Annotated in this window: 53 protein-coding genes, 1 other RNA gene and 1 pseudogene; 26 read left to right on the top strand and 29 right to left on the bottom strand. The window is 58.8% G+C overall.

Going from position 1 to position 57,319, the window contains the following annotated elements; genetic code table 11:
* From RCH93_RS16925 to RCH93_RS16940, 4 genes and pseudogenes are all read left to right on the top strand, one after another.
* Positions 1-553, top strand: a 553-nt coding sequence (locus RCH93_RS16925; RefSeq protein ID WP_306549610.1) for a hypothetical protein, incomplete at its 5' end; no start/stop codon positions are given.
* A 107-nt stretch (positions 554-660) separates the two neighbouring features.
* Complete coding sequence (locus RCH93_RS16930) at positions 661-1,383, top strand: restriction endonuclease (protein ID WP_306549611.1); 723 nt, start codon at positions 661-663, stop codon at positions 1,381-1,383.
* 142 nt (positions 1,384-1,525) lie between these two features.
* Positions 1,526-1,709: pseudogene (locus RCH93_RS16935) on the top strand (M48 family metallopeptidase); the annotation flags it as partial.
* Positions 1,710-1,846: 137 nt separating this feature from the next.
* On the top strand, positions 1,847-2,737 hold the full coding sequence (locus RCH93_RS16940) for a diguanylate cyclase domain-containing protein (protein WP_306549613.1): 891 nt from the start codon (positions 1,847-1,849) through the stop codon (positions 2,735-2,737).
* Between the two features lie 153 nt (positions 2,738-2,890).
* Here RCH93_RS16940 and RCH93_RS16945 read toward each other — a convergent pair whose 3' ends face one another.
* The 3 genes from RCH93_RS16945 to RCH93_RS16955 form a co-directional block, all read right to left on the bottom strand.
* The gene (locus tag RCH93_RS16945; RefSeq protein WP_306549614.1) at positions 2,891-3,820 is read right to left on the bottom strand and encodes a multidrug resistance efflux transporter family protein; all 930 of its coding nucleotides are present in this window, start codon (positions 3,818-3,820) and stop codon (positions 2,891-2,893) included.
* Positions 3,821-3,871: 51 nt separating this feature from the next.
* Entirely contained in the window at positions 3,872-4,468 is a 597-nt protein-coding gene (locus RCH93_RS16950; RefSeq protein ID WP_306549615.1) for a hypothetical protein, read from the bottom strand.
* Between the two features lie 129 nt (positions 4,469-4,597).
* Positions 4,598-5,029 carry a hypothetical protein gene (locus tag RCH93_RS16955; protein ID WP_306549616.1) on the bottom strand — a complete coding sequence of 144 codons (432 nt, stop codon included), beginning with the start codon at positions 5,027-5,029 and terminating at the stop codon, positions 4,598-4,600.
* A gap of 347 nt (positions 5,030-5,376) precedes the next feature.
* On the opposite strand from RCH93_RS16955, the gene RCH93_RS16960 reads away from it, so the two are divergent.
* Both RCH93_RS16960 and RCH93_RS16965 read left to right on the top strand, forming a co-directional pair.
* Complete coding sequence (locus tag RCH93_RS16960) at positions 5,377-5,628, top strand: type II toxin-antitoxin system Phd/YefM family antitoxin (protein WP_306549617.1); 252 nt, start codon at positions 5,377-5,379, stop codon at positions 5,626-5,628.
* Positions 5,625-5,879 carry a Txe/YoeB family addiction module toxin gene (locus RCH93_RS16965; protein WP_306549618.1) on the top strand — a complete coding sequence of 85 codons (255 nt, stop codon included), beginning with the start codon at positions 5,625-5,627 and terminating at the stop codon, positions 5,877-5,879. Before RCH93_RS16960 ends, RCH93_RS16965 begins: the two co-directional genes overlap by 4 nt.
* A gap of 97 nt (positions 5,880-5,976) precedes the next feature.
* Here RCH93_RS16965 and RCH93_RS16970 read toward each other — a convergent pair whose 3' ends face one another.
* Positions 5,977-6,573, bottom strand: a complete 597-nt coding sequence (locus RCH93_RS16970) for a nucleoside deaminase (RefSeq protein WP_306549619.1) — start codon at positions 6,571-6,573, stop codon at positions 5,977-5,979.
* Between the two features lie 30 nt (positions 6,574-6,603).
* Complete coding sequence (locus tag RCH93_RS16975; RefSeq protein WP_306549620.1) at positions 6,604-6,960, bottom strand: DMT family protein; 357 nt, start codon at positions 6,958-6,960, stop codon at positions 6,604-6,606.
* 195 nt (positions 6,961-7,155) lie between these two features.
* Between RCH93_RS16975 and RCH93_RS16980 the strand changes: the two genes are divergently transcribed.
* From RCH93_RS16980 to RCH93_RS17000, 5 genes are all read left to right on the top strand, one after another.
* Positions 7,156-7,845 (top strand): DUF554 domain-containing protein, encoded by a 690-nt coding sequence (locus tag RCH93_RS16980; RefSeq protein WP_306549621.1) that lies wholly within the window; start codon positions 7,156-7,158, stop codon positions 7,843-7,845.
* A 113-nt stretch (positions 7,846-7,958) separates the two neighbouring features.
* Positions 7,959-12,218, top strand: a complete 4,260-nt coding sequence (locus RCH93_RS16985; RefSeq protein ID WP_306549622.1) for a PEP/pyruvate-binding domain-containing protein — start codon at positions 7,959-7,961, stop codon at positions 12,216-12,218.
* Positions 12,219-12,367: 149 nt separating this feature from the next.
* On the top strand, positions 12,368-13,621 hold the full coding sequence (locus tag RCH93_RS16990; protein WP_306549623.1) for an ATP-binding protein: 1,254 nt from the start codon (positions 12,368-12,370) through the stop codon (positions 13,619-13,621).
* A complete protein-coding gene (locus tag RCH93_RS16995; RefSeq protein WP_306549624.1) occupies positions 13,618-16,749 on the top strand; it encodes a tetratricopeptide repeat protein in 3,132 nt (1,043 codons plus the stop codon). The genes RCH93_RS16990 and RCH93_RS16995 overlap by 4 nt, the downstream gene beginning before the upstream one ends.
* Positions 16,750-16,948: 199 nt before the next feature.
* Complete coding sequence (locus RCH93_RS17000; RefSeq protein WP_306549625.1) at positions 16,949-19,912, top strand: heavy metal translocating P-type ATPase; 2,964 nt, start codon at positions 16,949-16,951, stop codon at positions 19,910-19,912.
* Between the two features lie 19 nt (positions 19,913-19,931).
* On the opposite strand, the gene RCH93_RS17005 is transcribed toward RCH93_RS17000, so the two are convergent.
* On the bottom strand, positions 19,932-21,662 hold the full coding sequence (locus RCH93_RS17005; RefSeq protein ID WP_306549626.1) for a hypothetical protein: 1,731 nt from the start codon (positions 21,660-21,662) through the stop codon (positions 19,932-19,934).
* A 193-nt stretch (positions 21,663-21,855) separates the two neighbouring features.
* Between RCH93_RS17005 and RCH93_RS17010 the strand changes: the two genes are divergently transcribed.
* The gene (locus RCH93_RS17010; protein ID WP_306549627.1) at positions 21,856-22,707 is read left to right on the top strand and encodes a hypothetical protein; all 852 of its coding nucleotides are present in this window, start codon (positions 21,856-21,858) and stop codon (positions 22,705-22,707) included.
* A gap of 26 nt (positions 22,708-22,733) precedes the next feature.
* Here the strand turns inward: RCH93_RS17010 and RCH93_RS17015 are convergent, their stop codons facing one another.
* The 3 genes from RCH93_RS17015 to RCH93_RS17025 are packed head-to-tail and all read right to left on the bottom strand — an operon-like array spanning position 22,734 to position 25,993.
* Entirely contained in the window at positions 22,734-23,465 is a 732-nt protein-coding gene (locus RCH93_RS17015; RefSeq protein ID WP_306549628.1) for an endonuclease/exonuclease/phosphatase family protein, read from the bottom strand.
* Between the two features lie 16 nt (positions 23,466-23,481).
* Positions 23,482-24,960 carry a polynucleotide adenylyltransferase PcnB gene (gene pcnB, locus RCH93_RS17020; RefSeq protein WP_306549629.1) on the bottom strand — a complete coding sequence of 493 codons (1,479 nt, stop codon included), beginning with the start codon at positions 24,958-24,960 and terminating at the stop codon, positions 23,482-23,484.
* Positions 24,961-25,015: 55 nt separating this feature from the next.
* Positions 25,016-25,993 (bottom strand): nitronate monooxygenase family protein, encoded by a 978-nt coding sequence (locus RCH93_RS17025; RefSeq protein WP_306549630.1) that lies wholly within the window; start codon positions 25,991-25,993, stop codon positions 25,016-25,018.
* A gap of 302 nt (positions 25,994-26,295) precedes the next feature.
* Between RCH93_RS17025 and hisS the strand changes: the two genes are divergently transcribed.
* Positions 26,296-27,570: a histidine--tRNA ligase gene (gene hisS, locus RCH93_RS17030; protein ID WP_306549631.1), complete on the top strand. Its 1,275-nt coding sequence runs from the start codon at positions 26,296-26,298 to the stop codon at positions 27,568-27,570.
* Between the two features lie 77 nt (positions 27,571-27,647).
* Entirely contained in the window at positions 27,648-29,435 is a 1,788-nt protein-coding gene (aspS, locus tag RCH93_RS17035; protein ID WP_306549632.1) for an aspartate--tRNA ligase, read from the top strand.
* A gap of 124 nt (positions 29,436-29,559) precedes the next feature.
* On the opposite strand, the gene RCH93_RS17040 is transcribed toward aspS, so the two are convergent.
* The 5 genes from RCH93_RS17040 to mqnB are packed head-to-tail and all read right to left on the bottom strand — an operon-like array spanning position 29,560 to position 33,779.
* Entirely contained in the window at positions 29,560-30,297 is a 738-nt protein-coding gene (locus tag RCH93_RS17040) for an arginyltransferase (protein WP_306549633.1), read from the bottom strand.
* Positions 30,298-30,313: 16 nt separating this feature from the next.
* The gene (gene gdhA, locus RCH93_RS17045; RefSeq protein WP_306549634.1) at positions 30,314-31,663 is read right to left on the bottom strand and encodes an NADP-specific glutamate dehydrogenase; all 1,350 of its coding nucleotides are present in this window, start codon (positions 31,661-31,663) and stop codon (positions 30,314-30,316) included.
* Positions 31,664-31,679: 16 nt separating this feature from the next.
* Entirely contained in the window at positions 31,680-32,297 is a 618-nt protein-coding gene (locus RCH93_RS17050) for a molybdenum cofactor guanylyltransferase (RefSeq protein WP_306549635.1), read from the bottom strand.
* Positions 32,294-33,127, bottom strand: coding sequence for a 1,4-dihydroxy-6-naphthoate synthase (locus tag RCH93_RS17055; protein WP_306549636.1), 834 nt, complete (start codon positions 33,125-33,127; stop codon positions 32,294-32,296). The genes RCH93_RS17050 and RCH93_RS17055 overlap by 4 nt, the downstream gene beginning before the upstream one ends.
* The gene (gene mqnB / locus RCH93_RS17060) at positions 33,120-33,779 is read right to left on the bottom strand and encodes a futalosine hydrolase (RefSeq protein WP_306549637.1); all 660 of its coding nucleotides are present in this window, start codon (positions 33,777-33,779) and stop codon (positions 33,120-33,122) included. The genes RCH93_RS17055 and mqnB overlap by 8 nt, the downstream gene beginning before the upstream one ends.
* A 202-nt stretch (positions 33,780-33,981) precedes the next feature.
* On the opposite strand from mqnB, the gene queA reads away from it, so the two are divergent.
* Positions 33,982-35,088, top strand: a complete 1,107-nt coding sequence (gene queA / locus RCH93_RS17065; protein ID WP_306549638.1) for a tRNA preQ1(34) S-adenosylmethionine ribosyltransferase-isomerase QueA — start codon at positions 33,982-33,984, stop codon at positions 35,086-35,088.
* 93 nt (positions 35,089-35,181) lie between these two features.
* Here queA and RCH93_RS17070 read toward each other — a convergent pair whose 3' ends face one another.
* On the bottom strand, positions 35,182-35,466 hold the full coding sequence (locus RCH93_RS17070; protein WP_306549639.1) for a zinc ribbon domain-containing protein: 285 nt from the start codon (positions 35,464-35,466) through the stop codon (positions 35,182-35,184).
* 362 nt (positions 35,467-35,828) lie between these two features.
* Here RCH93_RS17070 and RCH93_RS17075 point away from each other — a divergent pair, with 362 nt between their 5' ends.
* From RCH93_RS17075 to rpsA, 5 genes are all read left to right on the top strand, one after another.
* Entirely contained in the window at positions 35,829-36,272 is a 444-nt protein-coding gene (locus tag RCH93_RS17075) for a MucR family transcriptional regulator (RefSeq protein WP_306549640.1), read from the top strand.
* 216 nt (positions 36,273-36,488) lie between these two features.
* A complete protein-coding gene (murI, locus tag RCH93_RS17080; protein ID WP_306549641.1) occupies positions 36,489-37,277 on the top strand; it encodes a glutamate racemase in 789 nt (262 codons plus the stop codon).
* A complete protein-coding gene (locus RCH93_RS17085; protein ID WP_306549642.1) occupies positions 37,270-37,983 on the top strand; it encodes an outer membrane lipoprotein carrier protein LolA in 714 nt (237 codons plus the stop codon). Before murI ends, RCH93_RS17085 begins: the two co-directional genes overlap by 8 nt.
* 164 nt (positions 37,984-38,147) lie before the next feature.
* Positions 38,148-38,663, top strand: coding sequence for a YfcE family phosphodiesterase (locus RCH93_RS17090; RefSeq protein WP_306549643.1), 516 nt, complete (start codon positions 38,148-38,150; stop codon positions 38,661-38,663).
* An 85-nt stretch (positions 38,664-38,748) separates the two neighbouring features.
* Positions 38,749-39,912, top strand: a complete 1,164-nt coding sequence (rpsA, locus tag RCH93_RS17095; protein WP_306549644.1) for a 30S ribosomal protein S1 — start codon at positions 38,749-38,751, stop codon at positions 39,910-39,912.
* 64 nt (positions 39,913-39,976) lie between these two features.
* Here the strand turns inward: rpsA and rlmB are convergent, their stop codons facing one another.
* From rlmB to pal, 7 genes are all read right to left on the bottom strand, one after another.
* Positions 39,977-40,783, bottom strand: coding sequence for a 23S rRNA (guanosine(2251)-2'-O)-methyltransferase RlmB (rlmB, locus tag RCH93_RS17100; protein ID WP_306549645.1), 807 nt, complete (start codon positions 40,781-40,783; stop codon positions 39,977-39,979).
* Positions 40,783-41,391 carry a guanylate kinase gene (gene gmk / locus RCH93_RS17105; RefSeq protein WP_306549646.1) on the bottom strand — a complete coding sequence of 203 codons (609 nt, stop codon included), beginning with the start codon at positions 41,389-41,391 and terminating at the stop codon, positions 40,783-40,785. Before gmk ends, rlmB begins: the two co-directional genes overlap by 1 nt.
* Positions 41,384-41,689 (bottom strand): DUF370 domain-containing protein, encoded by a 306-nt coding sequence (locus RCH93_RS17110; RefSeq protein ID WP_306549647.1) that lies wholly within the window; start codon positions 41,687-41,689, stop codon positions 41,384-41,386. Before RCH93_RS17110 ends, gmk begins: the two co-directional genes overlap by 8 nt.
* A gap of 64 nt (positions 41,690-41,753) precedes the next feature.
* Positions 41,754-42,635 (bottom strand): YicC/YloC family endoribonuclease, encoded by an 882-nt coding sequence (locus tag RCH93_RS17115; protein ID WP_306549648.1) that lies wholly within the window; start codon positions 42,633-42,635, stop codon positions 41,754-41,756.
* 65 nt (positions 42,636-42,700) lie between these two features.
* Entirely contained in the window at positions 42,701-43,702 is a 1,002-nt protein-coding gene (gene rfaE1, locus RCH93_RS17120) for a D-glycero-beta-D-manno-heptose-7-phosphate kinase (protein ID WP_306549649.1), read from the bottom strand.
* 28 nt (positions 43,703-43,730) lie between these two features.
* Complete coding sequence (locus RCH93_RS17125) at positions 43,731-44,384, bottom strand: OmpH family outer membrane protein (RefSeq protein WP_306549650.1); 654 nt, start codon at positions 44,382-44,384, stop codon at positions 43,731-43,733.
* Between the two features lie 13 nt (positions 44,385-44,397).
* Positions 44,398-44,913, bottom strand: coding sequence for a peptidoglycan-associated lipoprotein Pal (gene pal / locus RCH93_RS17130; protein WP_306549651.1), 516 nt, complete (start codon positions 44,911-44,913; stop codon positions 44,398-44,400).
* A 193-nt stretch (positions 44,914-45,106) separates the two neighbouring features.
* Between pal and glgP the strand changes: the two genes are divergently transcribed.
* The 3 genes from glgP (at position 45,107) to RCH93_RS17145 (ending at position 49,410) form a co-directional block, all read left to right on the top strand.
* Entirely contained in the window at positions 45,107-47,302 is a 2,196-nt protein-coding gene (gene glgP / locus RCH93_RS17135; RefSeq protein ID WP_306549652.1) for an alpha-glucan family phosphorylase, read from the top strand.
* Between the two features lie 381 nt (positions 47,303-47,683).
* Entirely contained in the window at positions 47,684-48,106 is a 423-nt protein-coding gene (locus tag RCH93_RS17140) for a hypothetical protein (RefSeq protein WP_306549653.1), read from the top strand.
* 11 nt (positions 48,107-48,117) lie between these two features.
* Positions 48,118-49,410, top strand: coding sequence for a radical SAM protein (locus RCH93_RS17145; RefSeq protein ID WP_306549654.1), 1,293 nt, complete (start codon positions 48,118-48,120; stop codon positions 49,408-49,410).
* Here the strand turns inward: RCH93_RS17145 and RCH93_RS17150 are convergent.
* Complete coding sequence (locus tag RCH93_RS17150) at positions 49,355-50,407, bottom strand: tRNA-dihydrouridine synthase (protein WP_306549655.1); 1,053 nt, start codon at positions 50,405-50,407, stop codon at positions 49,355-49,357. The genes RCH93_RS17145 and RCH93_RS17150 overlap by 56 nt on opposite strands.
* A gap of 126 nt (positions 50,408-50,533) precedes the next feature.
* On the opposite strand from RCH93_RS17150, the gene RCH93_RS17155 reads away from it, so the two are divergent.
* Entirely contained in the window at positions 50,534-50,941 is a 408-nt protein-coding gene (locus RCH93_RS17155; protein WP_306549656.1) for a Fur family transcriptional regulator, read from the top strand.
* A gap of 99 nt (positions 50,942-51,040) precedes the next feature.
* On the opposite strand, the gene tyrS is transcribed toward RCH93_RS17155, so the two are convergent.
* Positions 51,041-52,255 carry a tyrosine--tRNA ligase gene (tyrS, locus tag RCH93_RS17160; protein ID WP_306549657.1) on the bottom strand — a complete coding sequence of 405 codons (1,215 nt, stop codon included), beginning with the start codon at positions 52,253-52,255 and terminating at the stop codon, positions 51,041-51,043.
* Between the two features lie 9 nt (positions 52,256-52,264).
* A complete protein-coding gene (rny, locus tag RCH93_RS17165) occupies positions 52,265-53,830 on the bottom strand; it encodes a ribonuclease Y (protein ID WP_306549658.1) in 1,566 nt (521 codons plus the stop codon).
* An 87-nt stretch (positions 53,831-53,917) separates the two neighbouring features.
* Here rny and RCH93_RS17170 point away from each other — a divergent pair, with 87 nt between their 5' ends.
* Complete coding sequence (locus RCH93_RS17170) at positions 53,918-54,223, top strand: hypothetical protein (protein ID WP_306549659.1); 306 nt, start codon at positions 53,918-53,920, stop codon at positions 54,221-54,223.
* A gap of 41 nt (positions 54,224-54,264) precedes the next feature.
* On the opposite strand, the gene ssrS is transcribed toward RCH93_RS17170, so the two are convergent.
* The 4 genes from ssrS to RCH93_RS17190 form a co-directional block, all read right to left on the bottom strand.
* Positions 54,265-54,436, bottom strand: a non-coding RNA gene (ssrS, locus tag RCH93_RS17175) — 6S RNA.
* Positions 54,437-54,496: 60 nt separating this feature from the next.
* On the bottom strand, positions 54,497-54,784 hold the full coding sequence (gene zapA / locus RCH93_RS17180; protein ID WP_306549660.1) for a cell division protein ZapA: 288 nt from the start codon (positions 54,782-54,784) through the stop codon (positions 54,497-54,499).
* A gap of 18 nt (positions 54,785-54,802) precedes the next feature.
* Complete coding sequence (zapB, locus tag RCH93_RS17185; RefSeq protein ID WP_306549661.1) at positions 54,803-55,120, bottom strand: cell division protein ZapB; 318 nt, start codon at positions 55,118-55,120, stop codon at positions 54,803-54,805.
* 159 nt (positions 55,121-55,279) lie between these two features.
* The gene (locus tag RCH93_RS17190) at positions 55,280-55,765 is read right to left on the bottom strand and encodes an 8-oxo-dGTP diphosphatase (RefSeq protein WP_306549662.1); all 486 of its coding nucleotides are present in this window, start codon (positions 55,763-55,765) and stop codon (positions 55,280-55,282) included.
* Between the two features lie 221 nt (positions 55,766-55,986).
* Here RCH93_RS17190 and RCH93_RS17195 point away from each other — a divergent pair, with 221 nt between their 5' ends.
* Complete coding sequence (locus RCH93_RS17195; RefSeq protein WP_306549663.1) at positions 55,987-57,285, top strand: lytic transglycosylase domain-containing protein; 1,299 nt, start codon at positions 55,987-55,989, stop codon at positions 57,283-57,285.
* Positions 57,286-57,319: the final 34 nt, after the last annotated feature.

Here is a 57,319-nt window from a genome sequence, read left to right on the forward strand (position 1 = left end):
GATTAAGATGAAAAAGCAACAAATTGTATATTTTTTCATGGGCATATATATTGTTATATTAATAATTGCAATGTTTTTCAGCAATTTTATCCCTGGTAACAACAGTATAGTTTATTTATTATTAGTAAACATTTCGTTATCAGCTACAATTATATTGTATTCAGAAAAAAGAAGTGATAAGCGTAATTTAGAAATGCTAATTATAAGACACCCCTGGGCTGAATGTAGTACTTTAAGGCGCGTCTTTTTATTTTTCGCATCTATGTTCATGCTCTACTATCCTGTATATTTTGGTATACCATGGGTTTACAATACAGTTTTTGGAAAAAATGGGTATGTTTTTGCGATAGTCACAGGGTGGAAAGGAGCTGGGGCTAGGACTTGTGCTCAACCACTGATAAATAATATAAGTACATTTCATTATGCCCCTCACGCATTATGTGTTAACGAAAACGAAAAGGGAAATTTTAAAATAGGAACCAAAATTAAATTGGTTGGAAAAATATCAAAAGTCGGAGTGAATGTATTTAATATTGAAAGACAATTACCCTAACCAGCCGATGAACCAGACCTGCGGAAGCACGCGTTCATTTCGTGGCTAGTTCCGTTGCCGCAGGCTGGTTAGCTCCACGTTGGGCATCAATCCAGTGAGGCACTGGCATGTCAATTTTTGATCAAGAACCAGAAGACTGGAATGAATTTCAAAACTTGGTTGCTCAACTATTCGTGGAAATCGATTGTGAAGTTAAAGTCGAGGAGCGAATCAAACTGGTGCGGGGCGAGAAAGAGATTGACGTCTGGGTACGCGACCCACACACTACACCACCATCCATATATCTCTGCGAGTGTAAACATTGGAACAAACCAATCCCCCAAGAGGTTATTCATTCCTTTAGAACTGTGCTCTCCGATTATGGAGCCCATCGCGGATTCCTAATTTCAAGGGTCGGCTTTCAAGCAGGTGCTAAAGAGGCGATAAAAAATACCAATCTGGATCTAGTAACATTCACCGAGTTACAGTCGATTTTCTTTCCACGTTGGCGGGTTGCCATGGGTAAACGTTTCATGCCATATGCAGATCGCCTCTTCCCGTACTGGGACTATCCCGGAAAACGTCCAAAAATCGAGTGGAATAAGCAGCATGTAGAACGACAAAACTTACTCTATAAAGCTTACTATCCGCTTGTACACCTTGGGCCGTCATTTGAAAACGAAGGCTCAGTATGGGAATTGCCAATGACACTTCCGGCCTTGGACCTTAATGGTTTGAGAAGCGGAAATGTTATTTTGTGTACCTATCGACAAGTGTACGACTTCATAGATAATAATAAAGACATCGCCCTGAAACACTTTCAAGTTTTATTCGGGGAAATAGAAGCTTAACCCAAGCGTCATTATGGCAATTAATCTTAGAAAATTCAGGGACAGTATGTCGAACTTCCAATGGATACAACAACATCAATGATACACACGCCATCTCCGGAACGTCGCCCCATCTTCTGACCTACCCCGCGGGGGAGTGAGGCTTGCCTTTCACTGGAAGTGCGTTATCGCCCCGCAGACCATCATCGATTACATCGTGGCTCATGAATTCTGCCATTTTCACCAAGCCGACCACACCGACGCTTTCTGGAATGAGGTCGACAAGGTGTTGCCGGGCTTCTGGGAGCGGAAGGCTGCGTAAGGATGGGGCGGGGTTGGATGTGTGAGGTGACTTATTGGAAGTATGTTGACAGGCCATAGCTATCGATTACCATCACACCCAACCGTTGCTCCAGCACGATTCAAAATTCAAGATCTGACCCTGGCAACCGCTCACTTTAGCTCGCTCCATGCAAGAAAGGTTATGAAATCAAAATCAAAAGAGTTGCAGAAGAAAATATCCGCCAAGAGAGCTTCCCTTGCACATGTGCTTAAAACAAATGTGAAAATCAAAGCAACTCTCAAGAAAGCCGCCAGTGAGCTCACCTTGGTAAATGAAGTTCTCAGTCAAGAAAAAGTCCCTCTTCAGGTTATGAAACAGGCCCTCAATCAGAATGAAGGTGTTGAACAGAAGGTTGAGCAGGCCGCAGACGATTTGAAGTTGGTCAACGTCAAACTCGCCAAAGAAATCACCGAGCGGATAGCCCTCGAATCCGAACTCGCCGATACAAAGACCGACTTGGCCGAAGTGCGCGACGATTTGTTAAAATCCCAGGTGAAAGAGGAAGAAGCGCAACAAATTGCGCTTCAGGACGCACTCACTGGCCTTCCGAACCGCGTGTCGTTTGAACAGGGGCTAAACCATGGATTGATCCAGGCAAAACGGCACGGCTGGGGACTCGCCGTCCTCTTTATTGATATCGATAAATTCAAGAGTATTAACGACTCTTATGGCCATGATCTGGGGGACAAAGTGCTGTTGATGGTGGCAAATCGTTTACAGTCTTCTGTACGCGATGAAGACATGGTCAGTCGCTGGGGTGGCGACGAGTTTGTGTGCCTGTTGTTGGAAGTCAAGCAAGAAGCCGACGTGACTAGCCTTGCAGAGAAGATGACCAATCGGATTGCTGAAGCCTGCGAGTTTAATGGGACTGTACTTTCTATAAAAGCCAGTATCGGCATTGCCATATATCCTGCAGATGGAGAAACTGCTGACGTTCTTTTCAAAAATGCCGATACTGCAATGTATAAAGCCAAGGGAACAGAGACTCGAGTTGTGCTGTTCCGAGATTCTGGCGAGCGAGAAGCAGACTAACAAAGCACGCACTGGATAGGTGAAGGCGGCTAGAGGTTTATGTTGCTAGCCTTCAACTTAGTCAATCGAAAAGTCAGGATCTCCCCTGTAATTTTTGACGTCAGCAACCTGTTTCTTCTTTTTGGGCCCGATTGGCCTTGTGTTTCTGGCCTTCTAGTGTTCGTGGCGGACAAAGGCGATTAGCCCAAAGATGGTGACGGCGACGCCGACCAGGGCGACTGGTCCCGGCAGGGCGGCGTGCAGGAAGACAATCTCGCCGGCCAGGGCAAACAGCACCTCGCTCGACTGGGTGGCGTCGACTGCCGCCAGTTTGCTGGCGTTGTCGGCATGGTTGCGGGCATGGAGAAACAAGGTGGTGGCGATCACCCCGGAGGAAACGGCCACCAGGGCCGCAGTCGCCAGTTGGCCGCCGGAGGGCAATCCCGGCCTGACGCAGGGATAGAGCAGCAGCCAAAAGGGCAGGCTGCCGATGGAGAGGAGCAGCACCTTGGTGAAACTGTTGGCCAGCAGATCGCCGTCAATCTGCGGCAAACCGCGCCTGCCGCGCTGCGCCTCCCACACCAACTGGTTGCCCAAGGGATAGCAAAAGGCGGCAACCAGCACCGGTAGCGCGCCCAGCAGCAAAGGCCGCAGATCAGCGGCGTCGACGTTGCTGAGATTGACCAGCGCCACCCCGACCAGCACCACCAGGGCATACAACCAGATTCGCCGGGCAAAGCGGCCGCCGAAGCCCATCAGCACCACCAGGGTCGCAATGATGGTCAGTTGCCAGGTGGTGGCCACCACCCAGCCCGGGGCAAAGTCGGCGGCAAAGCAGATCAGCGCATAAAAGCAGCCAAAGCCGATAGAGCCGCTGATCGTCCAGAACAGCCAGTGGCGAACCAATTCGCCCATTACCCGGCCCAGATAGACCGGCCCCTTGAATAGCGCCAGCCCGACGCCAAGCAGCAGCGCCATGTACAGATAGCGCAACGAAGCCGACCAGTACCAGTGGCCGCCGTCCAGGCTCATGGCCCGGTTGAGGACAAAGGTGGCGCTGAAAAAAAGCCCGGCGGCAAGGCCGGCAAGCATCAGGCGGATCATGGGCAGGCAAACGCCCCCAGCAACCTGTCCTGTTTTCCCCCTTGGTCTTCGTTATTTTTTCTCATCTTCGAGATCCTGGAAATTCTGGCGCAAGGCTTTGAGCCGCTGTTGGTAGTCTTTGCAATCGCCGTATTCCAAAAATTTATGATAGCGACTGTGCATGGCGGCAACCTTCCTGGCGTGCTTGATCGGGCACCAATACTGCTCCGTTCTGGCGGCTATTTCCTGCACATAGGCAATCAGCCCGTTGAAGTAGCCGCAATAGACACAGTTAATCTTTTCGATGGTGTTTAAGTAGCTCAAATTGTGGCGATCTATAACAATGTACTCGCTGCGCTTCACTTGGGGGATTTTATACACTTTGAAACAAATCCATTGATAGACCGAGGCGGTCGCGTCAAGAAAAAAGGCCGGAACGATGCACGCCCAAATAAACGGAACAGTGAGGATGTTCAACAAAGAGGCGTTCAATACATACGGCGCGACCCGAACCATAAATTTTTGTTGATACTTTCGCGCCTCTTCTTCAAAAAATATTTTCTTCCCTTTGATTTTGTAAAAAAACTCCGCTTCTTTTTTCTGTATTTCCGCCCGAAGCTCAGCTTCGAGCCGCTTTATTTCTTTGATCAGCTCCTCTATCCTATCCATGCGACGTCGCTCCTTGTTGAATGCCTGCAGAGAACGGCATTCAATGAAATGTGATTGGTTAAGTCGATATCGCAGAATCTCCCCTGAAATAACTCCTCGAGCGTGAAAAATTATCCAACTGCCTGGACGCTATGGGGCAACAACGCCGTAAATGATGCGGCTGACCAACCCCTCTTGATCAAAAACGTATAAGATGCCGTTGCCTTGATCAAAAAGCGCGCCCCCCGTATCATTCACATTCAGCTTTTCCTTAACGTCGCTGTATTTTGAGCCGACGCGGAACCCGTTGACGTCTTTAACCGATTGATCGTAAATGAAAATATGCTCAATCTTTCCAGTTTTTTTAGGAAAATTGATACTGCCAAATCGGTATTTGTAGATTGTCTGATCCCCGTCAATAATTCTGGAAACCGGCTTGCCCAGGATCCGCGACGTGTCGTCCAGGGTCGAGATGCCCGGGGTCACCCCTTTGAATGAAACCTTGTTGGCGGCAAAAGACGCCGGACTGCAGCAGGCCCAACAGAGGAAAACCAAAGCCAAGGCGAGGATTGATCGTGTCATGCGTCTCCTTTTTGCAAGGATGCGCGCTCGCCAGAGAGCAACGCAACCTGATGTTATTATTGCCAGGGAGTTTCCAGCCGATTTGATTTGCCGTCCATCCCGCGCCGCTGCCAACAACTCTTCGACGTGGCCCTGCTCTGCCCACGCCCGCCAGGAACTCCGGCGTGCTCTCAAATGACCGGGCAGTCCGAATGCGCTCCATTCTCGAGCCCGCCGACGGTGAAACAACCGGCCGGCCGAGGGCCCCTAGGTGAAAGAAGGCGGCGATTCCCAGTCCGGCTTATTGACTTGTCGAGCCCCTTGCCCTATTGTACATTGAATCGTACATATCGACCCGGAGGAAGATCATGAATACCATCACATACAGCTCAGCCCGGAGCAATCTCGCGCAGACAATGGAAAAAGTTTGCGACGATCACGCCCCGGTTATCATCACCCGAAAAGCGGCCAGACCCGTCGTCATGATGTCTCTTGACGACTATGAAGCCCTCGAAGAGACCGCCTACCTTCTGCGAAGCCCTAAAAATGCTCGCCGACTGCTTGAATCAATCATCCAACTTGAAGCGGGCAAAGGAACCGAGAGGGAGCTGGCGGAGTGAAGCTCGTCTTTTCAGAACACGCCTGGGACGACTATTTGTACTGGCAAAACGCCGATAAAAAAATTGTAAAACGGATCAACACCCTCATCCGTGAGATTGAACGGACGCCTTACCAGGGCCTAGGCAAACCCGAACCTCTCAAGCATAGCCTCTCCGGATATTGGTCGCGCAGAATCACCGACGAGCATCGCCTTGTCTACAAGGTCGAAAATGATGCTGTTTTCATCGCTCAACTTCGATATCATTACTGACATTTCCCTGCACCTGGCTCCTGCCGCGACCTGATCGTCGCCGGCCAGCGGCGCCTTTGCCTCGACCAGTTGATTCGTCCTGCACACGGAAAACCCGCTACCCTTGCCGACCGTTGTAGACAATGGGGTTGGCGGCCGCGAAAACGCGGAAATCGGCCAGGGCCTCCTCGCGCATCATCCCCTCGATCAGCTCGATGCCGCGCCTGGCCAACTCCACCCTCCACTCGCCGGGCATGGGCCCCTCGTCAAATCCGGTAATCGCCTCCATGGCCGGATCGGCGCCGGCGATCACCAGTGAGCGAATGCCGGACCAGAGCACGGCGCCAAAACACATGGCGCAGGGGCTCCAGTTGACCACCAGTTGATGCGCGGGCAGACCGGGACCGCCCAGATCGTAGACGCCCAACCGTTGCTGGGCCAGCGACAGCGCCATGACTTCGGCATGGGCCGAGGAGCAGTTGAGCGGCACAACCCGATTGACGCCAATCACGACCAACCGCCCGGAATCGCGTTCAAAAACCCCGGCGGCAAAGGGTCCGCCGGTTTGACGCTCGGTGTTGAGGCGGGCAAAGCGCAGCACCGCCGCCATCCTGTCTTCCAGTTGCGGCAGGCATTCGGGCAACCGGTGCAATTCGGCCGGGGCCCAGTCCGGCAGGTCGAGGACGAAACGGGCAGGCAGAGCGGTGTTGTCCATGGCGTTGACTCAGGGTAGAGTGGTCGGGGGTCAGGCCCCCATGATCTTGCCGCGAAAGAGAAAAAAGACGGCGCCTAGCAGGCAGAGCCCGGCCCAGAGATAGTCCAGGGTCAGCTTTTCCTTGAGATAGAACACCGAAAAGGGCACGAAAATCGACAGGGTGATCACCTCCTGCAAAAGCTTCAGCTGCCCCACGGACATGACGTGGTGGCCGATGCGGTTAGCCGGCGCCTGCAGCAGGTATTCGAACAGGGCAATGCCCCAGCTGACCAGGGCGGCGATGATCCAGGGCTTGTGCGCCAGGTTTTTGAGATGCCCATACCAGGCAAAGGTCATAAAGACGTTGCTGCAGCAGAGCAGGCCAATGGTCAGGATGTAGCGATTCATGATGTTCTCCGCCCGGAGGCGTTCGTGGCAATGAGGCTGGCTCGAATAGACGGCGCGGCGGCAGGCGGATCGTTCAAGAACCTTTGCTTTCGGCGCGAACCGGTATATTAGCAACAGCCCTGCCGATTTCCAAGGAGGAAGTCGGCGGCGCAGCCCAAGAGACGGCAAAAGAAAACAGAGACGGGAAAATTCGTTATGCTGGGAACCATCGCCAACGCCCTGGCCATCATTGTCGGCGGCCTGATTGGCCTGTTGTTTGGCAAGGGCATTGCCAAAAAATACAAGCAAACCATCCTCCAGGGGGTGGCGCTGTCGGTGATCCTCATCGGCTGGAAAAGCGCCCTGGCCGCAGATCAGCTGCTGATTGTGATCGTCTCCATGGTGGTGGGCGCGACCATCGGCGAAGGACTGAACATCGAGGGCAGGCTGGAGAAGCTGGGCCAGTGGCTGGAAGCGCGGGTTTCCGCCGGCCCCGGCTCCAGTCTGGCACGGGGTTTTGTCACCGCCAGCCTGGTGTTCTGTGTCGGTTCCATGGCCATTGTCGGTTCGCTGGAAAGCGGCCTGACCGGCAATCACCAGACCCTGTTTGCCAAATCGATTCTTGACGGGGTGATCTCGATTGTCTTTGCCTCGACCCTGGGCGCGGGCGTCCTGTTCTCAAGCGCAGCGGTTTTTCTCTACCAGGGGCTGATCACCCTGGCGGCCGTTTTCCTCAAACCCTTGCTCGCCGCCGCAACGGTTGCCCAGATGACCGCGGTCGGCGGCCTGCTGATCGTCGCCATTGGCCTCAACATGCTGGGCATGGTCAAAATCCGGGTGGGCAATCTGTTGCCGGCCATCTTCCTGCCGCTGGTCTATCATCTCCTTCGCCTCCTGCTGCCCTGATCTCAAGGCCCCACTGCCGCGCCGCGCAAAACTCCTGCTGACTTTCCGGGACAACGCATTTACAATAGAAATGTTGCGGTCTTATTTTATCCTCTCCACCTGCGAGGTTGCCCATGTCCGTTGAGCCCTGCCCGTTGCCCCTTGCCTCCGACGCCCTCAAGGCCAATCTGCGGGAAACCGCCGCCCCTGTGGTGATCAGCCCGCGCTACGCCCTATTGCGCGAGGTGGTCTGTCGGTTCCAGGGCATCCTGGGCAAACTGGACGCCCTGCTTTATGAAATCAGCCATCCCTACCATAATTGGAAGTTGATCATCCCGGAATTGCGGGCCTTTGCCCTGAAAAACCTCAATCACTACCGCGACCACGAGCAGGGGCCCGAGGCCTTTGCCCTGTTCACCGGCATTTTTTTCGACGCCCTCAAGGATTCGAGCCGCAACGACCAGTTGCTCCAGCGCATTCTGGAAGGCATGCTCGCCTATGCCGACAAGCTGATCCTCTCCCTGGACGGCGCCGCGCTCTTTCGTTTTGAGCAGGTCTTTGCCGATTTTTTCACCCGCCTGCGCGAACTCGACAAAACCGAACCGCTGGTGATGCTGTCCATGGTCCAGGGCCATCATCCGGTGCGCAAGATGGCGCAGAAGGTGATCGCCCTGCGCCAGCAGCAGCCTGAGCAGCCCTTTGACCTGCGGGCGCTGGCCCAGTTGATGCGCACCATTTTGCTCCGCAATTACGAATACTGGCTGAGCGAGGAAGATCCCCTGCCCTGGTTTGAGGCGCAGTGCGGCGACTACTGCCGGCAATGGCACGGCCAGGACCTGCTGCTGGCCATCTCGCACCAGCGCATCCGCGAATGCCTGCAGATTCTCGAAGGGGTGGACTTTACCGCCGATCACCAGGCCGGCCTGGAGCTGATCCTCACCCTGCCCAGCCACATGGACATTGTCCGCCTGTACAAAGAGATCCCGGCCAAGATGGTGGCGTTGGAACCGACAGACGAGACCTCGGCCCATTTCGTTGAAAACCGCAAGCTGCTCTTCCTCTTCCGGATCATGGACACCAAGGGCCTCTCCCTGATCCACGAAGAAACCCTGCGCGAGATCAACCGCAGCCTGGTGCAGCTGATTCGCAAGCAGAGCTTCGAGGAGATCGAGCAGTTTTTCGTCACCACCTTCCACCTGCTCAAGGCCAATGTCCGCCGCTACCCGCACACCTCGCTGCAGTGCATCCAGGTAATTGGCAACGAGGTGTTCAAGCGCGGCAACTCCCGTCTGGTCGAAGCCTTTCTCTGGGAGGCGGTGCGGTTCGGCTTCCAGTATGCGGGGGTGCGCGGCGTCGACGAGGACTGGCAGCCCATTGCCAACCCAGCCCATCTGACCAACATCCGCATCTGGCTCAATCTGATCGAGCAGGAGCCCAAATGGTGCTCCACCCTGTTCTCGGCCCTGATCATCAACCTGCGCCTCTCGGGCACCTGCGTCCGCGACACCGACCTGTTCCAGCGCGACGTCACCGAGCTGCTCAACCACCCCATCGGCCCGATCTACAACCTGGCCAAGCAGTTCACCAAGCTGATGCCGGTCTTTTTCAACGAAATCGGGGCCGAAGGCGAGCTGCGCGACGTGTCCACCGAACTCGACGAGATCCACAAGCGCAAGGACATCCTGATCCACTTCCTGCGCAAACAGGCCCATGTGGAATCGAGCAACCTGATCGTCGGCTTCATCGAGGCCATTTTCACCTTCTGGATCACCCTGGACCGCAATTATCTGCGCGAATACCTGCCCGACGAGGTGCTGCATCAGCTGCAGACCGAGGGCGCCTATGTCGACGACCAGCACCAGCTGGCGCTGCGGATCAAAAAGGAGCTGCGCTTCACCCGCATGGCCCAGATTCTGGCCTGGCCCGACGACGAGCGCCAGCAATTTCTTGACCGCCAACAGGACCTCTCCGAGGTCGAAAGGCGGCGCTTTGCCCTGCTGGTGCGGATGTACAAGCTGCTCCATCTCAAATACAACCTCAGCCTGCCCGAGATCCAGAGCCAGCTGCACCACGCGGTCAACGCCGGCTTTCCCGAGCTGACCCATCTCCTCGACGTGCTGGAGGCCAACGACCCGATCCACTGCCTGGACGCCCTGCTGGACGAACTCGAACACCTGCAGGAGGTGATTCTCAGCGCCGAGAAGTTCGAGCCCAAAGAGGAGATCTACTACAAGCGGCACATCGCAGTCGACATCCCCTCGGTTTACGGCCGCTACAGCGAGCGCAAGTTCGACGCCCTCGGCCTCACCTTCCGCCTGGAAAGCCTGGCCAACGTCTACCTAGAGCGGTTGTTCGCCACGGTCAACCTCAGCTTCATCACCCAGGCAACCTTTATCCGCATCCTCAAATGTCTGCGGCTTTTCACCCGCGCCCTGCAGATCGACGGCATCTCCAGCCGCCGCCTCGACACCTACATCAGCCTGCTGGCCACCTCCATCGGCATTCGGCGCTTTTCCTACACCCAGCACCTCGACATCATGCGGGGCCTTTCCGAGGGGGTCAAGGACATCATCTACGCCTACTACACCAATGTCCACCAGAACAACCTGTCGATCATCGTGCCCCAGATCGGCCAGGACAACCTCCTGCTCAAGTACCACAGTTCCTGGGACGAGAAAAACATGCCCGAGACCGTGCTCAAGCTCTCGGAGATGTTCTTCCGCGACCTGATTTCCACCACCTTCGGGTTGCAGCACCTGGACAACTTCATCGGCAAGGTCATCGGCACCCTGGAGGCGCAGAAGGACATCCTGGATGAAAAAACCCTGGACCTGCTGATGACCTACAACCCGGAAAAGGCGATCAGCAGCCTGCACGCGGAAAACCTGCGCACCCACAACCTGATTCACCTCGGCAACAAGGGCTTCAACCTGGTGGTGCTGAACCGCGACAAGATGCCGGTGCCGCCGGCCTTTATCATCACCACCGAGGTCTTCCGCTGCTACCGGGCGATCCGCAAATTTGAGCGAGCCCGCGACGAATACATGCGGCGGGTGCGGGCGGCGGTCACGGCCATCGAACAGCTGACCGGGCTGATCTTCGGTTCGCCGGAACGGCCGCTGCTCCTGTCGGTGCGTTCCGGGGCCGCCATCTCCATGCCGGGAATCATGTCCACCATCCACAACGTGGGCGCCAACGAGGAGATGGTCGAGGAGTACGTGGCCATCCATCCGGACGCCAAATATTTTGCCTGGGACAACTTCCGCCGCTTTCTCCAGTCCTGGGGCATGGCCAACGGCATGGAGCGCGAGGATTTCCAGGAGCTGATGAACACCCACAAGCGGCAGCACAAGGTCCACTACAAACGCGATTTTTCGCCGGAGCAGATGCGGCAGCTGGCGCTCAACTACCAGCGCGCCCTGCGCGGACGCGGCTTCGGCATGCCCGAGGACCCTTGGCTGCAGCTGATCGGCGCGGTGGACATGGTGTTTGACAGCTGGCATACGCCCAAGGCCGAGGAATACCGCCACCTGATGGGCGTTTCCGACGACTGGGGCACGGCGGTTATCGTCCAGACCATGGTCTTTGGCAACCTCGGCGTTCAGGCCGGCAGCGGGGTGCTGTTCACCGCCCATCCCTACCGCAAGGTGCGGCGGGTGGCCCTGTGGGGCGATTACGCCATTGGCGATCAAGGCGAGGATATTGTTTCCGGCCTGGTCACCAGCCACCCGATCTCAGTGGAGCAGGCGGAAATCGACGGCCGCGACGAAAACAAGAGCCTGGAGCGGCAATTTCCCAAAGTCTACCAGCGATTGCTCGGCATCAGCCGTGAACTGGTCTACGACAAGGAATGGAACCCGCAGGAGATCGAATTCACCTTCGAAGGCCCGGAACCGGAGCAGTTGTACCTGCTGCAGACCCGCGACATGATCACCATCAAGAAAAAGGAGCATCTCAACGTCTTTGTCGATTCCGATCTGGCCCACAAGGCGATCCTGGCCAAGGGCATCGGCGTTTCCGGTTCGGCGATGTCGGGCAAGGCGGTGTTCAACGAGGACAACATCAGCCGGTTGCGGATGGAGGAACCCGGCACGCCGCTGATCCTCATCCGCCGCGACACCGTGCCCGAGGACATCCGCGAGATTTCCCTCGCCGACGGCCTGGTGACCTCGCGCGGCGGCCAGACCTCGCACGCCTCGGTGGTGGCCACCCGCCTGGAAAAAACCTGCGTGGTCGGCTGCCGCGACATGCAGGTGTTTGAAACCGACGAATACGCCGAAATAAACGGCGCCCGCATCGCCTTTGGCGCCCCGATCTCCATCGACGGCCGCCACGGCCTACTCATCGAGGGCAACTACCCCCTGCGCGAAGAGGTGCATATTCTGCCGCTGTGAGGCGGGGGGCTTCCTGGGGAGCCCTGCTTTCTCCTTGCCGCGCCTCGCCCGGCATCTGCACAAAATTTTCTTTGCACTATGTTTTTTTTGTGCTAAGGATTCCTTGTACAGGATTCACTGTGCATAACCGCCGGGAGGAGGAACAACAGATGGGGCAGAACACCAAAATGAACAACATTGCCGGGCCGCCGGTTGAAGGCGACGACTTTTTTGGGCGTGAGCAAGCGGTTTCCGCCTTGCGCGATCTGCTTGAGCATCACGACGTCCTGTTGCTTGGTCCGCGACGAATCGGCAAGACCTCCGCCGCCCGCAGGATTCTGGCCGGGATTCGCACTGAAGGGTGGCGAGCGATTGAAGTCAACGTGGCGGCCTGCAAGGACGAACGCGGCCTGATCGACAAACTGCGCACCGCCCTGGTGGCCGAGTTGACGCCGGTTGCCGGCAAGGTTGGCGCAGTGGTCGACAAGGCCCGCGCGGCGATAGGGTTGACCGCAATCGAGTCAGTCACATACAGTGCCGGGGAAACAGGAACAGTCGAGGTAACGCTGCGCGACGGCAGCGAAGGAGATTGGACTAGGGCGACCGGCGACGTGGCCGGCCTCATCGGCCAAAGCCAAACCCCGCTTCTGATCTACATGGATGAACTGCCCATCCTGTTGTTCAACATCATCACAACAGACCCGCACAACGGGGTGCAGCGGGTGCGCCGCTTCCTCGACTGGTTCCGCAACGACCTGCGCAATCTTCCCGGCGGCGGCAAGGCCCGCTGGCTGATCACCGGCTCGGTGGGCCTGGACACCTTGGTGCAACAGCACGGGATGGCCGACGCCGTCAACAGCCTCAAACACCAGACCTTGGAACCCTTCACTGCCCCTGAGGCCGTCGCCCTACTCAACAAATTAGCAGCCAGCTATGCGGTTTCATTGACCGAGGAGGAATCGCAGGCAATCGTTGCCGCCCTTCGCTGGCCCCAGCCCTATTACCTGCAGCTTTTTTTCAACGAATTGCGCGCCATGACGCAAGGGCCGTCCGCCAGCCGCCTAGGCGAGCACATCGAACAGGTCCTGGAGCAGATGATCACCTCCAGCGCCGACAACGATTTCCACCATTGGGAAGAACGCCTGACCATCCAGCTCTGCCCCGCCGACGCCCAGCACGCCCTGGCCCTGCTGGGCCGCACCGCCCACGACCCCCAAGGCGTTCGGGTCGAAACCCTGCTGGCCGAACAGCACGAACGCTTGCCCCATGCCGACGCCGACGAGGCCCGGCGCACCTTTATCCGCCTGCGCGACGTGTTGATCCGCGACGCCTACTGGTTGGCGGACGAAAGTTCGGGCGTCAAACGCTACCGCTTCCGCCTTGAGCCCCTGCGCCGCTGGTGGGCACGGAGGAACACCCTATGAGCGGCGGCGTTCCCATGCACCACTACAACCCGGACTGGCTCAACGACGACGATCTGGCGGCTAATTTTGTGGCCCGCCAGGAGGAATTCACCTTTCTGCGCAACGAATTGGCGCGCACCCCCCGTCAGGGTGGGGCCCAACACTACCTGCTGGTGGGCGTGCGCGGGGCCGGCAAGACCACCCTGCTCAAGCGTTTGGCCGTGGCCATCCGCCGCGACAACGATCTCAACGACCATCTGGTCGCCCTTTCCTTTCCGGAAGAGTTGTACCAAGTGAAACATCTGGCCGATTTCTGGTGGGCCGCTTGCGAGGCCTTGGCCGACGAACTTGACCGCGACGACCAGACCGCTGCGGCCGACCAACTGCTGGCCGCCGTTGACCAAGCCAAAGGGCAGGCCGCCTCCGACGACGCTTTGGCCGACGACGGCTTGCGTCTGCTGCTGGAAACCTGCGCCGGGTTGGAACGGCGGCCGGTGTTGCTGGTGGACAATCTGGATCTGGTCTTCCAGCGCATCGAAAAAACCGGGCGCAAGTTGAAAAACCCCCATGCCCCGGCCTACTGGAGCTTTCGCGAGGCCTTGTCCACCGCTGTTTCACCGGTGGTTATCGGCGGGTCGGTGCGTCTGTCGGAACCCTTCACCGATTACGACAAAGCCTTTTACGATTTTTTCATTCCCAAACGGTTGGGCAAACTCCCCCTGAACGAGGTGCGCCGGGTGCTGGAACGGTTGGCCGAGGTCCGAGACCTGCCCGAAATCAGGGAGCGGTTGCAGACCCGTCCCGGCCGCCTTGAGGCCCTGCACGAACTGACCGGGGGCAATCCCCGCGCCCTGGGGCTGATCTTCGAGTTGCTGCGCCAGGGGCCCAACAGCCGTGCCGTCGAGGATTTCGAGCGATTGATGGACAGCGCCACCCCCTATTACAAGGCCCGCTTCGAGGATCTGTCCGACCAGGCCCAGGTGGTGATGCACGCCCTGGCCGTCCGGCGGCCCGGCGACGGCCAGAGCCTGCGTTTCGGCCACACCGCCGCCGAGATCGGCAGCCACGCCCGCCTGCCCACCAACACCGTCTCCGCCCAACTGGATATTCTGGCGCGCGAAGGGCTGGTGGAAAAAAACGCGGCCCACGGCCGCACCCAATACCGCATTGCCGAACAACTGTTCCGCCTCTGGCTGCAGATGCGCGGCAACCGCCGCCTTCGCCAGAACGTCATCGGCCTCACCGAATTTCTCGAAGCCCTGTTCGAGCCCGAAGAACTCAGGCGCGGCCTGTACGAGGACACCAGCGCCGGCAAGCTGGCCCAAGCACGACTTGCCTTTGCCGCCGCCGACGTGCGCTGTCTGGCGCCGTTCCGCTCCGGCCTGCTCGCCCATGGCGCGGATGCGGCCCTGCGGCACACGCAAGACCTGGGCGAACCCATCGAGCCTTACCTGAGCCCAAGCGAGCTGCCGGAGGATCTGGCCACCCTGGTGCGACTCCGCGAACAGTTGCGCCTAGGCAAGGTTGGCTTGAAGCCTGAAGAGCAGGACGGTCTGCTCGGGTCAACCGTTTTGAGCCCGGAGCAGAAAGAACGCGGCGTCACGGCGCTGTGCTCTCCAAAAACGGCGCTGGAGGAAGCTGGCCGCCTGCAGGCCAGACTTGAGCAGGAACGCGGCAATCTCATCCGCTGGGGCTTGCGCCCGGAGGATGTGGCGCTGTTGTGGCGCAAACGGGCTATGGGGCTATTGCCCCTGCCCGACCTGAAACCCCAGGATGCGGAGTCCGCCTGCCTGAACGAACAGGATGCATCGGCCTGCCGGGCCATGATCTGGCGGTTGCTTGGCGCACTGGACCTGGTCCGCTTCACCAATGACGAGCAGGCGCGGGAATGGCTCAACTGGGGCTTGCAGCAGGCAGAGGATGCCAGCGCTGCGGAATGGGCCAAAGTGGCCGGCGCCATGCGGCGATCCCATTGCTTTGAACCCGCCCGACAGGTCTTGGATCAAGCGGTGCAGCGCGGTACGGCGTCACGGGTTTGGTACGAACGCGGAGTATTGTTGGATGACATGCAGGGTGATCCTCATGAAGCTGAAGCCGCTTATCGCAAGGCTATTGAGCTTGACCCGACCGACGCCTTGCCTTGGATTAGTCTAGGCATCCTGCTGGCAGACAAACTCAACCGACACGACGAGGCAGAAGCAGCATACCACAAGGCCATTGAACTTGGCCCTGTCCATGCATTGCCATGGTTCGCGCTGGGAAACCTGCTGGACTACAAACTCGACCGGATTAACGAGGCAGAGGCCGCATACCGTAGGGCTATTGAAATTGACCCCGCCTTTGCCTTGCCGTGGTTCGCGCTGGGCTTCCTACTGGACAACAAACTCAACCGGATTGACGAAGCAGAGGCTGCATACCGCAAAGCTATCGAACTTGATCCAACCGATGCCTTGCCGTGGTGTGCCCTGGGAGACCTGTTAGACGAAAAGCTCAACCGCTATGATGAAGCAGAGGCTGCATACCGCAAGGCTATCGAACTTGACCCTGCCTACATCTTACCGTGGTTAAATCTGGGCCTCCTGCTAACAGCTCAATTCGACCGGCCCAAGGAGGCAGAGGCTGCATACCGCAAAGCCATCGAGCTCGACCCAGACGATGCCAGACCGTGGAACAACTTGGGCAACCTGCTGGCCGACAAAGGCAATCTCACCGAAGCCGTAGCCGCCTTTGCCCGAGGCGCTGCATTGGAATCGGACAGGCATCCGTATTGGCGGAGTCGGTACACCGAGGTGCAGGCCCGGCTTGCTTCGACGGCAGCGCAACAGGCCCTGGCAACCGGGAACGCTGGCGCCTTGGCCGAAGCCTTGGCCCACCTTGCAACCCAGGCGGTCGACCTGGCCGCCGCCCTGGTCAGCCCAGTCTTTATCGAGGAATTCCTTGCCCCCTCGCTGAAGGACGCTCATCAAGCGGAAACCCTCCTGGCCGCGCTGCGGGCCGCAGGGTACGACCGCCATGGACGCCCTTTGCTCTTGGCTTACGAGGCGGCGCTGCGCAATAGCCCCGACATGCTGACCGAGCTTGAACCCGAGGTGCAGGTCGCCAGCCAGCGGCTCTACGACCGGCTCACCGGCGCCAGGGCTCCGATCTAACCATTGGACCGAGCGCCTGGAGTGGCGAGTGCGCGGCCGCCAGCCGGCCCACAATCATTTCCCCCTTCTGTCGACGCTGCCATATTCTGTCTTTATGAACAGCGACAGGCGATATATAGTTTTGCCTCAACCACTCTCTCCGACGCGCGCATCCTCGGAAGCGCCAGCGTTGGGTTCCTCTCCGTCCTGGTCGTCCGTCATGAACAGCAGCTACCCCGCTCCCGGCTCCATCCATCCACCCGTCTTTTGTTTCACTGTCGGCGATATGAGCTGCGAACACTGCCAGGCCATGGTCGAGGCCGCGGCCATGGAGACGCCCGGAGTCTGCGAGGCGCGGGTGGATCTGGCGGCCGGGACCCTGACGGTCAGCGGCGGCGATCCCCAGGCCGTGATTCAGGCGGTGGTTGAGGCCGGCTATCCGGCTGAACTGCGCGAGACCGCCGCAGCCTGCGCATTGCCGACCGGCACGGCACCGGAAGTTGCGGCTACGGTTGCTGCCGCAAAACCGAATGATAAACCCGCAGCTGACCGCTATCTACTGCGGGTGGCGGACATGCACTGCGCAAGTTGCGTTGGCCGGGTCGAGCAGGCCATCCTTGCCGCGCCCGGGGTGCGCGAGGCGGCAGTCAATCTGGTGGAGCAGACGGCCAGTGTGGTGGGCGGCGACCCGGCGCAAGTGGTTGCGGCTATTGTCCAGGCCGGTTACGGGGCCGCGCTTCTGGAAAACAAGCAGGATGCCGCAGCAGACGGCTACGAGGTCGACATCCTGGGCATGCACTGCGCCAGTTGCGTGAGCCGGGTGGAGGCGGCCATCCTCGCCGTGCCCGGGGTCACGGGGGCGGCGGTCAATCTGATCGAAAAAAAGGCCCAGGTGCAGGGCGGCGATCCGGCGCAGGTAGTGCAGGCGATCCTCGCCCAGGGTTATGGGGCGGCGCTGCGGCAGCGCCCCGCCAGCGACGCGTTTTTCATCCTCCTGCAGCCCCAACCGCAAAACGACGATCTGGAGCAGATCCGCCAGATCCTCCAGGCCCAGGACGCGGCCACCAACATCGTAATCGAAGACGGTCGGGTGCGCGTTGTCACTGCCCAGCATCCGGCCGACGTCCTCCTGCGGCTCTCGGACATTGGCTATCAGGCGACGCTGGAGGAATCCTTCGCCGATCCCGGCCTCCAACAGGCAATGGAGACCCGCCTGGAAATCCGGCGTTCCTGGCGGCGGGCGATTCTGGCGGGCCTGGTCGGTTTCGGCCTCATGGCCGGGCACATGTCGGGATTTTTCCCGCATCTCCACAACGGCCAGGCGTTCTGGGCCGGCGCGGCCCTGCTCTGTCTGTTCACCATGATTTACAGCGGCGGCAATTACTTTGTCGGCGCCTGGAAGCAGGCGCGGCACGGCGCGGCCAACATGGACACCCTGGTGGCGCTGGGGACCGGCGCGGCCTGGCTGTCTTCGGTCCTGGTTATTGCCGATCCGAACTTCATCCCCGGCGCGGCCAACCACCTCTATCTCGACGCCTCGGTGATGATCCTGGCCTTTCTCCAACTGGGCCACGCCCTGGAAACCAGGGCCAAGCGGACCACCAGCGAGGCCGTCGGCGCCCTGGTCGGCCTGCGCGCCCGCACCGCCTGGGTGATTCGCGCCAGCGGTCAGGTGGAGGTTCCGGTTTCGCTGCTGCGCATCGGCGACCGGGTGCGGGTCAAACCCGGCGAGAAGGTGCCGATTGACGGCGAGATCGTCGAAGGGCGGACCACCCTTGACGAATCCATGCTCACCGGCGAGCCGCTGGCAGTGGCCCGCGCGGTCGGCGATCCGGTCACTGGCGGCACAATGAACCGCTCCGGGGTGTTTGTGCTGAAAGTCAGCCGGTTGGGCGACGACACCACCCTGGCCCGGATCATCCGCATGGTCAAAACAGCGCAGATGAGCAAACCGCCCATCGGCCGGCTGGTCGACCGCATTGCCGGCGTGTTTGTGCCGGTGGTCATCTGCATAAGCGTTGCGACGTTCCTCACCTGGCTGGGATTTGCCTCGGAACTGCCCCTGGCGCACGGACTGACCGCCGCCATCGCGGTGCTGGTGATTGCCTGCCCCTGCGCCCTGGGGCTGGCGACGCCGATTGCGATCATGGTGGGAACTAGCCGGGCCGCCGAGTGCAATGTCCTGATCCGCAACAGTGACGCCCTGCAGACCGCCTCCAGTTTGACCCATGTGGTGGTCGACAAAACCGGCACCCTCACCGAAGGACACCCGGCGGTGACCGCCATTTTCCCGACTGAAGGCGTAAAGGCTGCCGAGGTGTTGCACTGGGCGGCCAGCCTGGAAAGCGGCTCCGAACATCCCCTGGCCGAGGCGGTGCTGACGGCCCAGCTGGAGCGCGGCGAGCCCCTGTTGCCCCTGGAAAATTTCGTCGCCGTTCCCGGTCGGGGCGTGCAGGCGGAGCATGCGGGGGTGCGCTTTCTTTTGGGCAACCACCATTTTCTGGCCGAGCATAGCGTTGCGCTGCCCGCCGATCTGCAGGCAGAGGCGCAGCGCCAGGCGGCGCAGGGCGGCACTCCGGTCTGGCTGGCCAGAGATGGAAAGGCGCAGGGGGCGTTGATCCTCAAAGACCCGTTGCGGCCGGATTCGGCGGCGGCGGTTGCCGCGCTGCAGCAACAAGGTATTCGCGTGGTGATGTGCAGCGGCGACAACCGGGCCACCGCCGAGGCTGTGGCCCGCGAGGTGGGCGTCAGCGAGGTGCACAGCGAGATTCTGCCCGAGCAGAAACTGCAGGTGATTCAAGCCCTGCAGCAGCAGGGGTTCAAGGTCGGCATGGTCGGCGACGGGGTCAACGACGCCCCGGCCCTGGCTCAGGCCGACACCGGCTTTGCCCTGGGCGGCGGCTCCGACGTGGCCATCGAAAACGCCGACATCACCCTCACCGGCGACTCGCTCCTGCTGGTGGCCACCGCCATTGGCGTTTCCACCGCCACCATCCGCAACATCAAACAGAACCTGTTCGGGGCCTTTATCTACAACATCATCGGCATTCCCCTGGCCGCCGGCCTGTTCTATCCGCTCACCGGCTGGCAATTGGAGCCGATGTTTGCCAGCGCCGCCATGGCCCTTTCTTCGGTGACCGTGGTCACCAACGCCAACCGGCTCCGTTTTTTCCGGCCCCGATAACGGGAGCTTGCCGTGCCGATTATTTGAAGATCGAATCCAGCCCCATGGCCCGTTTGCGGGCAAACTTGGGAATCAGGCGGGGGTGAGAGGAACGCAGCAGACGGTAGGTGAGGGCCAGCAGATGCAGAGTCAGCAGGTGATCGATCAGCCGGTAGCCGCGCTGGCGACGGAGGAAGAGCGCCAACAGCCAGCCCAGATAACGCCGGCGGAGACGGAAGGGGCGAAAACTGAGTTTGATTTTGTAACGGGGGCGGCTTCCCGACGGATACTGCAGTTTGTACTCTTTTTTTGCTTGCTTGAGCCGCTGGCGCAGCTCCTCCGAGAAAGGCAGGAGCGAGTATTCCCGGGCCAGGGCCAGAATGGCGAAGGTGTCGCGCATGTAGTCAAGATCGGCAACCGGCATCGACGCCTGCTGCGCCAGGTCGCGCATCTGCTCGATCATGTCCAGGGCCGCGCGTCCCTGCCGGAGGCACTCGTCTGGATCGCGCACGAAATAGCGCATGATCTTGCGCATCGAGTGGTTGATGAAGATGGAGTCCCAATACACCGCAAGCAGAGGCGGGATGCGCACCCGGCGAAAAAACAGGGTTTGCCGCGCATATTCAGGAACATAGAGCAGATCCTTGACCACCGTTTCGGAGTGTTGCAGCAGGCGCCACAGGGATTCGGGCTCGGCGACGCCCTCGATCCGACAATAGCGGCACACCGCCTCGTGGGCCGTGCAGCCGTGGCGAAAGATGTGGAGGGCGACAAAGGCGTTGATTTCGTTCCAAACGGCGTCGGTGTCGAGATAGGTCAGACGGCGGAACGGCGCCCAGCCACCGGTCTGACACCAGACCGAAACGCCCAGCATATTGTCCGCCTGGCGTAGCTGCCGGGCATAGTCCTCATAGTCGGCGCCAATGAAAGCGGGATATTCGCCGCAGCCCTCATACTCGCGCCGGGCCTGAAGTTCGACGATTCTCTGAATCTTCTGGGCCTTGGCCGCGAAAAACTGCGGATTGAGCGGCAGGTGGCGGAAAAAATCCGATTCGCCGTGTTTCATCGACAACACAAAGGCCGGGCTGTCAATGCGATCAAGGATGCGTTCCAGGGTGTCGCGCCGCCAGATGCAATCCCCCACCGGGTAAGCGCCGACGGTCCAGGTGCGCAGGATCAGCCGCCGGCCGCATCGCTCGAACACCGGCAACAGTCCGTGCAACAGATGGTTGAGCTGCTCCGGGGTGCGGATGCACAACTCGCTGCGGAACAGGTCTTTGACGTCCCGGCCGTCGCTCTCGCCAATGCGGATGATCACCCCGCTGATCTCGGGGAAATCGTTCAGCAGGCCCGCAAGCAGCTCGCAGAGAAACCGGTTGATTGCTCCCTGGTCATTGCCGATCCGCGCCTTCAAGGCCGGGGTGAACGAGAGCACGTCCATGGTCAGGTAAATGGCCAGCCCCTCGTCGGCGACAATCCGAAACAGGCGGCGGAATTCCTCGCGGAAGATGCGGATATGCGCCCGAATCTCGGGTTCGTACCAGGGATGGTCGGCCAGATGGGTCACATCGTCCAGGGTCGCGGCATTGTAGCCAACCGCGCGCGCCTTGGCGGCAAAGACGCGCAGGTCCCGGCCAATCTGGTCAAACTGGTCGCGCCGCGCCTCCTCTGCAAGGTTGAGACGGGCAAAGGGAATCTTCGACCAGTTGATCCTGCGGTTGGGCGCCGCGCGAAAAAACGGGCCGATGGCGTCGATAAGAAAGAGTTCCATGGGGGAGTCCGAGAGGATTGCAAAATAACGCAGCTGAGGCGACGGCAACATATCATGCCTTGGCCTACGTGATAAAAATTCTCAACTGCATCTAGTTTTCACTTGCAGGGCACCGTCACTCGAGGTAAGTGGTGCCCTTCGCACGGTACTTTTTCCGACGATACGTTTCAATTACAAGATGAGCGCCAACGCCATGGACAACCTTTTTGCCCGCATTACCTACATTTTCGATCCCCTCCAAACCTTTTACGAACACGAACGGCTCTATCGCAAGTTTTCGATTGCCCTGGTTTTTCTTTTTCTGTGCAACCTAGTGATCATCGAGCTCAACCGGCGCGGGCTTTTGCCCGGCGGCCTAGCCGCGCTGACGCCCAAGAACCATTTCTTCGCCGTCCACGCCGCCTTCACCGTCATTCTGGTGCTTGAGGTTATCAGCCTGATCTTTGTCCTGCCCTGCTCCTTTTCCCGCTCGCTGGGCAAGCAGTTCGAAATCCTTTCCCTGATCCTGATCCGTAACGCCTTCAAGGAGTTGTCCTATTTTTCCGAGCCGCTTGGTTACGAGGGCAACGAAGAAAAGATCATGCACATCCTGGCTACAGGCTTCGGGGCGTTGCTGATCTTCACCCTGCTGGGGGTGTATTACAAGATCCAGAAACGGAACGAGGAAGACCGCCAGCACATGGATTTATATGGATTTGTCGCTTCGAAAAAAGCGATCTCGCTGTTGCTGCTGATCTCGTTTTGCTGCATGGGCGCCTATTCCATCTACCAGAGCCTGAGCGGCATCGAGCACGCGGACTTCCTCCACGGCTTCTACACCCAACTGATCCTCACCGATATTCTCATCGTCCTGGTGTCGCAGTGTTTCCACCCTTCGGCGAAGATGATCTTCCGCAACTCGGGCTACGCCCTCTCCACCCTGATGATCCGGCTCGCTCTGGTGGCCCCGGTGTACTACAATGTGCTTTTAGGCAGCGCGGCCATGGTGTTCGCCATCCTGCTGACCCTGGTCAGCCAGCATCTTTTTCTGCAGAAACAACGGTAAGCCGTCGGCACAGGCGCCGCTGGCGATCAGAAGGAAAAATCGCAGACCAGCGGGGCGTGATCGGAGAAGGTGACGTCGGGGATGTGGAAATGGGTGACCTTGAGTTCCGGGCTGTGGAGGATGAAATCCAACTCCCGTTTCGGGGCCCGGCTGGGGTGAGAGGGTTTTTTCTCGGGGTTGGCGCTGACCAGACCGGTGGCGCCGAGAAACAGTTCGAGTTCGCGCATCCCCCAGAGGACGTTGAAATCTCCGGCCAGAATCATCGGCCGGTCCACTTGGCGAATGAGGCGATACAGCCGTTCCAGCTGATACTGCCGGTTGCGGTAGGTCAAGGAGAGATGGACTAAAAACACGGTGAGCCGCTCGGTGCAGACCTGGATCACCAGCCGCTTGACGCCCTCGTCGAAATAGTGAAAACGATGGCTGATGATCGGCTCGCGGGTGAGCACGGCGTTGCCCTGGGTTTTGAGCAGAGGCAGACGCTTAACCATCGACCCGCAGCCGTACTTGGTCTCAATCACATGGTAATACCCCAACTGGTCGGCGATCATCTCCGCCTGACACAGTTGGTCGGTGCGAAACGAACCGCCGTCAACCTCGACCAGACCCATCACGTCGGGTTGCACCGAACGGATGAACTCGAGAATTTTATCGAAATTGTCGTGGGAGCGGCGGAGATAGCCGGCGTACGGGAAGGGAAAATGAAACCGGCCGCCGTTGCCGGCGGCGTAGCGAATATTGTAGAGTAAAAACCGCAACCGTCTGCCTCCGGGGCTACTTGCGCGGCCGCCGAAGAAGGCCAAACACCCCGTGCTGATCGCTGCTGAACGCTGGATTCACCCCTCCGCGCCCCCTGGGCTTGGATTCGCCGCCGAGTTCCGGGCGTTCTGGTCGTTCAATTCGCTCCGGGCGCTCAATTCGCTGCGGCCGTTCAAGCCGCTCACCCCGCTCCGGAACCGGAGCCAGGGCCGCTTCTTCCCCAGCCGCAGCCGGCGGTTGTTCAACCACAAACCGTTCCGGCTGCACCGCCGCGATGCCCTGGGACTCTAGGTAGATGTCGAAAAATCGAGAACAATCCCGGTAGTAGCTCTTTTTCTTCAACCACTTCGGATCGCCGCCACCCTGGGCACGGGCGTGGTGGAAGGTCGAGAGATTGATCAAGAGGGTGGTCATGAATTCCTTGGCCATGCGCTGGACGTTGAAGGGTTCCCCGAAGTGGTGGTCAACGTCGTCCCTGATGGTGCGCGACAACTGATGAAAGCCCTCGCCGCGAACATTGGTTTCAGGCAAATGAAACCGCCGGCAGGCCCACGGCAGCAGGAGCGTGGCCAGGAGCAGGTAGTCCGGCACCTTCACCGGCTCGTCCCCGTTGCTCCGGGCGTGGAGACGGTCCAGAATGGCGAAGATGTTCAGCAACTCCTTGCGCACCACCTCCCCTTCGGCGCCCTGCATGCATTCATCGTACAAGGGAAACAGGGCCGGCCACAGGGTCGAGTTCATGCAGAGTTCCGCCCAGGCCCGACTCGCGCCGGACTGCAGATCCTTCAACACCTCGTCGCGAATCCGCGAAGGCGGGCACAGATGCAGTTTCTCCCGATGCCGCTGCAGGGCGGCGAAGGTCTCCGCCTCAATGGCAAAGCCGGTGCGGGCCGCATGCCGCACCACTCGCATCATCCGCACCGGATCCCTGGTGAATCGACGATCCGGGTCGCCGACCATGCGGATGATCCGCCGGTCAAGATCCTCAACCCCGTTGATGTAATCGATGATGGTGTGCTGCTCGATCTCGTAAAAGAGGGCGTTGATCGTCAAATCACGGCGGAACGCGTCCTCTTCCAGGGTGCCGAAGGTGTTGTTCGACGCCAGGATCTGCTCGTTGCCGTCAATGTCAAACTCGCTGCTTGAACGCAGGGTCGAGACCTCAACGATCTTGTCGCCGCGAAAAAAGACCTGGACCAGACGGAACCTCCGCCCGATGGTCCGGCTGTTGCGGAACAATTGCCGCAACTGGCCGGGACGGGCGTCGGTGGAGATGTCAAAATCCTTGGGCGTGCGGCCGAGATAGAGATCGCGCACCCCGCCCCCGACCAGATAGCCCTTAAAGCCGGCGTCGCGCAGGCGATACAGCACCTTCAGAGCCTCCCGGTCGAGCATGTGTTCGCGGATGGGGTGCTCCGACTCGGGGATCACCCTGACCGCAACCGCCGTTTCCTCTCCCGAATCCGGGGTGTGCGTTTGCTGGTCAACCGTCATAAGGGCGTGCCGCACAGGCGTCAAAACTGATCATAAAAACCCTCCCTCTTGCCAATCAATACTGCACAGCCTTTTCTTTGTAGACCGATTCCGCCGCCTTGACAAAGCGGTCGAAGATTTCTTGCACCGACAGAATTTCGTTCATTTTAAAGGTGTTGGCCCCGGAAAAGACCAAACCGTTTTCCACATCGCCTGTCAGGGCGGCGGTGAGCCGATCACTGATGCAGTATTTGTAGCTGCATTTCTTGAGACACTTGAAACGGCACTTGTCGGCGGAGATGTCGTCGCCGTTGAGCATTTTTTCGACAAAAGGCGTCTTCACCGCCCGACCCGGCAGCCCCACCGGCGAGGAAACCAGGACAATGTCCTCCTCCTTGGCGTCGAGGTAGGCCTGCTTGAAATTCTCCGAGACGGAACACTCTTTGCTCAACACAAAGCGGGAGGCGATCTGCACGCCGTCCGCGCCGTACTTGTCCATCATCTCGGCCATTTCAAAGCCGTTGGTAATGCCGCCGGCGGCAATCAAGGGAATTTTCGACACCACCTTGCGGATGGTGGGGAAGAGTTCGCGCAACGGGGTTTCAGTGCCCAGATGACCGCCAGCCTCAGTGGCTTCGACAATCACAGCGGAGGCGCCGAGTTTTTCAGCCAGCTTGGCCAGACCCGGCGAAGACACGATTGACACGATCGGCACATTAAATTTGGAACCGATCTTAAAAATATCGCGAGAGAACCCAGCGCCGGTGATGATCATGTCGGCCCCGGCCTCGATCGAACCCATCACCAGCTCGTAAAAATCCTTCATCGCATACATGATGTTGACGGCAATCACGCCCTTGGTGGCGTTCTTGGCCTTGCGAATGTCCTCCTGCAACTCGGGCACCGGAATCCCGGAGCCGCCGATGGTGCCGATGCCGCCGCATTCCGCCACAGGAATGGCCAAGGCGGAGGTTGACACGCGGATGGACATGCCGCCCTGGATAATGGGGATTTTCGCAATAAATGAGCCTATTTTTAATTCTGGCAGTTTCATTCACACCTCGTGATCGGTTTTGCTTGAGATAAATTGTATAAAAAAAGACCCCTCTCGGTCCTGAAAACGCCTACGGCGGAGCACGAAAGAATGCCGAGATCGCTTCCGTTTGTCAAGCCCGGCAGTCCGCCTGAGACCGGGGATCGCGACAAAAAAAGGAGTCATGTCGCATTCTACCATAATGCAGCCACATCGGCTTGACTTTTCACCCGTTTTACGAGTACATTTCTTGTTTTTTATCATCGTTGACGGCGACGCCGGCAGGCATCCGGCGCAGCCAACGATCCACACTGGAGTTTTCATTGAAGATTCAAGCTATTAACGGCTTTAAAGACATCCTCCCGGACACTGCGGTCCGCTGGCGGCACATAGAGCAACGGGCGCGCGATATTTTCGAACGTTTCGGCATGCGCGAGATCCGCCTGCCGATCATGGAAAAGACCGAACTTTTTGTTCGCTCCATCGGCGAAGCCACCGACGTGGTGGAAAAAGAGATGTACACCTTTGTCGACAAGGGACAGACCATGCGGCCGGAGGCCACCGCCTCGATTATGCGGGCCTTTATCGAACACGGCCTGCATGTGCAGCAACCGGTCCAGCGGCTCTACACCATTGGCCCCATGTTCCGCCACGAACGGCCGCAAAAGGGCCGTCTGCGCCAGTTTCATCAGCTGGACGCCGAGATCATCGGCGCAGTCGAGGCGCGCGTCGACGCGGAACTGATCGCCATGGGCCAGATGCTGCTCGACGAACTCGGCCTTGCGGTCAGCCTGGAGATCAATTCGCTCGGCTGCCCGGTGTGCCGTCCGCCTTTCAAGGCAGGACTGGTCGCCTTTCTCGAACAGCGTCACGAAGGCTTGTGTGAGGACTGCAAGCGCCGCACCCACACCAACCCCCTGCGGGTGCTTGACTGCAAAAAACCGACCTGTCGGGCGCTGGTGGAAAACGCACCTTCCCTGCTCGACGCCCTCTGCCCCGACTGCAACCGCCACTTCCGCGAGGTCCAGGAGGCGCTGCAATCGCTTGACATCGCCTTTAAAATCAATCCGTTCATGGTACGCGGCCTTGATTACTACACCCGCACCACCTTTGAGTTCCTCACCTCCGATCTGGGGGCGCAGGCGGCGGTAGGCGCGGGCGGGCGCTACGACGGCCTGATCGAACAGCTCGGCGGCCCAGCCCTGTCCGGAATTGGCTTTGCCATGGGCCTAGAACGGATTGCCCTGTTGATGGAGCAGCAAAGCGACAAGCCGCAGCCCGGCGATTCAATGGACATTTTTCTGGCCGCGCTCGGCGACAAAACGCTTGCGCCCTGCGGCCAGCTGGCCCATCTGCTGCGCAAACAGGGACTCAGGGCGGCGATTGACTACAGCGGTCGGGGCCTGAAGGCGCAGCTCAAGCAGGCGGGGCGGGTCAACGCCCGCTTCACCCTGATAGTCGGCGACGACGAGTGGGACCGGCAGCAAGGCATCCTCAGAAACATGGCCACCCAGGAACAGCAGCCCTTTGACCTCGGCGGCACGCCCGAGCAACAGAGCCTGCGCCTGCTCGGGCTGGTGCAGCCGACAACCAACTGACCACGCGCCCGGCCTCTTTTCCGCCGCATTTTCCGGATTCGCCTGCGGGCGGGTCCGCTCATTTTTGGAGAACAGTTATGGAATCAATGGGAGCGCTCCGGCGCACACATACATGCAACGACCTGGGGATTGACGCCCTAGACCAGGAAATCATCCTCATGGGTTGGGTGCTCCGCCGCCGCGACCACGGCGGGGTTATCTTCATCGACCTGCGCGACCGCTGGGGCATCACCCAGGTGGTGTTCAACCCGGAGATCAATCCCGAGGTCCACGCCAAGGCGCACCAGCTGCGCAGCGAGTGGGTGATCGCGGTGCGCGGTCGGGTGGTCAAACGGCCGGGTGACATGGCAAACCCCAAACTGGCCACCGGCGCCATCGAGATTCTGGTCGACGAGCTGCGCATCCTCAACACCAGCGAAACCCCGCCCTTCCCGCTCGACGAGGACATCGAGGTTTCCGACACCCTGCGCCTGCAGTACCGCTACCTCGACCTGCGCCGCCCGGAGATCGCCAAGAACCTCATTCTCCGCCACCAGGCCCTGCAAACCGTGCGTTCTTATCTCAACGACCATCAGTTTCTTGAAATCGAAACCCCGATGCTGACCCGCTCCACCCCGGAAGGGGCGCGGGACTATCTGGTGCCGAGCCGGGTCCACGCCGGCAAATTTTTTGCCCTGCCCCAGTCGCCGCAACTGTTCAAGCAGATTTTGATGGTGGCGGGCATGGACCGCTACTACCAGATCGTCAAATGTTTCCGCGACGAAGATCTGCGCGCCGACCGTCAGCCCGAGTTCACCCAGATCGATATGGAGCTGAGCTTCATCACCGAAGACGAGATCATCGCCATTGTCGAGGGTATGATCAAAACCCTGTTCAAAGCCGCCCGGAACGTTGAGCTGCAACCGCCCTTTCATCGCATGACCTACGATGAGGCCATCGGCCGCTTCGGCACCGACCGACCCGACAGCCGTTTTGGTCTGGAACTGGTTGACCTCACCGACGCCCTGCGCGGCTGCGGCTTCAAGGTGTTCAACACCGTCATCGACAAAGGCGGCGTGGTCAAGGCAATCAACGCCAAGGGCTGCGGCGGTTTTTCCCGCAAGGATCTCGACGACCTCACCGACTATGCCGGCCGTTTCGGCGCCCGCGGCATGGCCTGGATCAAGATCAAGGACGACGAGTGGCAGTCGCCGATCACCAAATTCTTCAATGAAGACGAGATTAAGGCCATGGCCGAGGCCCTCGACGCGCAACCCGGCGACCTGATTCTGTTCGGCGCCGACAAGAGCAAGGTGGTGCATCAGGTGCTCTCGGAATTGCGCCTGGAACTGGCGCGGCGGTTGAACCTGGTCAAGGAAGGCGACTTCAACTTCCTCTGGGTCACCGATTTTCCGCTGCTCGAGTACGACGAGGAACAGAAACGCTACACCGCAGTCCACCATCCCTTTACCGCGCCCAACGAGGATCAGCTCGATTTGCTCGAGACCGATCCCGGCGCGGTCAAAAGCCGGGCCTACGATCTGGTGCTCAACGGCAACGAGATCGGCGGCGGCTCCATCCGCATCCACAGTCCGGCCATGCAAAAGAAAGTTTTCCATGCATTGGGCATCGAAGCCCAGGAGGCCCAGGAAAAATTCGGCTTCCTCCTCCGCGCCCTGGAACTCGGTGCCCCGCCCCACGGCGGCATCGCCTTTGGGGTTGACCGGTTGATGATGCTGCTCACCGGCTCTTCCTCGATCCGCGACGTCATCGCCTTCCCCAAAACCCAGAAGGCCGCCTGTCCGCTGACCGACGCCCCGTCCTCGGTGGCGCGCAAGCAACTGACCGAGCTCTACCTGCGGCCGGACTGGAAGGAAAAAGAGTAGCCGCCCGCTCCACAAAAAACGCCGGAATCGACTCAGTTCGATTCCGGCTTTTTTTTTCACGACAATCCCTGCGCAGCCAGTCGGCGGCGCTGCCCGCCCGTCGCTCCCGTCCTGTTCGTGCTGATCAGCCCTGTTCCCGCCAACTTCCCTCAAGCAACAGCTCATGCGGCCGAAAGGCGTTCTTGTAGCTCATGCCGGCATGCCCGTCGATCCAGTAGCCGAGATAGAGGAGATCGATCTGGCGGGTGAGGCAGATGTGGTTGAGGGTGAGGATGTTCAAGGTGCCCGGGCTGCGCCAGCCCTGTTCCGGATCAAAGAAAAAATAAACCGCGTTCAACCAGTTGGGCGCGCCGTCGACCACCGCCACCCCGAGCAACTGCTCGCCCACCCGATAGCGGATCTCAAAACAGCGACTGATGCTGGTGATGAAAAACCCGGAATAATAGCTTTCCGCGTCGCTGCGCCCCTCGGGAAAACGGGTGGAGAGAAAGCGCTGCAACAAGGCCAGATTCTCCCGGGACATGGTCAGGGGCGCGATCTCCACCGCCACGTCCTGGTTCTTTTGCCACACCCGCCGCTGATTGCGGTTGGGCCGAAAGCGCTCCGGCCGCAGTCGGATCGGCACGCACAGGCTGCACCCTGGACAGCGCATGTTGTACATGCAGTTGCCGTTGCGCCGATACCCGGCGGCGAGAAATTCGCCCATGGTCACGTCGCTCATCCGCCCCAGCGCCGCCTGGTGGTACACGGCCGTGGTCGATATTCCATAAGGACACTCGGCGGCGGCGTTGACAAAAAACCGCTCCAATTCCTCGGCAAGGCCGGGCGGCAGCACGCCGCGAGCGGCCTCTTTCTCGATCATTGCGCGCCTCCCACGGCTACACCAACCCCTGATCGAGCACGGCGCTGGCCACCTTGACAAATCCGGCGATGTTCGCCCCGGCGAGGTAATCACCCTCCTGACCATAGGCAGCGGCGGCGTCCAGGCAGGTGTGATGGATGCCGTGAATAATAGCGCGCAGGCGGGCGTCCACCTCGTCGCGCGACCAGCTGAGCCGCATCGAATCCTGGGCCATCTCCAACCCGGAAACCGCCACGCCGCCGGCATTGGCGGCCTTGGCCGGACCGAACAGGACGTTGTTGCCGCGAAAAACTGCAATGGCTTCGGGTGTCGAGGGCATATTGGCGCCCTCACAGATCAGCCGCACTCCGCCGTCGACCAGATGCTGGGCGTCGAGGCCGTTGATTTCGTTATGCGTGGCGCCCGGCAGGGCGCAATCCGCCGAATGCCGCCACAGCGGGTTCGAGTCGCTGGCCGGATCAACCGGAACATACACGGCGTCGGGAAAATATTGGCAGTATTCCTGGAGACGACCGCGACGGATATTTTTGATCGCCTTGACGCAGTCCAGCTTGGCCGCGTCAATGCCGGCCTCGTCGTACACATAGCCACAGGAATCGGACATGGTCAGGGCCTTGCCGCCCATCTGGAGAATCTTCTCCACCGTGAACTGGGCGACGTTGCCCGATCCTGAAACCAAACAGCGTTTGCCTGCCAGGGTTTCACCCCGGGTGGCCAGCATTTCGGCGGCAAAGTAGACCACGCCGTAGCCGGTGGCCTCGGGCCGAATCAGGCTGCCGCCCCAGGCCAACCCCTTGCCGGTGAGCGCCCCGGTGAATTTGTTCCGCAGTTTTTTATACATCCCAAACAGATAGCCGATCTCGCGCGCGCCCACGCCGACGTCGCCGGCCGGCACGTCGGTGTCCTCGCCGATATGGCGGAACAGCTCGGCCATGAAGGCCTGACAGAACCGCATGACCTCGGCGTCGGAACGACCCCTGGGGTCAAAATCCGCGCCGCCCTTGCCGCCGCCCAGGGGCAGGGTGGTCAGGCTGTTTTTGAACACCTGTTCAAAGGCAAGGAATTTGATAATCGAGAGATTGACGGTGGAATGAAAGCGCAGGCCGCCCTTGTAGGGGCCAATGGCGGAACTCATCTCCACCCGATAGCCGCGATTGACGTGGACCGCACCCTGGTCGTCCATCCAGGGAACGCGAAACAGGATCATTCGCTCCGGCTCGACCAACCGCTCGAGCAGCGCCTGCCGGCGGTATTCCGGACGACGTTCCAGCACCGGCGCGAGGGTGGCGAGGAATTCGCCGACCGCCTGATGAAATTCGCGCTGCTCGGGGTCGCGCTGGACAACGGTTGCCAGAATCTGCTCCATGCCGCTCCTTGTGCCCTTATCCTTCGATTGGATTGCCCGAGGTCGCGGGCGCGTCGGCCAGATCCTCGGGGGTATTGACGTTGCGCCACGAAGACTGCAGATGCTGAGGCGGCCGCGGCGTCCACACCCCGCCCGCCGCCTGCAACCGGCTCATCCGCCGATGCCCGCCGGCGGCCAACTCTTCCAGCAACCGCCGACAGGACTGATCGTAGTAGGCCAGCAAGGGCTCGATCCGGCCGTCGCCCGCCAGTTCCGGCATAATCGCCGCCACCCCGGGCCGCCTGCAATCCAGCAGCCATTGCAGGGCCTCTTCCTCCATATCCGGCAGATCGCAGGCCGCCACCAGCCAGGAAACCTGGGGGTAGGCGCGGAAGGCGGCAAGAATGCCGGCAAGCGGGCCGGCAAGCTCCGGCGCGTCGTCCACCCGCAGCGCCTGGGCAAGTGATGCGGGCAGGTCTCCGGCGCCGGCGATCACCACCTGTTCGACCTTGCGCCCCAGGATGGTTGCGGTCCGTTCAATCCAGGTCTGGCCATCCTGTTGGAGCAGATGTTTGGGCGCGCCCATGCGGCGACTCCGGCCGCCAATCAGCACGCAGCCCCACACCGAAACTTCCTCCGGGCGTCCCAACCTCATATCGGGTCCGGGATCCTGGGAAAAAGCCCGGCCTCCGCACCGCGCCGCAGCAACTCGCGCACCGCATGCAGCCCTTCTTCGCCCAGATCCCTGGAGTAATGGTTCACATACAACCCAATGTGGCTGTTGATCACCTCCGGCTCCATCTCCTGGGCATGCTCCCGGATATAACTCCAGCCCTCGGCCGGATGGGCGTCGGCCCAGCGGATGCTGGCCGCAATGGCCGCCTCGATTGCAGCACGCAGGGGCTCCGACAGGGTTTTGCGGGCGGCGATGCAGCCCAGCGGAATCGGCAGGCCGGTGGTTTGCTCCCACCACAGCCCCAGATCCTGGACGCACTCCAACCCCAACTGTTGATAGGTAAACCTACTTTCGTGGATGATCACGCCGGCGTCGACCTCGCCGCTGGCAATCGCCGCCATGATCCGGTCAAAGCGCAGCACCGTCAGGTTGGCGCAGGCCGGCTGGTAGAGCCGCAGCAGCAAGGCCGCCGTGGTGTAGGCGCCGGGCACGGCAATCCGCCAATCAGCCATGTCAACCGGTTTGTCGCCGGAACCGGTGATCAGCAAGGGACCGCAGCCCCGGCCCAGGGCGGCGCCGGCGCGGAGCAGGGCGTACCGGTCCAGCACATGCCCCAGGGCGTGGAAGGAGAGCTTGGTCACGTCCAACCGCCCCTGCAGCGCCCAGTCGTTGAGAGTTTCCACATCCTCGAGCAACGGCGCGGAAAAACGCGCCCCGGCCATCGGCGTCCGGCCGTGGGCCAGACCGTTGAAGATGTAGGTGTCGTTGGGACAGGGGGAATATCCGAGGGAGAGCACGATATCAGCCATGCGACAATCCTTTGACCACAGCGGCCGCGACCTCGCCGCACCGAGCGCAGGCTTCGCGCAATCGCCAGCTGTGCAGATTGCGGTCTTCGACCAGGTTGGAGATGCACCGCAGTTCGAGCAGCGGCAGGGCAAACTGTTGACAGACCCGGGCGGCGGCGGCGCCCTCCATGTTTTCGCAAAGAGCCCGGTGGGTTTGCGCCAAGAGCGCGCCCCGCCGGCGGGAGCCGCTGACGCAGCTGACGGTGACAAACGGGCCGCAGTGAAAGGGAACGGAGCTGCTGGTCAACACCGCCGCCGCCCTGGCCAGCAGGTTGCGGTCCAGCTCAAAGGCGTCGACAATTTCAAGCGAAGCGCCCCGCAGCAGCTCGATCTCTTCCCCATGGCAGACGCCCAGATCGCCAAGGATCTCGCGTTCCGCCAGGCACAGGTCAAGCAGATCGGCGCCGCCGTTTTCCCGACAATAAGCGCCCGCGACCCCGAAATTAACCACGCCTTGAACGCGCACGGCTGATAGAGCCACAAACGCAGTCAAGCGCACCGCCGCCTCGACCGGCCCGACGCCGGTGATCAGCGAGAGGAAGGGAACCTCCGGCGGACACGCGCGGAGAAAGGCGTCCATCTCAAAAGCGGTTGCAGCAGCGACGAGGAACATGGGGCGTTGAGTGACCTATCCTGTGGAGAGCGCATGACGCGGACGGCGATTGCAACGGCGCACGGTTGAACCGGGAGTGTCAATCATGCCATGCTTTCTTGCGACGCGGGGTGAATTGACCAAGACTTTTCCGGCAATGTAAAGTAGGTTGTCGAGCTTTGCAAGAAAATCACCCCTTGTTTATTGCCCTGTTTTATTTCCCATGATTGACTTTCATCACCGGTTGGCGGCCTATGATTACGACCTGCCGCCGGACCGCATAGCCCAGTTCCCGGCGCCCGAACGCGACGCCTCCCGCCTGTTGGTGCTTGACTCCAATGCTCCGGATCTTGCCCACCGCCGGTTTGCCGATATCCTCGACTACCTCAGGCCCTCGGACCTGCTGGTCGTCAACACCACCCGCGTTTTTCCGGCCCGCCTGCTGGGCGCCAAACAGACCGGCGGCAAAGCGGAACTGTTTCTGCTCAATTTTCCCCAGCCCACAGCCGCCATGCTCGACCCTTCCGTCCCCTGGCGGGAGGCAACGGCGACGGCGCTGATCAAGAGTTCCAAACGCCCCAAAATTGGCAGCCTGCTGCTGTTTGGCGCGCAACTTCGAGCCCGGGTTGACGCGCTGGCCGCTGACGGCAAGGCCGAGGTGACCCTTCAGTACAAACCGGACGGCGAGCAGTCGCTGGAGGCGCTGCTCGAGGCGCACGGCCGGATGCCGCTGCCGCCCTACATCAGCCGGCCGGACGGCAACTCCGGCGAAGATCTGCACCGCTACCAGACCCGTTATGCCCGCCAAACCGGATCGGTGGCCGCCCCCACCGCCGGCCTGCACTTCAGCGACGCGCTGCTGGCGGAGATCCGGGCCAAGGGCGTGGACATCGCCAGCGTCGTGCTGCACGTCGGCTACGGCACCTTTGCGCCGGTTCGGGCTGAAGACATCCGCGACCACCGCATCCATCGGGAGCAGGTGGAAGTCTCAAAGGAAACCGCGGAAAAAATCAATCAAACCAAAGCAGCCGGCGGCAGGATCTGGGCCGTGGGCACCACCACGGCGCGCACCCTGGAATTTGCCGTCGACGAGCAGGGCCGCGTGCAACCGGGAAGCGGGGACTGCGACCTGTTCATCTACCCCGGCTTTCAATTTCGGGTGATCGACAATCTGATCACCAACTTTCATCTGCCCAAATCTTCGTTGCTCTTTCTGGTGTCCGCCCTTGCCGGCAGGGAGCGAATTCTCGACGCCTACCAGGAAGCGATCAACGCCTCCTACCGCTTCTTTTCCTATGGCGACGCCATGGCCATCATCACCAAGCGGTGATCCCGCGCCAAAATCAACAAGCCCGCACTTCGGAGCCTCGAAAATAAAAAACCCGGCACAGGGCCGGGTTTGCACGCGCCAAGGAGCAAGCGATCAGGTGGCGGCCGGACAATTGCAGCAACCGCCGCCGCTCGGGCAAGAGGCCCCGCCGCTGTCCGCGCTGGCCGTTCCGCTCCCCGCGGCGGTCTTGCCGCTGGCGCATCCGCTGTATCCGTCGTTGTACCAGCCGCCGCCCTTGAGCTGAAAGGAACTCATGGAAATCAGCTTGCGCACCTCGCCGCCGCACCCAGGGCAGACCGAGAGGGGCGCATCGGCGATACGCTGTTGAACTTCAAAGACTTTTTTGCATCCACTGCATTCATACTCATACACAGGCATGGCGCCACCTCACAACTCTCTATATTAAGGTTAAGACGAGACCGAAACTTCAAACAGGGCAAAGATAATGTTTCCCGCCCCCCCTGTCAACTCCCCATCAGAAATAATCCCTCTTCTCGCCGGCCTTACAGGATCACCATTCATCATCTTGGTTTCTCAATAAAAACCGCTTACAACCGGCATTCTTCAATCATGCGCCCCTGATCGATCAACAAGGACCGCGCCGAACCTGCTTGTAGATCCATTATTCCCACTGCATCTTAACAAAACAATTGCGTTGACGCCCTCCATGCTCTATCATTACGCTTATCGCAACCAGAAGCGACCTGTACTCATCCAAACTTAATACGCAGGAGAAACCAATGAGTAAATCTCTCGTTGAAATGACCGCCGAGATCATCCAGTCCCAAATCAGCAGCAAGCAGATGTCCACTGAAGAAATAAAGGCGGCTCTTAACGATACATTTCAAACCCTTAAAACACTTCAGGACTCCGAGGCCGTTGGCGTTGAAGCCGAACCGGAGGAGACCAATCCTGTTATAGATCCCAAAAAATCAATTCAAAAGAACAAAATCATCTGTTTGGAATGTGGGCAGGAGTTCAAGATGCTCTCCCCCAAACATCTCAAATCGCACAACCTCAACTCCAAGGAATACCGAAAAAAACATGGTTTTTCCGCTCGGCAGCCGCTCTGCGCCAAAGCGCTGTCTGAAAAACGTTCGCAATCGGGCAAAGAGCGAGGTTTGCCGGACAATCTGCGCAAAGCAATAGAGATGCGGACCAAGGACGTCAACAAAAAGAAATAACGTCGCGCTCTTCGTTTTTTGTTCCATGGCCAAGGGCAGCGGCAATCTCCGGATTGCCGCTGCCCTTGGCGCTCACTTGAACAACGCTCGGGCGGCATGCGCTTACCACCGGTCGCCTCCGCGCCAGGGACGCCGTTTCTCCGCAGCACCGACAGCAGGCTCCACGCTTGCGCGCCTTGATCCCGTTCTTCACCATCAACCGACAAACAACTCACGATGATCGGCATCTTTGATTCCGGCGTCGGCGGCATGACCGTCGCCCGCGCCATTGAACAACTCTGCCCAGGCTTTCCCCTGGTCTACCTCGGCGATCTGGCCCGAACGCCTTACGGCTCCAAAAGCCCGGCCATGATTACCGAGTACTCGCACCGCAACACCGACTTCCTGCTTCGACAGGGAGCCAAACTGATTGTTATCGCCTGCAATTCGGCGGCAAGCGCGGCCTCGGTGTTTTTGCGCAACCACTACAGCCAGGCCATCGTCGATGTTATTTTCCCCGCAGTCGCTAAGGCGGCAAGCGTCAGCGCAACCGGACGAATCGGCGTCATCGGCACCCGCGCCACCATCAACTCAGGCCTCTATGAGCAGCGCCTCCAGGACGCCCGCCCTGGCTGCAAGGTCTACAGTCAGGCCTGCCCCCTGCTGGTGCCGCTGGTTGAAGAAGGCTGGCTGGAACAACGTGAAACCAAAATGATCGTCAAACGCTATCTGCGCCCTTTGCGCGACAAGCAGATCGACACCCTCATTTTGGGCTGCACCCACTACCCGCTGCTGAAGAAAACCATTGGACCGCGCATTGGCCGCAAGGTGCAGATCATCGACTCGTCGGTTGAAGTGGCCCTGCACCTCAAAACCATGCTCGACAACGACGCGCGCCTCCGCAGCGAGCTCTATGCGCCGGGCGAGCCCAGTCGTTTTTTTGTCTCCGACATTCCCTCCCCGGTGCATGCCTTGGCCGAAAATATCTTTGGCAGAACCGTCCTTTTGGAGAAAACTGATGTCTAGCGCCTTCCGCCTCCTTGCCGCCCTGATCCTGCTGCTCGCACCCGCTTCCGGCCACGCCGCCGCTCCAGAACCAAGCGCCTCCGGTCCGGCGGCGACGGTGACCCAGGTACAGCAAAAATACCAACAGTTGCGCAGCCTTGAATTTGATTTTTCCCAGGCGACCCAGACCGGCGGCCGAACCAAACTGGGCGGCGGCAACGCCATTTTTTACCGCCCTGTCGCGACGGGGTCAAAAGGGTCAGGGGTGATGCGCTGGAACTATAGCGAGCCGACCGTGCAAACCATCATCAACGACGGCAAGGAGGTGTCCATCTACACCCCCCAGGACAAACAATTGATCGTCTCGCCGGTGCAGGACGTGGAGTCCGACATCACCTATGCCCTCTTCACCGGAACCAGAAGCCTGCTTGACGAGTTTACGGCGTCAGAGGCGGATCCGCTGTTTCTGCTCAACGAACCTCCGGCAGGATATAACGCGGTGCTGCTCACGCCGCGCCAACCCCATCCCCAGGTCAAACGGGTTCAGCTCTGGCTGGGGCAGGACCGCACCCTGCACCGTTTGTTGATGGAAGACCACTTCGGGGCGCTGACCGAACTTACCTTCACCAGGATGCAATTCAACGCCTTGCGGGCCGGCGACGCCCAGAAGACCCAATCTCTGCTGCGACTTGACCTCGCGCCTGGAACCGAAACCATCCGTCAATAAACGCCATTCCCGGCTGGGCGCGCCTCCGGCGCCCTTGGAAAAGGGATTGCCGCAAACCGGCAACCGGGGTAAAGAAGAGCAGGTCAGACCGAGGGCCTGTTGCGCCGCCACGCCTGCGGCCTCAGACAAAGGCAACCACTCCAGCCAACGTTTCCGCAATACCCATGCGCATCGCCGTTTTATCTGATAGTCACGACCACATCCCCAACCTGCGTCGCGCCGTCATTCGGGCCAACCAGGAAAGGGCCGACCTGCTGATTCACTGCGGCGACCTGATCTCCCCTTTCATGCTGCCCTATCTGCACGCCTTTAACGGGCCGGTGCATCTCATTTACGGCAACAACGCCGGAGATCAGCATCTTATAGCCGCACGATGCGGCACAACCTTCGACAACCTCCTGCACCATGGCTGCCATGGAACGGTGAGCGTCGATTCCTGCCGCATCGCCTTTGTTCATTACCCGGAGTTGGCGCGGGAGCTGGCGCTTTCCGGCAATTACGCGCTGGTCTGTTGCGGCCATGACCACATCTACCATGTTGAGCGTCTGGGAAAATGCCTGCTGCTCAACCCCGGCGACCTTCTCGGCAAGGACGTCGCGCCCGCTTTTGCCCTACTTGACCTTGAAGCCGGCCTTGTCCGGCGCCTGGAAGTGGGGGCCAAATTGTTGTTAGACGATTGATCGATCCACACGGATGCGATTGCAGCGCCGGCAAAGAAAACACTCGGTTTTCGCCGGTTAATTCTTACCGAAACAGTAGAGAATCATGAGTGACGAAACCTTTGCAGAGCTTTTCCAGGCCAAAACCGTAGCCCGCAAAACCCTTCAACCGGGCAACCGGGTGGAAGCCACCGTCGTGGGCGTCAGCGGCGAGAACATTTTTCTTGATGTCGGCGGCAAGAGCGAGGGCATTGTCAACGCCTCGGAACTGCGCAACGAATCCGGCGAGTTGACCGTTGCCGTCGGCGATTGCGTCAAGGTGTTCTTTCAGGCGGCGCGCGGCGGCGAGATGGTGTTCACCACCCGGCTCGGCTCGGGACAGACCAGTTCCCGCGAACTGGAGGAGGCCTTTCAGGCCGGGATTCCAGTTGAGGGCAAAGTCACGGCTGAGGTCAAGGGCGGATTTTCCGTCACCGTCGCCGGACAGCGCGGTTTTTGCCCCTATTCGCAGATGGACCTGCGCAAGGTGGAAAACGCCGACGACTACATCGACAAAACCTTTGCCTTTAAAATCATCGAATTCGGCAGCCAAGGCAAAAACATCATCCTTTCGGCGCGGGCCATCCAGGAAGAACAACGACTGCAGGAGCGCGAGGACTTGAAGGCCCGTCTCACCGAGGGCATGCAGGTCAGCGGCGTGGTCACCTCCCTGCGTGATTTTGGCGCCTTTGTCGACATCGGCGGCGTCGACGGACTCATCCCCATTTCGGAACTGGCCTGGGGCCAAACCGACAAGGTGGAAGACGTCCTCAGTCGCGGTCAGCAGGTGGAGGTGATCATCAAACGGTTGGATTGGGACCGGGACCGAATTTCGCTCAGCCTGCGGGAAACCACGGAAAACCCCTGGGACAAAGTGCAGACCGCCTACCCAGTGGGCTCAGTGCATCAGGGCACGGTGTCGCGGCTGGCCGATTTTGGGGCTTTTGTCACCCTGGAGCCGGGCATAGACGGTCTGCTCCACATCTCCAAGCTGGGCGCCGGCCGCCGGATCCATCACCCCCGCGAGGTATTGGAGGCTGGCCAGGAATTGACCATAAAAATCGAATCCATCGACGCCGCGCAAAAACGCATCGCCCTGGCGCCGGAGGATTACGTCGCCAAGGAGCAATCGGATCGGGAACCGTACACGCCGCCGCCGGTGAGCAAGGAATCCTCATCCATGGGCACGTTCGGGGATTTGTTGAAATCGCAGATAAAGAAAAAGCGGTAAAACAGGTGTTGGTCAGGGCGGCGCAGGCCGCCTTGACCAACCAGGGAAGCAAGACGCGCCGGGATCAGATGGATCGTCGGGCGATTTCAAACATGACGACGGCGGCGGCCACCGAGGCGTTGAGCGAGTTGAACGAACCCTGCATCGGGATGGTGACCAGCACGTCGCACTGCTTGCGCACCAGCGGCCGGATGCCCTTGCCTTCGCTGCCGATCACCAGACAAATTGGCCCGGAAAAATCGGTGCTGTAAATCGTGGCCGCGTCAGCCTCGGCCACCGCCCCAAAAATCCAGAATCCTCGTTCCTTTAAGGTGTTGAGCGTGTCAGTCAGGTTCACCACCTGACACAGTTGCAGATGGGCCACTGCGCCGGCCGAGGTGCGGGCCACGGTGCCGGTGACCGGCACGCTGCGGTCTTTGGTCATGATCACCCGGGAAAAGCCGGCAGCTAGCGCGGAACGAAGAATCGAACCCAGATTGCGCGGATCCTGAATGGAATCCAACGCCAGGATTCGCGGCGCTTTGGTTGACTCGTCCGCCGCAACGCCGTCCAGGAGGAGATCCAGGGGAAGCAGTCGGGCTTCCGAGTGCCGCGCCACCACGCCCTGATGCCGACAATGCCGGGGTACGCGCATCCGGGCGGCGTCAACGAACCGTACCGGAATGGCACGCTCCTTGCCCAGATCGATTATCTGTTGCAGTCGCGGCCCCCCTTTGCCCTGCTGGATAAAAATTTCGCTGATGCCGCCGCCGGCATCCTGCTGCAAGGCTTCCCATACCGCATTGATGCCCCAAAGCAGGTCGTCGGATGGCTCATCTTCCGCCGCGAAGGTCGTTTTGTGTGCCGGCTCCGCTCCTTTCTTCCTTTCCATCAGACGCCCCAGTGCATGGGTTGACCGTTGACAGTGCGCCGCCGGCGACTGCGTTCGGCAATAATGATGCTGCGCAGACTTTCCACGGCCTCGTCCAACTGGTCGTTAACAATCAGATAGTCATAGGCGCCGGCGCTGGCCAGTTCTTTGCGGGCGTTGTTGAGCCGCTTGGCAATAGTCGCCTCGTCCTCTGTTCCCCGACCGCGCAACCGCTGTTCCAACACCGGCAAGGAGGGCGGCGCGATAAAGACAGTCACCGGAGTGCTCCGTTGGCGGACCTGGGCCGCGCCCTGCACATCAATGTCGAGCAGCACGTCGCAACCGGCCTGCAGGCGCGCTTCCACCTCCGCCAGGCTGGTGCCGTACAGATTGCCGTGCACCTCCGCCCATTCGAGAAAGCCGGTAGGCTGTTGGTCGCGGATGGCGCGAAAAGCCGTCTGGTCGGCAAAATGGTAGTGGACGCCGTCGGCTTCGCCGGACCGAGGCGCTCGGGTGGTGTGCGAGACGGAAAAGACGAGGTTCGGCAGATCCGCCATCACCCGTTGGACAATGGTGGTCTTGCCGCACCCTGAGGGCGCGGACAGAACGAGCAGCATGCCGTTATGCATCGCCTTCCTCCGGTTTGCTTTTTGCGAGCAGGTGGGTGGGATTTTTCTGATCCTGATCCAAGGCCAGCAAGCGCTGGCTGATGGTTTCAGGCTGCACCGAAGAAAGCACCAAATGGCCGGAATCAAGCAGAATGATTGCCCGCGTGCGCCGGCCTTCGGTGACGTCGATCAGTTTCTTTTCCAACCGGGCGTCGTCCTTTAATTTGCGAATCGGCGAGGAGCCCGGATTGACCACGGCCAGAATCCGCTGAGCCTTCACCGCGTTGCCAAATCCGACGTTGACTAACCTGCTGTCCATAGGTGTGAGCTGCCTGGGGTAGAAGAGGAAAAAGGGGGATGAAAAGATTAATCGACGGGATGCGCTATTCGATGTTCTGCACCTGTTCGCGCAATTTTTCGATTTCATTTTTCATCTCGACGCCCAAGTGCGCGATGCCGGCATTGGATATTTTCGAAGAGAGCGTGTTGACCTCCCGCAGAAATTCCTGCAGCAGGAAATCGAGCCGACGCCCGACCGGTTCGTCGCTGGCCAGAAAGGAACGGAACTGGCCCATGTGGCTACCGAGCCGCGTGATTTCCTCGGTCACGTCGCTTTTGTCGGCCATAATCGCGGTCTCTTGCGCCAAACGGATGGGATCAAGATCAAGCCCTTCCAACAATTTGCCCACCCTGAGCCTGAGATCCGCCTGCCGCTGCTGTTGCAGCTCGGGAATGCGCGCTTCTATCCGGCCAACAATCGCTTCAAATTTCGCCAGTCTGCCGAGGAGATCCTGCTGCAACGCGTGCCCCTCTTTCTCCCGCATGACGTCGCAGTCCTTCAGGGCGGCGTCCAAGGCGCCAGCGATCAATTGCCATTCGGCGTCCACGTCCGGACGTTGCTCCTCAAGGCTGACAACGTCGCGGAGGGTCAACATGTCTTTTAAGGTGACTTCGGCATCGAGTTCAAAGTCGGCGATCAACTGCCGCAAGCATCGATGGTACTGACGGGCGACGCTCTCGTTGACCACCAGTTGCGGTTCGACCGTTGAAACGCCTTGCAGGCTGAACGTAATGTCGACGCGCCCACGATCAAGTGCGGCGGCGACCTTCTTTTTCACCGGTTCCTCCAGCGCCGCAAAGAGTCGGGGCAGAATCACCCGCTGATCGAGAAACCGATGGTTGACTGTCCGGACTTCGGCAACCCAGGTGCGCCCTCCGTCAGAAGCTTCGCCCCGGCCAAATCCCGTCATACTTCGTGGTCGCATTCCTTATCCTTTGCTGTGAGAAACCGTGCGGGTGAAACCCGCAAGAAAAATGAACACAATCAGCGCTAGGCGTCGCCCTTGATGAGCGCGTCTTGCAGTTCGGCGGCAGACACGCAGGCCGTGCCGATCTTGCCGACCACTATGCCGGCGGCGTGGTTCGCAAGCACAGCGGCCTCCCCCATCGAGCACCCGGCGGCAAGCCCCAGGGCCAAGGTGGCGGCGACGGTGTCGCCCGCGCCGGTGACGTCGTACACCTCTTTGGCCATGGTCGGAATGGTGACCAAGTCGTCGTCGCCCTGGAGCAGGGCCATTCCGGCCTCCCCCCTGGTGATCAGCACGGCGTCGCAGCCAATGTCGTCGCGAATCTGACGCGCCGCCGCCAGCAGGCTCCGCTGGTCGTCAATGCGCATGCCAGACATCTGCATCGCTTCATGGTGGTTGGGAGTAATAACGGTGGCCCCAACAAAACAGTGAAAATTTGAGGGCTTGGGGTCAACAATAAGCGGCAGGGGCCGCTTTTCCCGGCTGCGGACCGCATGCAGCAGTTGATGCAGCCTGATCATGAGTTGTTCGCTGACCACGCCCTTGGCGTAATCGGAAACCATCACCGCATCAAAGGTGTGAACATGGGCCTCGATATAGCACAACAAGGCGTCCAGCGAGTGCCTGGAAGGGGGGCCGGTCTGCTCCCGATCAAACCGGACGACCTGCTGTCCTTGGGCCACGACCCGGGTTTTGACGGTTGTCGGTCGCTGGCCGACGACCAGTCCTTCGGTCGACACGCCCAATTCCTCAACCAAGGAAACCGTTTTTCGCCCCATGGGGTCATTGCCGATCATGCCGCACAAGGCGCCGCCGCCGCCCAAGGTGACGATGTTTCTCAAGACGTTGGCGCTTCCGCCCAGCAGAAGGTCTTCGCGTTGCACATTGACAACCGGCACAGGGGCCTCCGGAGAAATGCGCGTGGCCGTTCCCCAGAGGAAATGATCAACGATGACGTCGCCAATAACCAAGACCCTTGCCTTGGAGAAACGCGACACGGCGTCCAGGAGCACCTGTGTGGACATGATCGTATGATGCGATGGTTGTCGGCTTTTATTTCATTGCCTTGTTCAACTCAGCGACCACCTTGTCCGAAATGTCGATCGAATCAGCGGCAAAAAGCACCACGTTGCGCGGCAACACTGCGGAATAACCGCCGTCCGTAGCAACCTTGTCAACGATTTCCTCAAGTTTCTTGAGGATCGGATTGACATGCTGCTCGCGCAGTTTTTTCAATTCTTGATTGGCGGTCTCCTGCTTCTCAGCAAGGTCACGACGTTTTTTCTGAAATTCAATAGCCTTTTCCTGTTTGACGCTGTCGCTCCAGGCCGAACCTTTTTTCTCGATTTCTTTTTGCAAGTTGACCAGCGCCGTCTCGTCATTCTTAAACGAGGCCTGGAGCGTCTTCATTTTTTGTTCAATGAGGTCTTGCGCTCTTTTACCCGCCGTGGAAGTGGAAAGAACCTGCTTCATATCAATGACGCCGATCTTGGTTTCAGCCGCCATGACCTGGCTGTTGAGGAGAAGAACCGCCGCGATCAACAGGCCGCCAATGCAACCAACTGCTTTTTTTACATTATTCACTGTTGTGACTCCACAAAGGTTTCCTTCGTTTTCGACATCCGTCACTCGCCCGAGTGCAAGGAAGCCGGGAAGACGAAATACAAAACCGGGTAGGGCAGAGGCCCGTACCCGGTCAATAACCACTCAAAACAACATATTATTTTACAATAACGAAGTCGTCCCGCCGATTCTGTGCCCAGGAAATTTCATCGTGGCCAAACAACAGCAGTTTTTCCTCGCCAAAGCTGACGGTTGTCAACTGATCGGCACCCACGCCAAGACGCACAAGATAGGTTTTGGCGGCCTGCGCGCGACGCTCGCCGAGCGCCAAGTTGTACTCCTGCGTTCCCCGGGGATCGCAGTTGCCTTCAATCCTGATTTTGACGTCTGAATTCTTTTTGATGAAGTCGGCATTGGTTTCTATCCGCTGCACCTGCTCGCCAGTAACACTGGAGCTGTCGAACTCAAAATATACCGGCACCATTGGCCCGGATGTCCGCCCTTCCATGATCCCGGAGTCTGCCGTCTCCAGAGATTCTGTTGATCCGGCCCCATCGGTGGAACCCGACGTCTGCGACGCGGTATCCGTTGCTTTCTTGCTGCAACCAGTCAGGCTCAAGCCAAAGACAAGCACCATTAACGTGGCCAAATACAACATTTTCTTACTGCTCATTTCTCCCTCCCATACAAGTGAAATTTAAACAAAATACACGTAGGTACAATTTACTTCACCGACTAAGAAATACAACAATATTTTTCCCGAAAAATAAAAATCCTTGCAAAAGATTAGGAGCCCTTCTAAACTCATTTCTTTCTTTACATGCCGTCGTTTTCTGCTGCCGTTACTGGGAAAAAGTATTAATTTCATGAATTCTGATCACTTCGCCGCACGCACCTCGCCTGAAGCCCTTGTCTGCACCAATCTTTTTGGAACCTTTTTTGGGGTTCCACAACAGGTTTTCGATGCGGTGTGGAACCAATTGACCACTCCCGACGGCAACGCCGTTGCCTATGTTTCCATGGAAATAGGCGCGGACCCAGACGTTTTCCATCCCGTCAAAGATTTGCTTGAAGAGGGAGGAGAGCCCTCCAGCGTCAAGCCGCACCTGCAGGCGCTTCTCGCCAAATACCTCCATGGACCGCGGAAAATTCCCAACTACAGCGGCGGTCTCGGCGTTCTGGCCGGCGACACGCTGAAAAGTTTTGCCGACCTCCATGTCCCGGCGCTGGCCGTCAGCCTGCTTTACCGTGAGGGATATTTCTCGCAGATCGTCGATTCCAAAATTGGCCAAATCGACCACGCCACTCGCTGGACGCCGGAGAGCACCCCCACCCTCTTCCAGCTCAAAGATCCTCACCATCCGGATCGCGCCCTGACCATCGACATTCCTTTCCACAACGGGCAACACAAGCCGACGATGATCAAGGCCCACGTCTGGATGAAAATGGAAATAGCCGACCAGCTCGACTATTTTGTGCCAGAGTTTCTCCTCGACTACAGCCTGCCCGAAGCGCCGGCCTGGGTCATGGAATCGGCGCATCAGCTGTACAACGCCAAGTCCACCATCATCAAAGCCAACCAGCGCCGCATGCTCGGCTCCGCCATTCTCCCTTTGCTGGAAACCCTTGGGCTGAACGCGGCGACGATTCACCTCAACGAACAGCATGGGGTGACGGTGACCCTGCACCTGATCCTGCAGGAACTCCAGGACAAGTTGGGCGAAGCGTTTCCCGACGCGGTGACCGACGCCGACATTCTCGCCGCAGCCAAACAGGTTTCCCGCACGATTGTGTACACCATCCACACCCCGGTCAAAGCGGGACACGACCGTTTTTCACGCGACCTGTATTCGGGCATCAGCCATAAAGCCTTCCAGCGGATCCTCGACCTGCTCGCCCATGACGAGGAAGTCAGTCACGAGTACAACTTCACCGCCATGGCCATGCGAATCAACCGGGCCATCAACAGCGTCAGCCGCCTGCACCGCGACGTCACCAAAAAGCAGTTCCCCGCCTTTGCACACAAAATAAAGGCCATCACCAACGGCGTCCACCATCTGACCTGGATCAGCGACAACCGCAAGGACTGTTTCAACCGGATTCCGTCTCTGTGCAACTGGCGTAACGATCCCAGTTGTTTTGCCGCCATCGCCGATCAGGACCTGCCGCTGCTTGGCGAGCTTCTTCAGCAGGCCTGGAACCAGGACAACCGGCTGTTGATCGAGCATGTCAACGCCATGCTCAAAAATCATCGCGAACAGATGGTCGAAACCTGGATCGACCCGCCTAATCACCTCTCCAGCCTGCCGGAATCCGAATGGCTCAAGCCCGGCACGTTCACGCTTGGCTTCGCGCGCCGTTTTTCCACCTACAAGCGGGCGGATCTCATCTTTGACGACATCGGTCGCCTGGCCGACATCCTGATTGCAAACAACTGGTCGGTCAATTTTCTGTTCGCCGGCAAGGCGCACCCCGCCGACGAGCCAGGAAAATACGTCCTCAAGCTCATTCTCGACAACCAGGAAGAACTCTACACCCGGAGCAAGGGGCTCGGCAAACTGATTTTCATCCCTGGATACGACATGCGCGTCGCCAAGCTGATGGTGGCCGGCGTCCACGCTTGGCTCAACAGCCCCAAACGGCCGCTTGAGGCGAGCGGCACCAGCGGCATGAAGGCCGCCATGAACGGCGTGCCCAACATCAGCATCATGGACGGCTGGTGGGTTGAAGGGTATCATGGGGGGCAGACCGGATGGAAATTTGGCTTTGAAGGTCCGGTCAACGACGCCGACCTGAGCGAAGCCCCAGACGCCTTGTTGTACACCGAGGACGCCGGGGCCTTTTACGATCTCCTGCCCTCTGTTCTGGAGACGTTCTACCATCGTCCTCAGGACTTTCTTGCACGCGCATTGGCCAATCTGCACCTCAATGTCCCGATCTTCAACACCCACCGGATGGCTGCCGAATATGTTGCTCAGTACGACCTCCGGCTCACCCCGCAATTTACCGCCGACCTCGACCGATTTCGCCGGCTTTACCAAAGCGAGCAGCCCACCCTGTAAACAAGCGTCTGCCGGAGCTGCCTACAGGACGGACGGCAGACGACGAAAGGGGCTTTTCCTGTACAAAAGCAGTGCTTATCACTGTGAGGTACAGTATAAGAACTCTCATCTTCTTGAAACTGAGTTCCCTTACGCAAAGGGAACTCTCCGGCTGGGTTGATGAGCGTTGCGGCTTTTTTCTTTTGACCCGGCTGAGCAACGACCATGAAGACCACCGGAACGCGCGATTTTGAAACAGCTGGCTCTCGGCGAACACACTCTTGAGCGCAGATGCCGTGATTGATTCTGACACTCAATCCGGGCCACGCTAGACCGCCGCGACGCGTATCATAATATATAGACAAACGACAGATTGACCGAGACAAACGAAGGAGTACACCCATGGCCCGCCACATCAACCCCAGCAACTCAACCAACAAAACCATCGACGCCATTGACCGGAAAAGGGAGCGGGAACGACAATTTATGCTAAAAAAATCCCGTGAAATGGCGCCGGAGCTGGCGGTGTCGCTGGTGCAGCGCCTCCTGGATTTGCACATCATCGAGACCAATTCGGCGCACGCCATTCAAGAGGTCATGGCCAAGCAGCTGCAGCAGTTGAGCGACATGGAAGAGTTTGACATGCAGTTCAAAATCGCGCCGATCAGAAATCTGACGCCGGACCCCAACGTCATCAGTCTCTATCTCACCCAGTTTATCATTGAAGACCTGATCAACAACTCTCACATCCAAGATGTTTTCGGCGACGATCTCGAGATCTACCGGGCGGTTGATTCCATTTTGAGCAAGATCCGGCCTCGGTAAAACGTCCGGCCATGACGGCTTCCCACCCTTCGTCTGTTCCCTCGTTGCTTTTTGCCACAAGCACTGGAGAAATACTGGATTACGGCGGTCTGCACATGGCCGGCAGCGCCGCCGGACGGTTTTACAAACCTCGCCTGCAGGAGCTGATCGAACTCCCCGCCGGCAGTGAATTATTCGCCCTGCCCGGACGCCTGCCGGTGGGCATCGAACCTGAAGGCGACGAGCCAGCATTGCTCGACGCTGATCCGTTTCACCCTGACCAACCCATTCAGGCGGTTGCCGCCTTCATGGCCCCAGCGCATACCGCCGTCTACACCGCCGCTTTCCAAACCGCCTCACCGGAAGCCCCTGTTCTGCCGCTGTTTGCATACACTGCAGTGGGATGGGCCGACGGAAAATTCTGGGTCGCCGGTTTTCGCAGCGATGCCGATTGTCGCCAGGACGCCAATCAATTCAATCAGCGGTTGCTGGAACAGCGCACCCGCAAACAACTTCAGCGTCTGGCCGGCAATCGCTTGGTGCAACATCTCGGCAAGTGTTGCCTGACCTACGGCTGCCCGGCAGCCCGCAACTATTTTCTCGGCCGATGGGAAGCGCCCCTGCCCTGCTCGCCGGTTTGCAATGCCGCCTGCGCAGGATGCATCTCCCTGCAGCCGTCCGGGTGCTGCCCTTCAACCCAGGATAGAATCACCTTTGTCCCCAGCGCGCAGGAGATTGCCGAGCTTGCCGTCGAGCACCTGCAGTCGGCGCCTAAGCCCATTGTCAGCTTCGGACAAGGATGCGAAGGCGAGCCGCTGTTGCAGGCGGAGGTCATGGAGCAAGGCATCCGGCTGATCCGCTCGCGCACCAACCAAGGCACGATCAATCTCAACACCAACGGCAGCTTGCCCGACGCGGTGGAACGCCTTGCCCAAGCCGGGTTGGATTCGATCCGCATTTCTCTCAACAGCGCCCAACCGGAAAAACACCGTCTGTATTACCGCCCCAAGGGATTTGGCCTTGAGGATGTCTGCCAATCGATCGCCACAATGAAGCGTTATGGCCGCCACGTCTCCCTTAACTATTTCATTCTGCCCGGCTGCACCGACGATCCCGACGAATTCAAGGCGCTCGTTGAACTGATTGACGCCTTTCGACCAGACTTCATCCAACTGCGCAACCTCAACATGGATCCCGAATACTACCTGCGGGTTATTGAACACAAGGGGGTCGAACCGCCGCTCGGCATCACCCGCTGGCTTGCACAGCTTAAAGCCAAATTCCCGGCGCTGGGCTTTGGCTATTACAATCCGCCGCTGCACTGACGTCGCCAAAGGGCGAAGACAACCCCTCGGCAATCGGGTCGTTTTCGGCAAAGAATTCCAGCGCCCGCTCCCACGCCTCTTCCAAGGTCAAACTAGCCTGCACCTTGGCGGCCAGGTGATGCCCGAAAAAATAATTCTTGGCAAAATAGTGGGTGAATTCTTTCAATCGCCCCAGGCGTCGTTCCGGCAGGAAACGCTGGACCAGCGCGGTGACAAACGCCCGGTAGACCTGGGGCAGGCAAACCTCTGGCTCGGGTGTCTCCATACCGAAAATCTCACGGGCAATGGACGCAAACAACCACGGCGTCCGCGCCGCCGCCCGCCCGATCATCAATCCGTCGGCTCCGCTTTGCTCCAGGCAGCGACGGGCGCTTGCAACCGAATCAATGCCGCCGTTTGCCACCACGGGAACATCAATCCACTCCTTCACCTTGGCGACCCAGTCCCAGTGCGGGGTCCGGGCAAACGACTCGCCCCGCAACCGAGCATGCACCGTCACCATGTCAATCCCCTCGCCAGCGAGCATCAGGCAGAAATCCCGCAACTTCTCCGCATCCAATGTTTCGCCGAGCCGGATCTTGGCGGTGAGCGGCAGGTCGGTGTTTTTTCTGGCGCTCGCGACAATGCAACGCACTCGATCCGGGGTTTCCATCAAACAGCTGCCGCCGCCCACTTTGCGAACCATAGGCGCCGGGCAACCCAAATTGAGATCAATAACGTCGGCCCCTAGCCGGTGCAGGGCGGCACAGGCATTTGCCACTGGTTTCTCGTCCGCCAGCAGCAACTGATAAGAAAGCGGCGATTCCTCTGCAGTCTTGACGAGATACGGCGAAAGTTGCGCATTCTCGGCCGGCAGACGGGTTGCCGACAGCATTTCCGTGCTTAAAAGCCCCACCCCGCCAAAACCAAGCAGCGTTGTGCGCAACGCCGAATGGGTCAAACCAGCCATGGGCGCCAGCATCAGCGGCGGCCAAATTTCCTGCCGTCCAATCCTCATTGTCCTTTCCCTGCAGCGCTTCCAGGCGATTCCAGCTGTTTCTTGCTTGACAGCAAAACATCGATCATGGTAGTTGATGATAATTATTATTTAATCTTGACGTCACTTTCAATGATAGAGAACACCATGAATGCTCCAGCACCCATGATCCGCCTCACCACCCAACGGCAGATTATTCTCGAAGAATTGTCCAAGGTGAAGACCCACCCCACGGCCAGCGAATTATACGATATGGTGCGCAAGCGCCTGCCGCGTATCGGACTTGGCACGGTCTACCGCAACCTGGAATTGATGGCAGACAGCGGCGTGATCCTCAAAATCGAAGTGGGCGGCACCCAAAAGCGGTTTGACGCCACCACCGACGAACATTATCACATCCGCTGCTCGGTCTGCGGCAAGGTGGACGACATCGACGTGCCCGTGGTCAAAGAACTGGTTGCCCAGGCCGCCGAAACCACCTCCTACCTGATCATGGGCCACCACGTCGAATTCACCGGCATCTGCAGCACCTGCCAACAGCAGCAGGCGCAGTAACCCCAGCCCCCGCGTTTCGAGACGCCCAAGCAGCAAGAGCGGCTTCCCTTTCGGGAGAGCCGCTCTTTTTTTGCATTGCGCTCGCAGGGACGAAGAGTCTCAGGAAAAAATCACCCGACAGAATCTCCGTTTGCCCACCTTGAGCAGGATCGAGCCAGTGGCGGGCACAGCCGCGTTAATGTCCTCAACCTTGACGCCGTCAATGGACACGGCATGCTGCTGAATCATTCTCCGGCCGTCGGAGGTTGACTTCACCAACCCGGCGTCCATGAGCAGTTTGGGGACCCAAATTTCAGCTTCCGTGACGGCAAGTTGAATCTCTTCGATCTCGTCAGGCATTTCATGGCGGGCGAAAACCTGCTCAAAGTTGCGCTCCGCATCCTCGGCCGCCGCCTGACTGTGGAAGCGGGCCACCATCTCTTTGGCCAACTGCACCTTGACCGCCTTGGGATGCAACTGCCCAGCGGCAACCTTTTCCTTGAGCGCGACGATTTCCGCCATGGACAGGTCGCTGAGCAACTCGTAATAGCGATACATGAGATCATCGCTGATCGACATAATTTTGCCAAAAATGCTCTCAGGCGGCTCCGAGATGCCGATGTAGTTCCCCAACGATTTGCTCATCTTGTTAACGCCGTCCAGGCCTTCGAGCAAGGGCATGGTCAACACCACCTGCGGCTCCTGGCCCCGGCTTCGCTGCAAATCGCGGCCCATCAGTACATTGAACAACTGATCGGTGCCGCCCAGTTCGACGTCGGCCTTCATGGCCACCGAATCGTAGCCCTGAATCAAGGGATACAAAAATTCATGGATCGAAATCGGGCGGTTGGACTCAAACCGTTTCTTGAAATCATCGCGCTCCAGCATCCGAGCCACAGTCAGCTCCGACGCCAGGCGAATCATGTCGTGCGAACTGAGTTGCCCCAGCCAGGTGGAATTGAACACCACCTTGGTCTTCTCCGGATCGAGAATTTTGAAGACCTGCTCCTTGTAGGTTTCGGCGTTGCGTTTGACGTCGTCGGGGGTCAGAGGCGGGCGGGTGTCAGACTTGCCGGTCGGATCGCCGATCAGCCCAGTGAAGTCGCCAATCAGAAAATTGACCTCGTGGCCAAGCAGCTGGAAGTGACGCAGTTTTTGGATCAAGACGGTGTGCCCCAAATGCAGATCAGGGGCAGTCGGGTCAAACCCGGCCTTGATGGTCAAGGGTTTGTTTGTTTCCAGGGATCTGGTCAATTTTTTCACCAAATCCTCTCTGGAATGAAAATCAACGGCGCCCCGCTCAATCAGCGCTATTTGCTCTTCTACCGATTTCATCCACTCCCCCTACTTGGCGTATTCAACCGCTCTGGTTTCACGAATGACCGTCACCCGGATCTGCCCCGGGTAGGTCAGTTGTTCCTCAATCGCTTTGGCGATATCGCGGCTGAGCAAGGTGGCTTCTTCGTCTTTGACCTTATGGCTGTCAACGATGATGCGCAGGTCGCGGCCGGCCTGGATGGCGTAGGATTTATCCACGCCGTTAAAGCTGTTGGCGATGTTCTCCAAATCCTCAAGGCGCTTGACGTAGCTCTGCAGCATTTCCTTGCGGGCGCCGGGCCGGGCGCCGGACAGCGCGTCCGCCGACTGCACCAACACGTCCAGCACCGACTTGGGCGGCTGATCTTCGTGGTGGGCGCCGATGGCGTAGACGATGTCGTCGGCCTCGCCATATTTCTTCGCCAAATCACGGCCAATGACGGCATGCGAACCTTCCACCTCGTGGTCCACCGCTTTGCCGATATCGTGCAGCAATCCGGCGCGTTTGGCTTTTTTGATGTCCAACCCCAATTCCGCCGCCATCACCCCGCAAAGGAAGGCCACCTCCAGGGAATGCTGGAGAATGTTCTGGCCGTAGCTGGTGCGATATTTGAGGCGACCGATCAAGTTAATCAGGTCAACGTGCATGCCGTGGGCGCCGACATCAAAGGTGGCCTGTTCGCCGGATTCACGGATACCGACTTCCAGGTCTTCAGAAACCTTTTGCACCACTTCTTCGATGCGGGCCGGATGAATCCGTCCGTCGGAGATCAACTGCTCCAACGCCAAACGAGCCACCTCGCGGCGAATCGGGTTGAAACCGGAAAGGATGACAGCCTCAGGCGTGTCGTCGATGATGATGTCAATGCCGGTTGCCGCTTCAATGGCGCGGATGTTGCGGCCTTCTCGACCGATAATCCGCCCCTTCATTTCCTCGTTGGGCAGGGGCACCATCGACACGGTTTTGTCAGCGACATAGTCGCCGGCATAGCGGGCAATGGCCAAAGCGAGAATATTCTTCCCTTTGCGGTCCGCCTCCATCTTCATCTCATTTTCAATCCGCGACAACCGCTTGGCGCAATCCATGCGCGCCTCGCTTTCAATGGATTGCATCAACTGCACCTTGGCTTCTTCGCGATCAATGCCGGCTATTTTTTCCAACTTATATCGCTGTTCGTCCACCAGGCCGTCCAACTGCTGTTGCTTGGCAACAACCTCGCCCTCGTTGATCTCAAGGCGTTCCTCCCGGTATTTCAGACTGACCTGCTTTTCCTCCAAAATCTGGAATTCGCGTTGAATTTCATCGAATTTTCGGTTCAGGCGGCGCTGATCATCCTTGAGTTCCTGGCGACTGGCCTTGAGTTCGCGATCAGCCTCCTGCTTGATTTGAAACGCCTCTTCCTTGGCCTGGAGCAAGGCCGCTTTTTTTATCTGCTCCGCCTCAGAAATAGCATTTTCTATAATTTGGCGGCCCTGCAGGGCAATATTCTTTTGATTCCCCTCCACCAGACGTTTTCGGAGAAGAATCCCCACAGCCAAACCGGCCACCAGATTGACCAGCGCCAAAAGCAGCGTTGTGACATTGAGTTCCATAAAAACCACCTGCTCTATATATGTGAGAAAGCAGCCAGCCCGCCGGTCTACCGGCTAACGGCATGCGGTGTATGCAAAAGAAAGGAGGTGGATCCCGAAGGAGGGGGGTGGGGCGCACACAGTCCGCGCGCGACAGAAACGCTGCTTGCAACAGCAGCGACAGGAGACAGCCTGAACGGCAAACAGCCCGCTCAGCGCAACCCGATGGTTTTCAGCCCAAAGAAAAGCAAGAAATCTATCTGGATCAAACCGCCAATACGGCAGATATTTTTCCTGATAACAGTCTGTGAGGAGGGTTACTCGCCTATGGTAAACCTGACCGCATCAGAGTTGTCTTTCCATCACCACGCCAACAATGTCCGTGCCCACGCAACCATCCTCTTTCTGCACTGAAAATGGCCTATAAAAAACAGCGGTCTTCCCCGCTGGATAAAAAGACCCCCGCGCCGCCGTGTCAACGAAATGATTAAACCTAATACAACTAGGTGGGCAGTGCCCTTGCTGGCGTCTGGAATTCAATAAAGATTTCCATAATCCAGCGCTAAGGCTACCCTTATCGTGCGAGTTGGCTCAATACTCCGCTGATCACCAACAGAGCAGGGGTACATCATGCTTGTGCTTTCACTATACCAGACGCTTGGCGCCAGCCAAACCTCTATTTGCACATCATTTGAGGTTTACAGAAACCTTGTCGATCAGGTTGGCGACGGCCTGTTCCTGCGACTGGCGATATTCACTATATTCCCGTTCTAAATGGACATATTTTGCGGCTATCCGCAAACAGCCCAAAACCAGCATCTTGCTCGAGGGCACGGCGCTCCGGCTCATTTTTTCATTGCTTTCGAGCTCGTGACGAAGCAGGGCGATGACTGACTCCACCTCTTCTGCGGGGGCGTCGCTGTAAAAGGCGAAATCCTGGCCGAAAAGATTGAAACGGACGAGACGATCCTGCATCAGCGTTGATCGTTTGCCTTAACTATTTTGGCTTTCGGCGTCGCCAGCAAACAACGATCCCTGGGCTCCGCCGACAGTCTCGCTCTTTCCTGTTGCACTTGGGCTTTGCTCGCTCTCCCACTGCTCAATTCGATCCAGCAGGCCTGCCACCCGATTGCCGACCGCCGTCCGCTCCGTGCTCAAATTAAATATATTGTTTTTCAGTTCTGCACATTCGGCGTCACGCTGCCGCAAGGTGTCCTGCACAGCATGGTAATCCGACTTGAGTTGATTGTATTTGGTCAACAGTTTATCGACAAACTCCTCCAAGCGAACCAATTCCGCGTTATTTTCCATGACACATCCTCTGAGTTTTAAGTTGCCGAAAAGGTTGAAAAACCATAACCTTCCGAAATTATAACAGAACTAAAGAGTGGATAACTATACAGATCGCGCCCCTTGAACGCAAGAACTTTACATGAAGGAGCCAGAAGCAGCCTCTTTTTTCTTTGAGCGCTAAATTCTCTCGTATTCCCAGGCAATAGGCGATCCATTTTCATACGGCATGTAACCGTGAAACACCCGCGGGTCGCCGTCAAACACCAAGGGGAGAAAATATCGATCCCCTTCCCACATCGGCAGTTGGGCAAGACTCGCCACAGGATGCCAGCCCAACTCGCCCTCTTCGTTCCTTGTTTTGGGCGTGCCGGCAAAGGCGGTGATCAGAAAAACAAATCCCAGCCAGTTCTCGCCTTCGGGGCCGAAACCTGTCCAATTGATGGTGCCGCGCAATTGCATGGCAACGCATTCCAGGTCGGACTCTTCACGGATCTCACGGCGCATGCAGGCGACGACGTCCTCGTTGGCCGCCATCTTCCCGCCCAGCCCATTGTATTTGCCGAGATGCTGATCCGATGCGCGGGCATTGCGATGCACCAGCAGAGTTTGCAAACCATCTGGAGAAACAACATAGCCCAGTGTGCCAATGATCGGCATGTACATACGCCACTCCCTCAACTCACCCATAACCATCAGTTATGACAGAACAATATTTTAAACGCAACTTTTATCGCCGGACGGCATGCAATATGATAAAATGTCGGCATGTTAACCGGCATCCATTTCTCCCTTCCAGCAGCGTCATCCATACCATGATTTATCTCCGATCAGCATATAAAGCGTTGTCGGCGACCGCTTCTTTTGCCACGCTCCTCTGGACGTTTTTGCTGTTCCACGCCGCGGTTGTCCCGACCTCGGCCGCAGAAAACTTCCCGCTCTATCCGTGCATCAGGGCAAACGTCAAATTTTGGGAGGATGTGTACAGCCGCTATTCCACTCGCCAGGGCATTCTCCATGACACTGAGGACCTCAGCCGGGTGTATGCGGTCATCGACCTCGTCGACTGGGAAGCCCCTGATGCGGCACAGGTCAACAGCGAACGCGTTAAGGCCGCCAAAGAGCGCATTCACCTCATCCTCACCCAGCTCGGCTCAGGCCGTCCGGCAGTGACGACAGAAGAAAAACGGATCGCCGCGCTCTTTCCCCGACAGCGGCACACCATTTTTCACGAGGCCAGCGAGAACGTCCGCCTGCAGATCGGCCAAAAGGATCGTTTTTACGAGGGCCTGCTCCGCTCTGGAAAATACCTGGCGCAATTCCGACAGATTTTTGCTGCCCACGGATTGCCTTCAGAGCTCGTCTACCTGCCGCACGTGGAGTCGTCGTTTAACCCGAAAGCCTACAGCAAGGCCGGGGCCTCCGGCCTCTGGCAATTCACCCGCTCCACAGGCAAAGAGTACATGACCATCAACCAACTCATAGACGAGCGCGCCGACCCCTACGTGGCCACCCAAGCCGCCGCCCAGATGCTCAAGGACAACTACGCCGCGCTCCAGTCCTGGCCACTGGCCCTGACCGCCTATAATTACGGCAGGGCCGGTATGGTTCGGGCGGTCCGGGAGCATGGAAGTTATGAGAACATTTTCAACTCCTACAGCCAAGGGTATTTTAAATTCGCCTCCCGGAATTTTTATTCGGAATTTCTTGCCGCCATGCGGGTGGCGAAACGGTTGAGCGGCACGCCCAACCTGCCGCTTGAAAGGCCGGAGGCCACCACGACCTTCCGCCTCAAAGAGGAGGTGCCCTTGAGCCGACTGCTGGCCTCGTCCGGCCTCCCCAAGGCCCAATTCCTCAGCCTCAACCCGGCCCTGCTTGACCCGGTCGTTGACGGCCAACAAGCCGTACCCAAAGGATACCTGGTGCGTGTTCCAGCGACAAAGCAGTCAATCAAGACAGTCGCCGCCCAAAAGAACAAACCTCCAACCGTCGCCCCTCGCGGAGCTCGGTCGACGGCCACAACTTTCCCAGTAGCCCGCTACACCGTGAGAAGAGGAGACACGCTGGCCTCCATAGCCCGAAAATTCGAGCGTTCTCCCCAGGACATATCGGCGGCCAACCGCGGCAAACAGCTGTCGTCGGTCCAGGCGGGAGACCAGTTAACCATTCCCGGCCGCCGCCAATAAATTCAACAACCCGCAACTCCCCGTCAACATCTAC

Source organism: Desulfobulbus sp., from assembly GCF_030824455.1.
Lineage (GTDB): Bacteria > Desulfobacterota > Desulfobulbia > Desulfobulbales > Desulfobulbaceae > Desulfobulbus.

Coding starts and splice junctions, on each gene's coding strand:
- RCH93_RS17050 (WP_306549635.1), bottom strand. CDS start 32,297: ATGAGGTTGGGACGCCCGGAGGAAGTTTCGGTGTGGGGCTGCGTGCTG.
- RCH93_RS16960 (WP_306549617.1), top strand. CDS start 5,377: ATGAATACCATCACATACAGCTCAGCCCGGAGCAATCTCGCGCAGACA.
- rfaE1 (WP_306549649.1), bottom strand. CDS start 43,702: ATGTCCACACAGGTGCTCCTGGACGCCGTGTCGCGTTTCTCCAAGGCA.
- RCH93_RS17055 (WP_306549636.1), bottom strand. CDS start 33,127: ATGGCTGATATCGTGCTCTCCCTCGGATATTCCCCCTGTCCCAACGAC.
- RCH93_RS16985 (WP_306549622.1), top strand. CDS start 7,959: ATGTCCGTTGAGCCCTGCCCGTTGCCCCTTGCCTCCGACGCCCTCAAG.
- RCH93_RS17000 (WP_306549625.1), top strand. CDS start 16,949: ATGAACAGCAGCTACCCCGCTCCCGGCTCCATCCATCCACCCGTCTTT.
- RCH93_RS17085 (WP_306549642.1), top strand. CDS start 37,270: ATGTCTAGCGCCTTCCGCCTCCTTGCCGCCCTGATCCTGCTGCTCGCA.
- RCH93_RS17005 (WP_306549626.1), bottom strand. CDS start 21,662: ATGGAACTCTTTCTTATCGACGCCATCGGCCCGTTTTTTCGCGCGGCG.
- RCH93_RS16945 (WP_306549614.1), bottom strand. CDS start 3,820: ATGATCCGCCTGATGCTTGCCGGCCTTGCCGCCGGGCTTTTTTTCAGC.
- queA (WP_306549638.1), top strand. CDS start 33,982: ATGATTGACTTTCATCACCGGTTGGCGGCCTATGATTACGACCTGCCG.
- glgP (WP_306549652.1), top strand. CDS start 45,107: ATGAATTCTGATCACTTCGCCGCACGCACCTCGCCTGAAGCCCTTGTC.
- RCH93_RS17145 (WP_306549654.1), top strand. CDS start 48,118: ATGACGGCTTCCCACCCTTCGTCTGTTCCCTCGTTGCTTTTTGCCACA.
- RCH93_RS16995 (WP_306549624.1), top strand. CDS start 13,618: ATGAGCGGCGGCGTTCCCATGCACCACTACAACCCGGACTGGCTCAAC.
- RCH93_RS17070 (WP_306549639.1), bottom strand. CDS start 35,466: ATGCCTGTGTATGAGTATGAATGCAGTGGATGCAAAAAAGTCTTTGAA.
- RCH93_RS16940 (WP_306549613.1), top strand. CDS start 1,847: ATGAAATCAAAATCAAAAGAGTTGCAGAAGAAAATATCCGCCAAGAGA.
- RCH93_RS16930 (WP_306549611.1), top strand. CDS start 661: ATGTCAATTTTTGATCAAGAACCAGAAGACTGGAATGAATTTCAAAAC.
- RCH93_RS17155 (WP_306549656.1), top strand. CDS start 50,534: ATGAATGCTCCAGCACCCATGATCCGCCTCACCACCCAACGGCAGATT.
- RCH93_RS16990 (WP_306549623.1), top strand. CDS start 12,368: ATGGGGCAGAACACCAAAATGAACAACATTGCCGGGCCGCCGGTTGAA.
- RCH93_RS17075 (WP_306549640.1), top strand. CDS start 35,829: ATGAGTAAATCTCTCGTTGAAATGACCGCCGAGATCATCCAGTCCCAA.
- RCH93_RS17040 (WP_306549633.1), bottom strand. CDS start 30,297: ATGATCGAGAAAGAGGCCGCTCGCGGCGTGCTGCCGCCCGGCCTTGCC.
- RCH93_RS16955 (WP_306549616.1), bottom strand. CDS start 5,029: ATGACACGATCAATCCTCGCCTTGGCTTTGGTTTTCCTCTGTTGGGCC.
- RCH93_RS17110 (WP_306549647.1), bottom strand. CDS start 41,689: ATGGACAGCAGGTTAGTCAACGTCGGATTTGGCAACGCGGTGAAGGCT.
- RCH93_RS16980 (WP_306549621.1), top strand. CDS start 7,156: ATGCTGGGAACCATCGCCAACGCCCTGGCCATCATTGTCGGCGGCCTG.
- RCH93_RS17150 (WP_306549655.1), bottom strand. CDS start 50,407: ATGAGGATTGGACGGCAGGAAATTTGGCCGCCGCTGATGCTGGCGCCC.
- RCH93_RS17090 (WP_306549643.1), top strand. CDS start 38,148: ATGCGCATCGCCGTTTTATCTGATAGTCACGACCACATCCCCAACCTG.
- RCH93_RS16975 (WP_306549620.1), bottom strand. CDS start 6,960: ATGAATCGCTACATCCTGACCATTGGCCTGCTCTGCTGCAGCAACGTC.
- RCH93_RS16950 (WP_306549615.1), bottom strand. CDS start 4,468: ATGGATAGGATAGAGGAGCTGATCAAAGAAATAAAGCGGCTCGAAGCT.
- rpsA (WP_306549644.1), top strand. CDS start 38,749: ATGAGTGACGAAACCTTTGCAGAGCTTTTCCAGGCCAAAACCGTAGCC.
- murI (WP_306549641.1), top strand. CDS start 36,489: ATGATCGGCATCTTTGATTCCGGCGTCGGCGGCATGACCGTCGCCCGC.
- gmk (WP_306549646.1), bottom strand. CDS start 41,391: ATGCATAACGGCATGCTGCTCGTTCTGTCCGCGCCCTCAGGGTGCGGC.
- rny (WP_306549658.1), bottom strand. CDS start 53,830: ATGGAACTCAATGTCACAACGCTGCTTTTGGCGCTGGTCAATCTGGTG.
- zapA (WP_306549660.1), bottom strand. CDS start 54,784: ATGCAGGATCGTCTCGTCCGTTTCAATCTTTTCGGCCAGGATTTCGCC.
- rlmB (WP_306549645.1), bottom strand. CDS start 40,783: ATGGAAAGGAAGAAAGGAGCGGAGCCGGCACACAAAACGACCTTCGCG.
- gdhA (WP_306549634.1), bottom strand. CDS start 31,663: ATGGAGCAGATTCTGGCAACCGTTGTCCAGCGCGACCCCGAGCAGCGC.
- RCH93_RS17190 (WP_306549662.1), bottom strand. CDS start 55,765: ATGTACATGCCGATCATTGGCACACTGGGCTATGTTGTTTCTCCAGAT.
- zapB (WP_306549661.1), bottom strand. CDS start 55,120: ATGGAAAATAACGCGGAATTGGTTCGCTTGGAGGAGTTTGTCGATAAA.
- mqnB (WP_306549637.1), bottom strand. CDS start 33,779: ATGTTCCTCGTCGCTGCTGCAACCGCTTTTGAGATGGACGCCTTTCTC.
- RCH93_RS17010 (WP_306549627.1), top strand. CDS start 21,856: ATGGACAACCTTTTTGCCCGCATTACCTACATTTTCGATCCCCTCCAA.
- tyrS (WP_306549657.1), bottom strand. CDS start 52,255: ATGAAATCGGTAGAAGAGCAAATAGCGCTGATTGAGCGGGGCGCCGTT.
- RCH93_RS16970 (WP_306549619.1), bottom strand. CDS start 6,573: ATGGACAACACCGCTCTGCCTGCCCGTTTCGTCCTCGACCTGCCGGAC.
- pal (WP_306549651.1), bottom strand. CDS start 44,913: ATGAGCAGTAAGAAAATGTTGTATTTGGCCACGTTAATGGTGCTTGTC.
- RCH93_RS17115 (WP_306549648.1), bottom strand. CDS start 42,635: ATGCGACCACGAAGTATGACGGGATTTGGCCGGGGCGAAGCTTCTGAC.
- RCH93_RS17140 (WP_306549653.1), top strand. CDS start 47,684: ATGGCCCGCCACATCAACCCCAGCAACTCAACCAACAAAACCATCGAC.
- pcnB (WP_306549629.1), bottom strand. CDS start 24,960: ATGACGGTTGACCAGCAAACGCACACCCCGGATTCGGGAGAGGAAACG.
- RCH93_RS17025 (WP_306549630.1), bottom strand. CDS start 25,993: ATGAAACTGCCAGAATTAAAAATAGGCTCATTTATTGCGAAAATCCCC.
- aspS (WP_306549632.1), top strand. CDS start 27,648: ATGGAATCAATGGGAGCGCTCCGGCGCACACATACATGCAACGACCTG.